Consider the following 55,873-nt stretch of genomic DNA (forward strand, 5'->3'; position numbering starts at 1 on the left):
GTTACGACACCACGCCCGCGATCCAGACCGGGCCCTCACATGCCTGCTGACCTGCTGACACGCGACTTTTCCGGGACCCTGGATCTGGGGCACAGGTCTTGTTCGTCACATCGTGGGCCCGGGCCCGGCGGCCCCCGGGTGCCGCGCCGGTAGACTTGGGACCGGCTTCCGCGGCGAAAGGGCACACATGGACGGCGATCCCCGGCACGGCCACACCGATTTCACCGCCTTTGATTTCACGGCCCTCCGCCGCCACCCCGACGTCGAGGCGGCCAACCTGTTCGCCCACGACGCCACCGACGAGCTGCTGCTCGCCGAGCTGGCCGGCGCGGACGACGGCGGGCCGCTGGCGATCGTCGGCGACCGGTACGGTGCGCTGACCCTCGCCGCCGCCCACGCCGCACCCGGCCGGGACATCCGCGTGCACCAGGACGGCCGCGTCGCCGAGCTGGCACTGGCCGCCAACGCCGGCCGGCTGGGCCTGGCCGGCACGTACCGGTCGCTGCCGCTGGGCGCCGACCTGCTGTCCGGGGCTGGAACCGTGCTGTGGCAGCTGCCGCGCGGCCTGGACGAGCTCGACGAGGTCGCCGCGTTGCTGGCCGCCCACGCCGACCCCGGCGTCCGGGTCATCGCCGGTGGGCGCGTGAAGCACATGACCCCGGCCATGAACACGATGCTCGGCCGCTACTTCGAGGACGTCGGTGCCACCCGGGCATGGCGGAAGTCCCGCGCGCTGAAGGCGGGCCGGCCGCTCAGGCCCGCACCGCCGTCGGACTTCCCCCGCCGCGAATACCAGGCGGACCTGGGCCTGTGGCTGTGCGCGCACGGCGGCACGTTCGCCGGCACCCGGCTCGACATCGGCACCCGCTTCCTGCTGCAGTTCGCCGACCAGATGCGTCCCGAGGCGGTCAGCGCCATCGACCTGGGCTGCGGGAACGGGGCCGTCGCCGCCGCGCTGGCCGCCGCCCGGCCCGGCCTGCACGTGACGGCCACGGACCAGTCGGCACAGGCGGTCGCCTCGGCCCGCGCGACCGCGGCCGCGAACGGCCTGGCGGACCGTGTCACCGCCGTCCAGGACGACGCGTTGAGCGGATTCCCGGCCGGCAGCGCCGACCTCGTCGTCCTCAACCCGCCGTTCCACGTCGGGGCCACCGTGCATGCCGGCATCGCGCTGAAACTCTTCGACGCGGCGGCCCGCGTGCTGACGCCCGGCGGCGAACTGTGGACCGTGTACAACAGCCACCTCGACTATCGCCGGCAACTCGACGAGCGGGTCGGACCCACCTGGGTGAAGGGCGGCAACAACAAGTTCACCGTGGCCGTATCCGTAAAGACCCAACGCTGACCCGGTGGTCGGGCCCGTCGAAACCTGGGTCTCGACAAGCTCGACCACCGGTGGTTGAGCCTGTCGAAACCCGGATCTCGACGGGTTCGATCAGCGGTCCCCGAGCAGCTGGGCCACGGCGTGCCGCCCGACGGCGTACATGGCCGGGTTGTCGTCGGAGTGGGCCAGCATGGCCGTGGCGAGGTTCACCGCCCAGCCCTGCGCGCGCAGCCACAGGGCGTCGTCGCCACGGCCGGCGGCATCCACGGACGCCCGGAATACGGCTCGCCCCGACGGCCCGAACGTCAGCCACGCCGTGGCCAGGTCGGTGGCCGGATCGCCACGGCACAGGTCGCCGAAATCGACGACGGCGGTCAACGCGCCGCCGGCGCACAGCATGTTCCCGGGGTGCAGGTCCCCGTGCAGCCACATGGCCGGGCCGCGGAACACCGGGGCGGCCAACGCCCGCTCCCACAAGCGGGCCAGGCCGTCCGCCACGTCCCGGCCGCCGATGTCCGAGCCGATGTCCGTGCCGGACCCCGCGTGAGCCGGGCACGCACGGCGGCGTCGCGGGCGGCCAGCGGGGTGCCGCGCACCGGATTGCGTGGCGCATCCGGCGGGGCCGGGCGATGGACGGCCGTGACGAAACCGGCCAGGTCCGGGGCCATGGCGTCCCGGTCCGCCGGCGGCACCGTGGTGACCGGTTCGCCGTCGTGCCAGCCGACGATGGCAAACGGCCACGGGAACTCCGGCGACGGCGCCCCGCGGCGCACGATCCGGGGCACCCCCACCGGGCAGTCGGCGGTGATCCCGGCCAGCCAGCGCAGCTCGTGCAGCATGAGTTCGGCGGCGACGGCACGCCGGGGGAGCCGGACGGCCAGGTCGTCGCCGAGCCGGAACATGGCGTTGTCCCACCCGTTGCCGGCCGGCACCAACGCCAGCCCGGCCAGGTCCGGATGCTGGGCGTGCAACAGCCGCCGGACCAGCGCCCCTGACACGGCGAACTCGGCTGCGGGCATGTTCGGCATGGGCAGGGTAGCCTTTCAGGTGGGGCGCCAAGGCACCCAGCATAAGCCACCCGGGGGCGGCAGAGGCGGTGGCATCGGAACACGGATCCGCGGCAATGTTGACGCGCAATGTGACAAGCACTGTGACAAGGAGATTGATGAAGGTGCCCCCTGACCCGCCATCACTGCGCCGCCGCGGCACCAACCTGCCCAAGATGGGCGATTTCAACACCTCGGTGGTGGTCGACGCCATCCGCCGCTCCGCCGAGGGGCTGAGCCGGGTCGAGCTGGCCGCCGCCACCGGCCTGGCCGCGCAGACCGTATCCAACATCTGCCGCCGCCTGCTGGACCAGGATCTCGTCGTCGAGGCCGGCAAGGAAACCAACGGGCCGGGCAAGCCGCGCACCATGCTGCGCATCAACCCGCGCGGCCTGTACGCCGTCGGGCTGCACATCGACCCGGCCGTGACGTCCTATGCCGTGGTCGACGCCGTCGGCACCGTGCTGGCCGCCCGCAAGCATGCCAGCGAGTTCGACGACGGCCCCGAGGCTGCGGTGGCGCGCATGGGCCGGCGCATCCTCGACCTCGTCAAGGACTCCGGCGTCGACGCGACCCGCGTCATCGGCGTCGGCGCGGCCACCCCGGGGCCCGTCGATGTGTCGTCGGGCACTGTCGTGGCGCCGCCGCACATGCCGGGCTGGTGGAGCGTGCCGCTGCGCGACATCCTGGCCCGGGAGACCGGCCTGCCGGTCGTGATGGACAAGGACGTGACCGCCGCGGCCGTCGCCGAACTGTGGACCTCGGGGGCCGGGCGTGCCGGCAGCTTCGTCTACCTGTACATCGGCACCGGCATCGGCGCCGGCCTGGTGCTCAACAACGAGGTGGCGCGGGGTTCCTCCGGCAATGCCGGCGAGATCGGGCACATCATCACGGACCCCGACGGCCCGGAGTGCGATTGTGGCCGGCGCGGCTGCGTCAAGGTCACCTGCATGCCCGAAACGATCGTGTCCGAGGCCCTCGACGCCGGCGTCGAGGTGGTGTGGCCCGGCGCGACGCTGCAGCAGGGCCTGGCGGCCCTTGTGGCCGCGGCGGACGACGGCGACTCCCGGGCCGTGGCCGTGCTGGAACGGTCCGCCTGGCGCATGGCGGGCGCAGCGTCCGTGCTGACGAACCTGCTGGATGTGGACCGGGTCGTGTTCGGCGGCCCGTTCTGGAAGGTCCTCTCCGTTCCCTACCTGCGGGTGATCCCCGGGCTGCTGGAGCGGCTGAGCGTCACGGCCAGCGTCCGCTCGCTGACCGTCTCGGGCGCCGTCGTGGGCCCGGGCCGGGAGGCGTTCGGCGCGGCCTGCCTCATCATGGAACACACGCTCTCACCCAACGCCGACCACTTGCTGCTCGAGGCCAGGTAGCGTCAGTCGACGTCCTCGACGACCGTCCCGAACGGGATGGTGTCGTCGATGCGGGCCTGCAACCCATGGGCGTGGTCCACGACGCGCACGCCGTGTTTCCGGTCCGCGCTGGACTGCAGCAGGATTGGGCGCAACGCCATCTGGTCGTCCTCGTTCCGGCCGGCGAGGTACGCGACATATGATTCTGGTAGCTGGCTCATGGGCCCAGCGTAAACCAGGGGTGACCCCGCCGAAAAGGGGTTCCGGGGCGCCCTCGGCGACCCGCCGCCGCGCGGAATATTCGGCGCACCGCCCGCCGCTTGCCTGGGCATCGGTCATTGTGACGCAACTTTTGCGTAATCGGCCGTCTTAATTCGCCATCGCATTGCGCCCGGGGCGGCACCCTGCGTAGTGTGGCATTCACGTTCTCCAGCAACGTGTGTCAGCGATCCCCGGCCTCGGGGATGTGGGTGCCCCCATGTGGGCCTGACATTTGCCGGCAGGACGCCATCGGCACCAACCCGCGATGGCGCTTGCCCATTCCCGAACAGCGTCCGGCGCCGCCCGCACTTCGTCTAGAAGTAGTGCGCAGGCTCCGGCGACCACTTCGCAAGGACCGCAAATGTCACCACCAAGCCTCATCGAGTCACCGCCGAAACACCTGACCCAGGCGCCCACGGCCCTGTCCTACGAGCTGTTCCCGCCGCGCAACGCGCACGCCGCCGAGTCGCTGTGGGCCACCATCCGCGAACTGGAGCAAACCAACCCCGACTATGTCTCCGTCACCTACGGGGCCAGCGGCAGCAACCGGGACACGGCCGTCGGGCTGCTCCACCGGCTGCTCGAGGAGACCACGCTGCGCCCGCTGGCGCACCTGACCTGCGTCGGCAACACGGCGGAGGAACTCTCCGGCATCATCACCGAGCTGCTCGACCACGGCGTGCGCGGCATCCTGGCGCTGCGCGGGGACCTGCCGAACGACCCGGTGGAAGCACACCCGCCCGGTGCGCTGACGTACGCCCAGGACCTGGTCGAGTTGATCCGGCGCGTCGAACAACGTCGCTCCGCCCTGCTGTGTGCCGGGCGGGTGGCGATCGGCGTCGCGGCCTACCCGGCCAGGCACCCGGAGTCGCCGTCGGTGGAGCACGACGTCGAGGTGCTGCTGGCCAAGCAGCGCTCGGGCGCCGACTTCGCCATCACGCAGGTGTTCTTCCACGCCGACCAGTACCGGGACCTGGTGGTCCGGGCCCGCCGCGCGGGGGTAAGCATCCCCATCATCCCGGGGGTCATGCCGCTGACCAGCGTGCGCCGGCTGCGGCGGTTGAGCACACTGACCGGCGTGGCCCCGGCGCCGGAACTGCTGGCGGCGCTCGGCCGGGCGGACGACGACGGCGAGTCCCGCCGGATCGGCGTGCGCGCCACCGTGGACCTGGCCAACGCGGCGCTCGAGGCCGGGGCGCCCGGCATCCATTTGTACACGTTCAACGAACACGCCGCCGCCCTGGACGTGCTCGACAAACTCCAGCTGCTACGTCCGGAACGGCCCACCCGCCGCCCCGGTCCATCTGGTTCGGCCGCCGCCTCGGCGCCCGTCGCCGCCCCGCAGCTGATAAAGGCCTGAAACCACCGCCTGAAACCACTGTTTTCGCTTTCAACCCATCGTAAGGACGTTTCCCATGACCACTGTTTTCCCCTCCGCCTCCCTGCTCGGCTACCCGCGCATCGGACGTCGCCGCGAACTGAAGAAGGCCGTCGAGGCGTACTGGGCCGGCAGGATCGACGCCGCCGCCCTCGACGCGGCCGCCAAGGAGATCCAACTGGGCACCGCACGCCGCCTGGTCGAACTGGGCCTGCGCGGGGCCGCGGCCGTGCCCGGCACGTTCTCCTACTACGACCAGGTCCTTGACGCCGCCGCGCACGTCGGCGCCGTCCCGGCCCGCTTCGGCAACCTGCTGGATGCGGACGGGCGGCTCGACCTGGACGGCTACTTTACGCTGGCCCGCGGCAACGCCGACCAGCAGCCGCTGGAGATGACCAAGTGGTTCGACTCCAACTACCACTACCTGGTGCCGGAAATCGGCCCGGAGACGACCTTCGCCCTGACCTCCACCCGCGTCGTGGAGGAATTCGAGTACGCGCTGGCCAACGGCATCGAGACCCGCCCGTACCTGGTGGGCCCGGTGACGTTCCTGCTGCTGAGCAAGGCCTCCGACGACGCCCCGGCCGGGTACAGCCCGCTGTCCCGGCTCGAGGACATCCTGCCCGTCTACGTCGAACTGCTCGGCAGGCTGGCCGCCGCCGGCGCCTCGTGGGTCCAGCTCGATGAGCCGGCCCTTGTCGTCGACCAGGACGTGCCGGTCGCCGGGATCCAGGCCGCCGTGGCCCGCGCCTACGAGGTCCTCACCGCGGCCACTGCCCGCCCGGCCATCCTCGTCAGCACCCCCTACGGGGCCCTGACCGAGCTGCTGCCGACACTGGCCGCCAGCAACATCGAGGCGCTGCACCTGGACGTGTTCAAGGGTGCCGTCCCCGCCGCGGACCAGCTGGCGTTGCTCGCCGGCAAGACCGTCGTCGCAGGCGCCGTGGACGGCCACAACATCTGGCGCAACGACCTGGCCGCGGCGGCCGCCACGCTCGACACGCTCAAGGCCGCCGGCCTCACCGTGGCCGTGTCCACGTCCACGTCGACCCAGCACGTCCCGCACGACGTGGCCGAGGAGACCCAGCTGCCCGCACAGCTGCGCAGCTGGCTGGCGTTCGCCGACCAGAAGGCCGTCGAGGTGGTGACGCTCGCCGCCCACCTGGCCGACCCGGCGTCGTCCGCGACCGCCATCGCCGAGGCGAGCGCCGTCATCGCCTCCCGCGCCACCGCCGCCGGCGTGCGGCGCCCCGAGGTGCGCGCCCGGCTGGCCGCGCTGACCGGCGCCGACTTCGCCCGGTCCGCGTACACCGTGCGCGAGGCCGCCCAGGAGCGGGCCCTCGCCCTGCCCGCGCTGCCGACCACGACCATCGGGTCCTTCCCGCAGACCGCCGAGATCCGTGGTGCCCGCGCCCGCGCCACCAAGGGCGAGCTGAGCGCCGAGCAGTACACGGCGCTCATGCACGACGAGATCAAGCGCGTCGTCGAGCTGCAGGAGGAGCTCGGCTTCGACGTGCTGGTGCACGGCGAGCCGGAGCGCAACGACATGGTGCAGTACTTCGCCGAGAACTTGGAGGGCTTCGACGTCACCGTCCACGGCTGGGTCCAGTCCTACGGCAGCCGGTGCACGCGCCCGTCCATCCTGTGGGGCGACGTCACCCGCGAGGCGCCCATCACGGTGGCCTGGGCCGAATACGCCCAGTCGCTGACCGCCAAGCCCATGAAGGGCATGCTCACGGGACCCGTGACGATCCTGGCCTGGTCGTTCGTCCGTGACGACCAGCCGCTGGGGGACACCGCCAACCAGGTGGCCTTGGCCCTGCGCGACGAGATCGCTGATCTCGAGGCCGCCGGCATCAAGATCATCCAGGTCGACGAGCCGGCGCTGCGCGAACTGCTGCCGTTGCGCAGGGCCGACCAGCCCGCGTACCTGGACTGGTCCGTGAAGTCGTTCCGGCTGGCCACGGCCGGCGCCGCCGACGCCACCCAGGTCCACACGCACCTGTGCTACTCCGAGTTCGGCGTCATCATCGACGCGATCGACGGCCTGGATGCGGACGTGACCTCGATCGAGGCCGCCCGCTCCCGCATGGAGGTCGTCAACGACCTGGAGGCGCACGGCTTCGGCCGCGGCGTCGGCCCGGGCGTGTACGACATCCACAGCCCGCGCGTGCCCGGTGCGGCCGAGGTCACCGAGCTGCTGGACACGGCCGTCAAGCACGTCCCGGCCCGCCAGCTGTGGGTCAACCCGGACTGCGGCCTGAAGACGCGCGGCTACGCCGAGACCGAGGAGTCGCTGCGCAACCTGGTCGACGCCGCCCGCGCGGTCCGCGCCCAGCTCGGCGCGGGCGTCTAGCAGCCCTTCCGCGCAGGATATGGCCCGTAGGTTGCGCAGCAGGCCCTGCTGCGCAACCTACGGGGCCCGTCGCCGCGCAAAACGGTCGGGTGGGCGGAGTACATTGAACGCATGATCGAGCAGGACGTCGCGGCCGCCCGGGCCGTGTACAAATCGGGCCGGACCCGGCCGACGGAATGGCGCAAGACGCAGCTGCGGGCCATGCAACGGATGCTGGTCGAGCACCGGGACGACTTCGCCGCGGCACTGGCCGAGGACCTGGGCAAGCACCCGACCGAATCGTGGCTGACCGAGCTGGGCTTTCTCACCGCGGAGATCGCGCACACGCTCAAGCACCTGGGCGGGTGGGTGGAAGCACGGGAGACGTCCGTGCCGGTGGCGCTGCAGCCAGCCCAGGCCAGGGTCCTGCTGGAGCCGCTCGGCGTCGTGCTGGTCATCGCGCCGTGGAACTACCCGATCCAACTGCTGCTGGCACCGGCCATCGGCGCGCTCGCGGCCGGCAACACCGTCGTGGCCAAGCCCAGTGAACTGGCGCCGGCCAGCTCCGCCGCGCTGGCCCGCTGGGTGCCCGACTACCTGCCCGAGGCGGTCACGATCGTCGAGGGCGGCATCCCGGAGACCACGACCCTGCTTGAACAGAAATTCGACCACATCTGCTACACCGGCAACGGCCGCGTGGGGCGCATTGTCATGGCCGCCGCCGCCAGGCACCTCACGCCCGTGACGCTGGAACTGGGCGGGAAATCGCCGGTGTTCGTCGATGACAGCGTGGATTTGCGCATAGCGGCGAAGCGCATCGCCTGGGGCAAGTTCATGAATGCGGGGCAGACGTGCGTGGCGCCGGACTATGTGCTGGGCAGCCGGGACGTGCTGGACCGGTTGGCGGTGGAGCTGCCCCGGGCCATTCGCGACCTGTATGGCAGCGATCCGCAGCGGAGCCCCGAATACGGGCGCATGATCAACGCCGGCGCCTTCGACCGGGTCACCGGGCTGCTTGCCGCGGACCGGGCCGCGGGCGCCGCCGTCGTGGCCGGCGGGCGCAGCGACGCGGCGGACCGCTACATCGCCCCGACCGTCGTGCGAGCCACCGCGGAGTCCGCCCTCATGCAGGAGGAGATCTTCGGGCCGGTGCTGCCGCTGGTCCAAGTCGACTCGGCCGCGGCCGCCGTCTTATTCATCAACGAGCGGGACAAGCCGTTGTCCCTGTATGTGTTCAGCCACAACCATCACGTGCGCCAGATGTTCACGCACCAGACGTCATCGGGCGCGCTCGCGTTTGGGGTCCCGGTCGCCCACATGCTGGTGCCCGGACTGCCGTTCGGCGGCGTGGGGGAGAGCGGAATGGGCGGCTACCACGCCAAGTACTCCATCCAGGCGTTCTCGCACCGCAAGGCCGTCCTGGACAAGCCGCTGGCCCCGGACACCATGGCGGTCATCTACCCGCCGTTCAACGCTGTGAAGAACCAGCTGATCAAGCGCGTCGTCGTCCCGGCGGGCCGCGTCCGCCATCGCTGACTCGGTGGTCACAACCGTTGTTCGACCAGGACCGTGTCCCTCCATGTGCCGGCATGGGGCCCGTAGGCCATGAGGCCGATGCCCTGGCCGGTCGTTGCCGCCACCCAACCCTGCACCACACCCCGGACATCGGCGGCGACGAGGCTCAGCCCCGGGATCCTGGATGCAAAGAAGTCCGCCATCATCGGCGGAGCCTCGGCGAAGGTGGCGTTGCCGCCGGCGATGCCGGCCGCGTAGATGCGCTCGACGGCCGGCCAGTCGCCGGTCGCCATGGCACGGACGACGGCGGTCACAGTGCGGTGAGGATGCTCGCGGCGGACTCCAGTGCGCCGGGGACCAGCGAGTAGTACGCCCAGGTGCCGCGCTTTTCCCTGGTCAGGAGGCCGGCGTCGACCAGGATCTTGAGGTGGTGGGAGACGGTGGGCTGACCCAGGTCCAAGGGCGCGGTGAGGTCGCAGACACAGGCCTCGCCGCCGTCGCCCGCCTTGACGATCGATAGCAACCGCAGCCGGTTGGGGTCGGCGAGCGCCTTGAGGATGTGGGCCTTGCGGTGGGCATCCTCGGCGGTGATCGTTGGTCGGGTTGCCGGAGGGCAGCAGGAATCATCCGGGGTTGCCGCCCGAGTTGTGGCCAGGGCCGGTGTGCTGCTCATGCCATCCATTCTGCCGCATAGATTGACAACCGTCGATCTTTGGATCCATACTCTATCCATCGACAATCATCAATCTTTGGTAAGGACTGCCGTGAGTATCCAAACCGCCGCTCCCACCGACTCGGGGGAGGGCGCCGTCGTCGGCAGGCTCTCCACCCTGGACCGGTTCCTGCCCGTCTGGATCATCGCCGCCATGGCCGTCGGCCTGCTGCTCGGACGCTTCGTTCCCGGCCTGGACACCGCACTGGATGCGGTGAAGATCGGTTCCGTTTCGCTGCCCATCGCCGTCGGCCTGCTGGTGATGATGTACCCGGTGCTGGCCAAGGTCCGCTACAACGAGGCCGGGCGCGTGCTCGGGGATCGCAGGCTCCTCATCACCTCGCTGGTGCTGAACTGGTTCCTTGCTCCGGCCCTCATGTTTGCCCTCGCCTGGGTCTTCATCCCCGAGCTGCCCGAGTACCGCACCGGCCTGATCATCGTCGGACTGGCCCGCTGCATCGCCATGGTGATGATCTGGAACGACCTGGCCTGCGGGGACCGTGAGGCCGCCGCCGTCCTGGTCTTCATCAACTCCGTCTTCCAGGTCATCGCGTTCGGCGCCCTGGGCTGGTTCTACCTGCAGATCCTGCCCGCCTGGCTGGGACTGCCCACCACGAGCGCCGAGTTCTCCTTCTGGGCCATCACCGCCAGCGTGCTGGTCTTCCTGGGCATCCCGCTGCTGGCCGGCTTCCTCACCCGCACCCTCGGCGAAAAGGCCAAGGGCAGGGACTGGTACGAGGATAAATTCCTGCCGAAGCTCGGGCCGTGGGCGCTGTACGGCCTGCTCTTCACCATCGTCGTCCTCTTCGCCCTCCAGGGCGGGACCATCACCTCCCGGCCGCTGGATGTGGTGCGCATTGCGCTGCCATTGTTGGTGTACTTCATCGTGGTTTTCGGTACCGGCATGGTGATCGGCCGTGCCCTGGGCCTGGGCTACGCGAAAACCACCACACTGGCGTTCACCGCAGCCGGCAACAACTTCGAACTCGCCATCGCCGTCGCGATCGGCACGTTCGGGGTCACCTCCGGCCAGGCGCTGGCCGGAGTCGTGGGGCCCCTGATTGAGGTCCCGGCCCTGGTCGCACTGGTTTATGCAGCCCTCTGGGCTCGCACCCGCTTCTTCAGCCACCAACCGCCCCACAGGAGCCTGAACCCATGAGCGCCACCGACACCCCGAAGAAGCCGTCCGTCCTGTTCGTCTGCGTCCACAACGCCGGCCGGTCCCAGATGGCCGCCGCCTACCTCACCGCACTTTCCAACGGGGCGATCGAGGTCCGCTCCGCCGGCTCCGAGCCCGCCGACTCGGCCAATCCCGCCGCCGTGGCCGCGATGGCCGAAGAGGGCATCGACATGTCCGCCGAGATTCCGAAGGTCCTCACTATTGACGCCGTGAAGGAGTCCGACGTCGTCATCACCATGGGCTGCGGGGACACCTGCCCGATCTTCCGGGGCAAGCGCTACGAGGACTGGGACCTCGAAGACCCCGCCGGGCAGGGCGTCGACTCCGTCCGCCCGATCCGCGACCAGATCAAGACCCGGATCCAGGCGCTGATCTCCGAACTCCTTCCTGCCGGGTAGAACGGATTCCCGACATGCCCGGCCCACCACAGCCAAAGAGATGAAAGCCAGTGACCATGACAGAAACCCGTGACCTTCCCGTCATCGTGATCGGCGCGGGCCCCATCGGCCTCGCCGCTGCCGCCCACCTGCTCGAAAACGGTCTCACGCCCCTGGTCCTGGAAGCCGGGGACGCCGTCGGCTCCGCCATCCGCGCCTGGGGCCACACCAAACTCTTCTCCCCGTGGCGCTACGACATCGACGCCGCCGCGCAACGCCTGCTCGAGGCCACCGGATGGGAACCGCCCAGGCCGACCGCCCTGCCCACCGGCAACGAGCTCGTGGCCGACTACCTGGAGCCGCTGGCGGCCACGGCCCGGCTCGCCCCCGTCATTCGCACCCGGACCACCGTGGTCGCCGTCAGCCGCCGGGGCCTGGACAAAACCCACTCCAAGAACCGGGACGAGACACCCTTCCTCGTCCGGGTCGAGTCCGCCGACGGGTCCGTCACGGACCTTCCGGCCCGCGCCGTCATCGACGCCTCCGGCACCTGGCACACCCCCAACCCGCTGGGCCAGGCCGGCCTGCCGGCCCCGGGCGAGCAGGCCGCCGGGCCCCGCATCACCGCCCCGCTGCCCGACGTCACCGGACGCGACCGGGGCCGCTTCGCCGGCCGCCACGTACTGGTCGTCGGCGCCGGGCACTCGGCCGCCAACACCCTCCTCGCCCTGGGCGAGCTGGCTGCCGGGGAACCGGGCACCCGGATCGGCTGGGCCGTCCGCAGCGCCACCGTCGCCGGCCTCTACGGTGGGGGAGACCTCGACGGGCTGCCCGCCCGCGGCATGCTCGTCACCCGGCTGCGCAAACTCGTCGAGACCGGCACCATCGACCTGCACACCTCCTTCACCATCACAGGCTTCACCAATGCCGGTGACGGGCTGGTCGTGCACGGCGTCACCCCTGCCGGGCCCCTCGACCTGGGCGTGGACGTGGTGGTCCCGGCCACCGGATTCCGCCCCGACCTGGACATCCTCAAGGAACTCCGGCTCGACCTGGACCCGGGCGTCGAGGCACCGCGTGCGCTCGGACCCCTGATCGACCCGGAATTCCACTCCTGCGGCACCGTCCCGGCCCACGGGGCCACGCTGCTGGCCCACCCGGAGAAGGACTTCTACGTTGCCGGCATGAAGTCCTACGGCCGGGCACCGACCTTCCTGCTCGCCACCGGGTACGAGCAGGTCCGCTCCATCGCCGCGGCCCTGGCCGGCAACCAGGTCGCCGCCGACCAAGTCCAGCTGGACCTGCCCGAGACCGGCGTCTGCTCCGCCGACCTCGGCACCAGCTGCGACACCACCCCGGCCACCGAGTCTTCGTCATGCTGCGCGGCGCCCGAGCCCGTCCTGGTCGGCATCCCCACCGGGCTGGCCCACGGCCGGTCCGGCGACGGCTCCTGAGGAGTGAAATGGCCGGGACGTTCGCCTTGGCATCGACAGTCCCGGCTCCGACGTCGCTAGAGCGCCGGGACCTTTGCCAGGTCGCGCAGGATCGCGGCGAGCCGGTCCACGAACACCTCGACGCGGGCCGTGTGCGCGTCGTCCTGTTTGTCGTTGAGCAGCAGCGCGAAGATGTTGCGGGCCAGCCGGATCTCCGGCACATCCAGCACCACGACGCCGTCCGGCCGGGCCTGCAACGCCAGCTCCGGCACCAGCGCCGCGCCGAGCCCCACGGAGGCCAGTTGCAAGCTGGCGTTGAAGTCGTCGCTGTACACCGCCACGCGCGGATGCAGGTTGCAGCTGGCGAACAGGCGCTCGATGACGGTCGCGTCACTGGTGCCCGGGTGGTGCATGATCCACGGCATGTCGGACAATTGCGCGGCGGAGACCTCGGCGCCGGCCCGGATGCCCCACGACGCGGGCAGCACCACGCGGAAGTTGTCGTCGCCCATCCATTGCCGGTTGACCGTGTGCGGCCAGGCGATGCCGCTCTGGCCCACCTGGTACACGAGCGCCACGTCAAGCTCCCCGCCCGTGCGCAGCCCGGCGATGGTCTGCGCCGGCTCCGCCACGGACACGCGCAGCCGGATGCCCAGGTCCGGCCAGTCCCGGCCGCGCAGCAGCCGCGGCAGCACATACGTGGCCAGGGACGGGAAGATGCCCAGCCGCAGCTCCGCCCCGGCGTCCTGCTTGGTGCGCGAGGTGGCGGCCAGCAGCGCGTCGATGTCGGTGAGCACCTTCGTGGCGTGCCGGGTCATGACCAGGGCGGCGTCGGTGGGCAGCACGCTGCGGGCGGACCGTTGGAACAGCACGACGCCGGCATCGCGTTCCAGCGCGGACATCTGCTGGGAGACGGCCGACGCCGTGTAGCCGAGCCTGGTTGCCGCTGCCGCGAACGAGCCGTGCCGGACGACCTCCTGCAGGGTGCGCAGGTGGATGGGATTGATCACGGTGGCCTTCCTGGTCCGTCGGGCGGGTGCCATCTGCAAGCATAGGCGCGACACGCCGGGAGGTGACGACACGCCGTCGCTCTTCTGTGGTTTAAGCGGTCCACAGCTTGTGGACAGCGGGGGTGAAAAGGCCGGATTCCCGCCGAACTTTCGAGTGCCAGCCTGTGGATGACCGGTGCATAGAATGACACTGCTGTAATACATCATCTTGGGGTACTTCCCGGCGACTCGCACAACATGTAGTATTGAGTTAAGAATTGAGCCGGACGGGAACCGGGTCGCCGCAAGGCCATCCGGGACTATATCCGACGGCGCAGACGGGCCGTGTTCGACACGCCGAAGGCGACGCCAGCAGGCAGTTCACAGCAGGTAGTCCATATAGCAGGTATTTCACAAAGGGGAAAATGATCATGACCGTCACGGTGTACACGAAGCCGGCGTGCGTGCAGTGCAATGCCACCTACCGGGCCCTGGACAAGCGGGGGATCACGTACCAGAGCGTGGACATCACCGCCGACCCGGAGGCGCTGGAGCGCGTGCGCGGCCTCGGCTACCAGCAGGCGCCGGTCGTCATCACCGACGCCGACCACTGGTCCGGGTTCCGTCCGGACAAGATCGCCGAGCTGGCCGCCGCCGTCTCCTCCGTGGCGTAGGGGCCACATCCGTTCGACCGACATCGAGGTGGACACGATGTTAAGTCCAACACCGTCCAGTTCGGCACCGTCCTGGGCGGGTCCAGGACCCGCCGCGCAGCAGCGGCAGCTTACCGACAGTTCGTTGATCTACTTCTCCTCGGTCTCCGGGTACACGAAGCGGTTCACCGAAAAGCTGGGGCTGGACTGTGCCAGGATCCCGTTGCTGGCGCATGAGCCGGCACTGTCCGCCACCCGGCCCTACGTGCTGCTGCTGCCGACGTACGGTGGCGAAAAGGGCGAACGGTCCATCCCGCCGCAGGTGATCCGCTTCCTCAATGACGAACGAAACCGCAGCCTGCTGCGCGGGGTCATCGGTGCCGGCAACACCAATTTCGGGACGGCGTACTGCCTGGCGGCACGCAAGATCGCCGCCAAGTGCAACGTCCCGCTTCTCTACCGTTTTGAACTCATGGGCACGCCGGACGACGTGGCCCGCGTACGCGAAGGATTGGAACTCTTTTGGACATCACAGCCGCAGCGCCGGAAGTAAAGCAGGACGCCAAGGCCCTTCCCGCAGCCTGGGCGGGCCTTGGCTACCACGAGTTGAACGCCATGCTCAACCTGTACGGGCAGAACGGGGAGATCCAGTTCGGCGCCGACCGGGCCGCGGCACGCCAGTACTTCCTGGAGCACGTGAACAACAACACGGTGTTCTTCCACGACCTGGAGGAGAAGCTCGACTACCTGGTGAAGAACCAGTACTACGAGCGTGAGACGCTCGACCAGTACACGATGAACTTCATCCGGGACCTGTTCAACCACGCGTACAAGAAGAAGTTCCGCTTCGAGACGTTCCTGGGCGCGTTCAAGTTCTACACGTCCTACACGCTCAAGACGTTCGACGGCAAGCGCTTCCTGGAACGTTACGAGGACCGCGTGTGCATGGTCGCCCTGCACCTGGCCCGCGGCGACGAGTCGCTGGCCACAAAGCTGGTCGACGAGATCATCGAGGGCCGCTTCCAGCCGGCCACCCCGACGTTCCTGAACGCCGGCAAGGCCCAGCGCGGCGAGCTGGTCTCCTGCTTCCTGCTGCGCATCGAGGACAACATGGAGTCGATAGCCCGCGGCATCAACTCCGCCCTGCAGCTGTCCAAGCGCGGCGGCGGCGTGGCGCTGTCGCTGACGAACATCCGCGAGCACGGCGCGCCGATCAAGCAGATCGAGAACCAGTCCTCCGGCGTCATCCCGGTCATGAAGCTCCTCGAGGACAGCTTCTCCTACGCGAACCAGCTCGGGGCCCGCCAGGGCGCGGGGGCGGTGTACCTGCACGCCCACCACCCGGACATCTACCGGTTCCTGGACACGAAGCGCGAGAACGCGGACGAGAAGATCCGCATCAAGACGCTGTCGCTGGGCGTGGTGATCCCGGACATCACGTTCGAGCTGGCCAAGCGCAACGAGGACATGTACCTGTTCTCCCCGTATGACGTCGAACGCGTCTACGGCATCCCGTTCTCCGACGTCTCGGTCACCGAGAAGTACTACGAGATGGTCGACGACGCCCGGATCAAGAAGACGAAGATCAACGCCCGCGAGTTCTTCCAGACGCTGGCCGAGATCCAGTTCGAGTCCGGCTACCCGTACATCATGTTCGAGGACACGGTGAACCGGGCCAACCCGATCGCCGGCAAGATCACCATGAGCAACCTGTGCTCGGAGATCCTGCAGGTCTCCACCCCGTCCGTGTACACCGAGGACCTGGGTTACGAGGTGGTCGGCAAGGACATCTCCTGCAACCTGGGCTCGCTGAACATCGCCAAGACGATGGACTCGCCGGACTTCGGCAACACCATCGAGACGTCCATCCGTGCGCTGACGGCCGTGTCGGACATGTCGTTCATCAACTCGGTGCCGTCGATCGCGCAGGGCAATAGCCAGTCGCACGCGATCGGCTTGGGCCAGATGAACCTGCACGGCTACCTGGCCCGTGAGCGCGTCCACTACGGCTCCGAGGAGGGCCTGGACTTCACGAACATCTACTTTTACACGGTGCTGTTCCACTGCCTGCGCGCCTCCAACAAGCTGGCCATGGAGACGGGCAGCGCGTTCGCCGGGTTCGCGGACTCGAAGTACGCCTCCGGCGAGTTCTTCGACAAGTACACCGAGCAGGAGTGGGTGCCGGCGACGGAGCGGGTGGCCGAGCTGTTCGACGGCATCCACATCCCGACGCAGGATGACTGGCGCGAGCTGAAGGCGTCCGTCATGGCGCACGGCATCTACAACCAGAACCTGCAGGCCGTCCCGCCCACGGGCTCGATCAGCTACATCAACAACTCGACGTCCTCGATCCACCCGGTGGCCTCGAAGATCGAGATCCGCAAGGAGGGCAAGCTGGGCCGCGTGTACTACCCGGCGCCGTACCTGACGAACGACAACCTGGAGTACTACCAGGACGCGTACGAGCTCGGCTACGAGAAGATCATCGACACGTACGCCGCCGCCACCCAGCACGTGGACCAGGGCCTGTCGCTGACGCTGTTCTTCAAGGACACGGCCACCACGCGCGACATCAACAAGGCGCAGATCTACGCCTGGCGCAAGGGCATCAAGACCATCTACTACATCCGTCTCCGCCAGCTCGCGCTGGAAGGAACCGAGGTGGAAAATTGTGTCTCATGTGCGCTATGACGCCCGGCGGTCGAGCCTGTCGAGACCTGGGTTTCGACAAGCTCAACCACCGCACTCAACCACCGCAAAACTGAAGGGTACGACGGCGGACGCGTGCCGCCGTCGTACACCGGCCTTAAGATTGTCTTGAGTTTTGATTGAGGAGAAAAAGCGATGACCGAGCGAGTGAAGTTGCTGAGCCACGTTGAGGCCATCAACTGGAACAGGATCCAGGACGAGAAGGACGTGGAGGTCTGGAACCGGCTGGTCAACAACTTCTGGCTGCCGGAAAAGGTGCCGCTGTCCAACGACATCCAGTCGTGGGCCACGCTGACGCCGGACGAGCAGACGCTGACCATGCGGGTGTTCACCGGCCTGACGCTGCTGGACACGCTGCAGGGCACCGTCGGCGCCGTGTCGCTGATCCCGGATGCGATCACCCCGCACGAGGAGGCCGTGTACACGAACATCGCGTTCATGGAGTCCGTGCACGCGAAGAGCTACTCGTCGATCTTCTCCACGCTGTGCTCCACCAAGGAGATCGACGAGGCCTTCCGCTGGTCCACGGAGAACGTGAACCTGCAGAAGAAGGCGCAGATCATCGAGAGCTACTACTACGGTGACGATCCGCTCAAGCGCAAGATCGCCTCGACCCTGCTCGAGTCGTTCCTGTTCTATTCGGGCTTCTACCTGCCCATGTACTGGTCCTCGCGCGCCAAGCTGACGAACACGGCTGATCTGATCCGCCTGATCATCCGCGACGAGGCCGTGCACGGCTACTACATCGGCTACAAGTACCAGAAGGGCCTGGAGGCGATCCCGGAGGAGCGCCGCGAGGAGCTGAAGGATTACACGTTCGAGCTGCTGTTCGAGCTATACGAGAACGAGGTCCAGTACACGCACGACCTCTACGACTCCGTCGGGCTGGCCGAGGACGTGAAGAAGTTCCTGCACTACAACGCCAACAAGGCGCTGATGAACCTGGGCTACGAGGCCATGTTCCCGTCCTCCGTCACCGACGTGAACCCGGCCATCCTGTCCGCTTTGAGCCCGAACGCGGACGAGAACCACGACTTCTTCTCCGGCTCCGGCTCGTCCTACGTGATCGGCAAGGCCGTGAACACCGAGGATGAGGACTGGGACTTCTAGGCGGACGGCCCCCAGCCGGTTGGGGCTGGCCCCTGGGTGGAAGATTGTCTTCGCCGCACGGCGTGCATGACGGGCACGCCCCGCGGGCTCAGATGCCGGTCCGACGCTTGGGGAACGGGATCCGGTCCAGGTCATTCGCGGTCAGCACCGAGGCTCCGCCGGCGCGGCTCCGGGCCTGGGCGGCCAGCGCAGAGACGTCGGCGTAACGCGACGAGAAGTGCGTGAGGACCACCGTGCGGACGCCGCCCACGGCGGCAAGCCGTCCTGCCTGCCCGGCAGTGAGGTGCAGAAACCGTGCGGCGAGGGCGGCGTCGTCGTCGGCGAAGGTGCACTCGGCGACCAGCAGGTCGGCGCCATCGGCCAGTTCGTCGGCTCCGGGGCACGGCGCCGTGTCCATGACCAAGGCGAATCGCTGCCCGGGCCGGCGCACGCTCACCTCCGCCAGCGCTATGCCGCGCAGGCTCCCCTGCCGTTGCATCCTGCCAGCGTCGGGACCCGTGATGCCAGCGGCGGCGAGCCGGTCCGGCAGAAGGGTGCGGCCGTCCGGTTCAACGAGCCGATAGCCGTATGTCTCCACCCGGTGGCGCAGCGGCCGGACCTCGAAGCCCGGCGCGATGTCCCCGGCCCCAGCGTGTGGATGCAGCCGCAGGTCGAGGCCGGGCGGCGCCAACGACACGAGCGCCCGCACCACCTCAGCGCCGGAGGCGGGATAGTGCACATGGACCGGGTGCTCGACGCCGTCGAGGACCATGCGCGACAGGACCCCGGGCAATCCGAGGCAGTGGTCGCCGTGGACATGGGTGAGGCAGATGCGCGTGATCCGGGTGGACGAGACGCCGGCGTACGTCATCTGCCGCTGGGTGCCCTCGCCGGGGTCGAAGAGCAAGCCTTGGCCGTCCCACCGCAGCAGGTATCCGTTCTGGTTGCGGGTGCGCGTCGGAACCTGGGAGGCGGTGCCGAGGATGACGAGTTCACGCATGCCAAACCCGAGGGCTTCTCATTGTCTGCGCCCGAGCACGGCGACCAGGAAGTCCGACGACGGCGACCAGGGCCGCAGGTCCCACGTGGCGAACCTGCTTTGGATGGCCAGGCCCGCCGCCTCGGCGTCGGCGAAGAACTCGTCGAAGCCGTAGCCGCGGCCCGCGCCGAAGCCGACGACCGCACGGCCGCCCGGCGCCAGGTGCGCCCTGAATCCGGCCAGCACGCGTCCCGCCGTCCCCGGGGCAAGGAATGTCATGACATTGCCGGCGCACACGATCAGGTTGAATTCTTTCCCCGGCAAATCGAGCTCCGTGAGGTCGGCAACGTGCCACTCGACGTCGGGGTGGTCCCGCTTCGCCGCCGCTATCAGTTCCTCGTCGAGGTCCACGCCGATGACCCGGTGTCCGCGTCGGGCCAGTTCCCCGCCGACACGGCCGGGTCCGCAGCCGGCGTCCAGGATCCGGGCCGCTCGGGGCGCCATCGCGTCGGCCAGCCGGGCCTCGCCGTGCAGGTCGGCGCCCTCGGCGCGCATGGCCTCGAAGCGGGCGATGTACCACGCCGAATGCCCGGGGTTCTCCCGTCGGCGGGCCGCCCAGAGGTTCTCGCTGCTCATGTGCCAAGGCTACCGCCGGATGAGGTCCGGCCGGCTCCGCTGCCAGCCGTGCGTTCATTCTTCGCCAACTGCGTGTGCACGCCTTCCGCACCCGCGGTTAGCGAAGAATCGACGCGAGGGGCCTACCCGAGCCCCAGCAACTCCACGGACGTCGCCCGCATGTCCATCTTGCGCACCTTGCCGGTGACGGTCATGGGAAACTCGTGCACCACCAGCACGTAGCGCGGGATCTTGTGCCGGGACAGGTTTCCCTCACAGAACGCCGCCACGGCGGCCTGGTCCAGCGGTGCGGCTCCCGGGCGCAGCTTGATCCACGCGCACAGTTCCTCGCCGTACTTCGGATCGGGCACGCCGATCACCTGCACGTCGGCGATGTCCGGATGCTTGTACAGGAACTCCTCGATCTCGCGCGGGTACAGGTTTTCCCCGCCACGGATCACCATGTCCTTGATCCGGCCCACGATGTTCACGTACCCGTCGTCGTACATGACCGCCAGATCGCCCGTGTGCATCCAGCGGGCCGCATCAATGGCCGCGGCGGTCTTCTCCGCATCGTCCCAGTAGCCCAGCATCACCGAGTAGCCGCGTGTGCAGAACTCGCCTGGCGTTCCGCGCGGCACCGTCAGCCCGGTCGCCGGGTCGACGATCTTCACCTCCAGGTGCGGATGCACCCGCCCGACGGTCTCGGTGCGGTGCGCCACGTCGTCGTCCGTGTGCGTTTGCATCGACACCGGCGACGTCTCCGTCATGCCGTACGCGATCGACACCTGCCCCATGTGCATCTCCGTCATGCACCGCTTCATCACCTCCACCGGGCACGGCGAGCCGGCCATGATGCCGGTGCGCAGCGTTGACAGGTCGTAGGAGCCGAAGTCCGGCAGGTTCTGCTCGGCGATGAACATGGTCGGCACCCCATAGAGCGCCGTGCACCGTTCGTCCTGCACGGCGCGCAGCGTCAGCGCCGGGTCGAACGACGGCGCCGGGATCACGATGGCCGCCCCGTGCGACGTCGCGCCCAGATTGCCCATGACCATGCCGAAGCAGTGGTAGAACGGCACCGGCACGCACAGCCGGTCCGCTTCCGTGAAGGCGATCGTCTCGGTGACGAAGAACCCGTTGTTGAGGATGTTGTGGTGGCTGAGCGTGGCGCCCTTGGGGTAGCCGGTGGTGCCGGAGGTGTACTGGATGTTGATGGGGTCGTCGGCGCCCAGTTGCGCCATGGCACGCACGACGGCGTCGGCCGGCCCGGTCGCGCCGCCCGCCACGAGCGCGTCCCAGGAGCCCGTCCCGATGTACACGATGGCGGCAAGCTCCGGGCACTCGGGCGCCACGGAAGCCAGCATCCCCGCATAGTCGGTGCCCTTGAATTCCGGCAGCGCCACGATCAGGCGCATGCCCGACTGCTGCACGGCATACTTGAGCTCGTGGGCGCGGTAGGACGGGTTGACGTTGACCAGGATGGCGCCGATCTTCGCCGTTGCGTACTGGATCAGCACCCATTCGGGCACGTTCGGCGCCCAGATGCCCACCCGGTCGCCCTTGGCGACGCCGGCGGCGAGCAGCCCGCGGGCCAGCTCATCGACGTCCGTCTCCAGTTGCGTGTAGGTCCAGCGCCGGCCGGTTGCGCAGTCCACCAACGCCTCCCGGTCCGGATACGTGGCCGCGATGCGGGCGAGGTTCCCGCCGATCGTCTCGCCCAGCAGCGGGATGGTGGACGTGCCTGACGTGTAGGACGGGAGCGGGTCCATGGCAACATTGCTCATGCGTCCGATGCTAACGCCGGCGCGGGCGGATCCGGCAGTATCCGTCACAGCTTTTCCGGCCGGAACCCCCGTCCCACGAGGCGGGCGAGCACCGGCCGGAGCAGTGGCAACGCCATGCCGACGGCCCGTTTCTGCCAGGGCGTGAGGGGTTGGTCCGTTCCCTGGAGGCCGTTGTCGAGCGCGGCGTGCACGCGCAGCTGAAGCGGTTGCATGAGCCGGACCGGACGTTCCCGGCGATTTTGTATCCGGGCCAGGAGGGGATCGGTGTCCGCGCCCATGCGCAGCGGCTGGGCGAGCAGCCGGGCCGCCGCCACCGCATCCTGGACCGCATAGTTGACACCGACACCGAACACGGGCGACATGGCATGGGCGGCGTCGCCGATGCACAACAGGCCCGGGACCCACCATTGGTGGAGCCGGTTCACCTGGATGGACAGCAACTTGACCTGCTCCCAGTCGGCCAGCGCCGGGACCACCGGCGCCAGGAACGGCGCACTGCGGCAGACGCGGGTGCGGAAGGCCGGCAGCCCGGCGTCCCGGATGGCGGCAAACGCCCCCTTCGGGATCAGGACCCCCATCTGGAAGTACCCGGGGCGCGGAATGGTGATGACCAGCGTGCCGCCGCCCACGTAGCCGAGCGTGTCCGGCGGTGGATGGGGCGGGGCGGGCAGCCGGAACCACAGGACGTCCGCCGGTACGCCGTAATCGCGCGGGACCAGGCCGACGCTGGCCCGAACGGCGGATGCCCGGCCGTCCGCGGCAATGGTCAACGGCGCGTGGATGGCCAAGTCCCCGTCCGGCCCCGTCGCATGCACCCCGGCGATCCGGGTCCCATCGCGCAGGACGCCGTCCGCCTCCGTGTCCATCAACAGCCGGAACCCGGGTTGCAGGGCGGCTTCCTCGGCCAGCAGGGTGAGGAAGTCCCACTGCGGCATGAGGGCGATGTGCCGGTTGGGACCGCGCAGCGTGGAGAAGTTCACCGGGGTCAGCCGCGTGCCGTTGATGACGACGTCCAAGGTGGTGATCCGGCTGTGCGGGATCGCCTCGAACCTGGCGCGCAGCCCCAGGCTGTCGATGAGATCCAGGGTGGACGGATGGATGGTGTCGCCGCGGAAGTCGCGGAAGAAGTCCGCATGCTTTTCCAGCACGACGACGTCGACCCCGGCCCGCGCGAGCAGCAGGCCCAGCATCGTGCCGGCCGGGCCGCCGCCGGCGATGCAGCATTGGGTGTCAATGGATGTATGCGTCATTTCAGCCGCCTCCCGGACCCAGTCACCACGCCGGTCCTGCCACGAGCGTACTCCCCAGGGGTGGCCGGCGAGGCGAGAATCACGCGGGCCTGATTCGCCGCCCGGGACTGGACACGATACGCTCGTGCTGTATTAGCAAAGGCTTTCCTTGCCAATTTCGTTCGACGGGAGATCGGTTCGTGCGCCACGCCATCGGCCTTCCCCGCCGGGAACCGCGCCCATGATGGAGGGGATCGCGTCGCTGCCCTTCGCGTGGGCGTTCGGCGCCCTGTTCGTCATCGTCATGTGCCGCTCCAACGCCACGTACTGGCTGGGCCGGGGCGTGGCCGCCGGTGGTCGCAAGACCCGGCTGCAACGCCACCTGGACTCCGCGTCCGTGCTGGGCGCCGAACGCGCGCTGGCCCGTTGGGGCGCGCCGGCCGTCGCCGCCAGCTTTCTCACCATCGGGTTCCAGACGGCCATGAACGCCGCCGCCGGGCTCGGCCGCATGCCGCTGCGCCGCTACGTGCCGGCCACCGTCGTCGGCTCCGTCGCCTGGGCGTTCATCTACGCGACCATCGGGCTGGCCGCCTTCGACGCCGCCATCGGTGCCGCGGCAGGCTCGCCCGCGGCGATCATCGCGCTCGTGGCGATCGCCGTCGTCGTGCTCGGCGCCATCTGGTGCCTGCTGTACCGCCGCTCACGAATCCGAGCCTGCCGGCCGGAGTCGGGGGCAGACATGCCGGGCCGGTAAAGTCGAACCATGCACGAAACCTCCACCAGCACCGGTTCCTACTACAAGCGGTTGGGCGACGGGCGCTACTGGTCCACCGTCCACGCCCAGGGCGCCTGGAACCCGCACGAACAGCACATGGCCCCCGTGACGGGCCTGATGGTGCGGGAGCTGGAGGCGTTCGCGCCGCGAGACGGCATGCGCCTGGCGCAGCTCGGCTTTGACATCCTTGGCCTGATCCCGGACGGCGAGTTCACCATCGACGTGAGCATGTTGCGGCCGGGCCGGACGATTGAATTGCTGCAGGCGGAACTCACGGCCGGGGGCCGCGTGGCGGTCCGGGCCACGGCCTGGCGACTGCAGACCTCCGACACCGCGGCCGTCGCGGCCTGCGAGGACGAGGTAATGCCGCCGCTCTCGGAGGCGGACGACTGGGACGGCCTGGGCCAGTGGCCCGGCGGGTTCATCGAGTCGCTCCAGGCCAAGGTGCTCCCGGAGCATCGGCCGGGGCGCGGCGCGGTATGGGTGCACAGCCCGTTTGAGATGGTCGACGGCGAGCCCACGTCCGCGCTGGTCCGTCTCCTTGGGCTGGTGGACAGCGCCAACGGCGTGTCCTCGCGCGTGCCGCCGGGGCTCGGCAGCTACATGTTCCCGAACGTGGACCTGTCCATCCACCTGTACCGGGAGCCCGAGGGGGAGTGGCTTGGCCTGCAGACCCGCGTCACGTTTGCCGGCGACGGGGTGGGGCTGACGTCCGCCGTGTTGCACGATGAGCGCGGTCCCTTTGGCCGGTCCGAACAGATTCTCACCGTGCGCCGACTCCCGGACGCCCCGTGACGGGTGCCGGGCGTCCGTTCATGGCGCCACGGCTGATGGTTCACGGCCAGGACACTTCGCTTGGCACCTCGCCGAGCGCCGAGGCGGACCTGAACCGTGCCCTGGAACTCCTGGCCGAGGTCAAGTCCGGGGCCACGCCGCCGATGCTGCGCCTGTACCGCCCCCTGCCGACCGTGGCGTTCGGCCAACGGGACGCCAACCTGCCCGGCTTCGAGGCGGCGTGCGCGGCGGCGGAGGCCCACGGGTTCGCCCCGGTCGTGCGCCGCGCCGGCGGCCGGGCGGCCGCATACCACCGGGGCTGCCTGGTGGTGGACCACATCCAGCGGCAGCCCGACGCCATCGTGGACGCCAAGGCGCGGTTCGGGTTCTTTGCCGACCTGTTCACGACGGCGCTGCGGTCCCTCGGCGTGGACGCCCGGGTGGGGGAGATCCCCGGTGAATACTGCCCCGGCGAGTACAGCGTCCACGGCATCGGCGCCGGACTGTCCTTGAAGCTCGTGGGCACGGCGCAGCGCGTGGTGTCCGGGGCCTGGCTGTTCAGCACGGTCATTGTGGTGGCGGATTCCGCGCCGATCCGGTCCGTGCTGGTCGATTGCTACCGCGCGCTGGGCCTGGACTGGGACCCGGCGACGGCCGGCGCTGTGGACGACCTGGTTCCCGGCCTGGGCGTGGACACCGTCGAGGCCGCCGTGCTCGAGGCGTACCGCCCGTTCACCGAGCTGGTTCACACGCGTCCTTTCGAATCCCAACTAGGGCGCACTTAAGCACCATTTCGTGCCGATTTACGTGCTTAACTGCGCCGTAGATGGCCTGATCGGCTTACTAGAGCTGGAATTACCTTCTAAAAAGATCCGTTGAATGTGACTCTTGTCACCGAAGTTGTAATCGAATACACTGGGATCATGGACACGGAGCAGGCCGCTCCCGACCACGCGGGGGCACAAACCACTCGTGGATCCACCGGAGGAACCGTCCGCCGGCTGATCAGCCAGGCCACCACCCTCATCGCCACCGTCGGCGTTGACGATGTGAGCCCGGAGGCGTTGCACCTGGGCCGGATGGGGGATGCCGACGCCGTCCGCTTCGCCCGGGACATCGAATCCCTGGCCCGGCTGCTGGCGGCGCTGCAGGTGCAGGCCGCCGCCGAACTGGCCGACCGGGTCGCGGCCGGCCGGTTCGAATCGGCCGGCGCCCCCACCACGGCGCTCTTCCTGGCCGACGCGCTGCGCATCTCCACCCGCGACGCCGCGGCACGGCTGAGCCTGGGCGAGGCGGTCCTGGCGCACACCGATCCGTACTCGTTCGACCGGACCCCCGCGCCCCGACCAATCCTGGCCGAGGCGTTCCTGACCGGAACCCTGGGGCGGGATGTGGCGGCGGTGATCGTCCGGCACACCCATGCTGCCCAGACCGTGGTCGGCACCCTCAAGCCCTCCGGCACCGACGGCGACCAGCAGGCCGTGACCGAGGAAGACGTCACACGCCTCGAGAGTGTGCTCACGCACGTGGGGGGCCGGGAGCGGCCCGAGGTCGTCGACCAATGCGGCCGCCGCGCCCTGGCCCATCTCGACCCCGACGGCGACCAGCCGGGCGACGGGGAACTGCGAGACAAGGAAGGCCTACACTTTGGCCGCCCCCGTCGCGGCATGATCTCCATCAGCGGACACCTCACCGTCACCGATTACGAACAACTCATGGCGTCCATCGGCCACGCCACCAGCCCCCGTCGCACCGGCGATTCCGGGAAAGCCGGCGCCGGCCCCGTCAACCCAGAGGACTCCGGCAACCCAGACGGCCCCGGCAACGAATCCACCGCCGCCGACGGTGCTGATGATCCCGGGTGCGGCCTGTTTGACGCCGTCCAGCCCGAAACCGGGCAGGCGGCAAACAATCCGATCCTGCGGGACGAACGGACCCGGGCGCAAAAACTGCTGCACGAGATGATGGACTGCGTACGCCTGGCCGCCGCCACCGACACCCTCCCGGACAACGGCGGGCTGCGCCCCCAGATCCACGTCACAGTGACCCTCGAGGCCCTGAAAACGGGCCTCGGCACCGCCCACGTGCCCTTTGCCGGGGAAATGCCGGCCAGCCAGATCCGGCACCTGGCCTGCGACGCGGACATCATCCCGATCGTCATGAACTCCAAGGGCGCCGTGCTGGACGAGGGCCGCCGCCAGCGCCTGGTCACCCCGGCGATCCGCCGCGCCCTGGTCGCCCGCGACCACGGTTGCGCATTCCCCGGCTGCCCCCGGCCGCCACAATGGACCGAGGCCCACCACATCGTCCCCTGGTCCGAGGGCGGACCCACGTCCGTGGCCAATTGCGTGATCCTGTGTGGTTGGCATCACCACCTGCTCCACCGCACCGACTGGGAGGTGGACATGGTCGACGGCATCCCCTGGTTCACCCCGCCGCCGGCCCGCGACCCCCTCCGGCACCGCATCCGCAACCTCTACTGGAACCCGCCGGACCCCTGAGCTGCCGCACATACGTATCTGGCGAGCCCGACCCCCGGGTGGTTTCGACAGGCTCAACCACCGGGTGGTTTCGACAGGCTCAACCCCCGGGGATGCCCGCGGTCTCGGCTCCAATCGTCGTCGAGTCACCGTGGCCGGTGCGCACCACGGTGTCCGGCGGCAGGGTCAGCAACCGGGAGCGGATGGACGCCAGGATCGTCGGCTTGTCGCTGTAGGAGCGTCCCGTGGCACCTGGCCCGCCTTGGAACAGGGTGTCGCCCGTGAACACTGTCCCCTCGGATTCCAGGTAAAAGCACGTGGACCCGGGGGAGTGGCCCGGCGTGTGCAGGGCCGTCAGGACGGCACCGCCGGCGCTGAACGTGTCGCCGTCGCGGATCTCACCGTCGGGGGCGGCATCCGGGTACACGGCATCCCACAGCATCCTGTCGGCCGGGTTGAGCAGGATCGGGGCGCCGGTCGCCTGGGCCACGGCACGGGCGGCGCGGATGTGGTCGTCGTGGGCGTGCGTGAGCAGCACGGCCACGACGGACCTCCCGGCCACACCGTCGACGATCGCGTCGGCATCGTGCGGTGCGTCGATGACCAGGCATTCGGTGTCGTCGCCCACGATCCACACGTTGTTGTCGACGTCCCATGTGCCGCCGTCGAGCGAGAACGTCCCGGACGTGACGAGCCGGTCGATGCGCGCGCTCATGCCAGCTCCACCACGGAGCGCAGCACGGTGCCCTGGTGCATCTTCTCGAACGCGGCTTCGATGTCGTCGATCCCGATGCGCTCACTGACGAACGCGTCCAGATCGAGCCGGCCCTGCTTGTACAGGTCGATCAGCATGGGGAAGTCGCGCGAGGGCAGGCAGTCGCCGTACCAGGACGACTTCAACGCCCCGCCGCGGCCGAACACGTCCAGCAGCGGCAGCTCAAGCGTCATCTCCGGTGTCGGCACGCCGACCAGCACCACGGTGCCGGCCAGGTCGCGCGCGTAGAACGCCTGCTTGTAGGTTTCCGGACGGCCGACGGCGTCAATCACCACATCTGCGCCGAACCCGTTGGTGAGGGCCCGCACCGCCTCGACCGGGTCCTCGCTGGCGGAGTTCACCACATGGGTGGCACCGAAGTGCTTGACCCGGTCCAGCTTGCGGTCATCGAGGTCGACGGCGACGATCGTCGTCGCGCCGGCCAGGGCGGCGCCGGCCACGGCCGCCGACCCCACGCCGCCACAGCCGATCACGGCGACCGAGTCGCCCCGGGACACGCCGCCGGTGTTGATGGCGGCCCCCAACCCTGCCATGACGCCACAGCCGAGCAGGCCGGCGGCGGCGGGGTCGACGTCGTCGTCGATTTTGGTGCACTGCCCGGCGGCGACGAGAGTCTTGTCCGCAAACGCGCCGATTCCCAGCGCGGGCGACAGCACCGTGCCGTCCTCCAGCGTCATCTTCTGCGTCGCATTGAACGTGTTGAAGCAGTACTGCGGCCGCCCCTTCGCGCAGGCCCGGCAGGTGCCGCAGACGGCACGCCAGTTCAGCACCACGCGGTCGCCCACGGCCACGTTCGTGACATCGGGGCCGACGGCGCTGACCACACCGGTGGCCTCATGACCGAGCAGGAACGGGAAGTCGTCGGAGATGCCACCGAGCTTGTAGTGCAGGTCCGTGTGGCACACGCCGCTGGTGAGCACATCCACCAGAGCCTCGCCGGGACCGGGATCCGGGACCAGGATTGTCTCAACCGTGACAGGCGCGCCCTTTGACCGGACGACGGCGCCGCGAACCTTGTGCACCATGTGGCTTGCTCCTTTGCGTGTGGCTGATAGCTATCTCGTGTCTATCACGTGCGGCCGGAGCGGCCGATTCGGTCCGCTAGACGGACAGTTTTTCCTTGACGTCGTTCAGCGACGGGTTGGTGGCCGCGGAACCGTCGGGGAAGATCACGGTGGGGACGGTCTGGTTGCCGCCGTTGAGCCGCTCGACGAGTTCGGCCGTACCGGGAACATCCTCGATGTTGATCTCCGTGTAACCGATGCCCTGCGAGTCCAGCTGCGTCTTCAGCCGGCGGCAGTAGCCGCACCAGGAGGTCGAAAACATGGTGATGGTGCCGGCTTCGGGGGTGTAGTCCACGTCGGGATGCTCCTTGAATCAAGAATGGGGTACCCGGGTAACGCTATCGGCCCGGGGCGGTATTCCCGTCACGGGCGCCGGCACCCTCTGGCGAACCGGTGCCGGAGGGTGCCACCATGGAGTCCATGTGTGGACGTTACGTGATGGCCCGTGCCGTGGGTGACCTGGTCGCCGAACTGGAGGCGGAGGCCGATGCGAACCTGGAACTGCGCGCATCCTGGAATGTGGCACCCACCAGCGACGTGCCGATCGTGCTGGAGCGGCTGGTCGAGGGTGCCGTGCACCGGCAGGTCCATGTGGCCAAGTGGGGGCTGGTGCCGTCCTGGGCCAAGGACCCGGCCGTCGGCGTGCGCGCGTTCAACGCCCGCAGTGAGACGGTGGCCGAGAAGCCGACGTTCCGTGCGGCGTTGAAGGCCCGGCGGTGCGCCGTGCCCGTGGAGGGCTACTACGAGTGGAAGAAGTCCCCGGACGGGAAATCGAAGCAACCGTACTTCGTGCACCGCAAGGACGGGAAACTGATCACGTTCGCGGGCCTGTACGAGTGGTGGAAGGACCCGTCCAAGGAGGACGACGCCGACGACCGGTGGCTGCTTTCCTGCACCATCCTGACGACCGTGTCACCGGACGCCGGGGCGGAGGGTGTGCTCGGCGAGCTGGCCGGGCTGCATGACAGGCTGCCGGTGCCGCTGGAGAAGGACTCGCTGGCCGCCTGGCTGGAGCCGGAGGGCGGGGATCCGCGCCAGTTGCTGGACCTGGTCCTGGCCGGCGCCCATGACGTGGCCGCCACCTGGCAGCTGGATCCCGTGGGTGCGGATGTGGGCAATGTGCGCAACAACTCCCCGGAGCTCACAGTGCCGGTGGGGTAGCCGCATCGATGCGGCGCACGTCATTTCCTGGCGCGGGGCAATTCCACGGCGTCGGTCAATTGCGCGGCGGCCGACCGCAGTGCCAGGGAGGCCCGATGGGCCCAGGCGTTGCTGCTGCACCGGGTTTCCGGCCCGGCCACGGTGAGCGAGCAAATGATCTCGCCGCCGGCGAAGACCGGGCGGGCGATCGCAACGGCGCCCGGGTTGAGTTCGCCGTGTGAGATTGCCTGCCCTTCCTGGCGGATCCGCCCGAGCTGCTGGGCCAGGTCCGCCCTGGACAGGGTCTTGTCCGTGTAGCGGGCCAACCTGTCACCCAATACTTTCGCGATGACCTGTTCCGGGGCGTGGGCCAGGAGCACGCGTTGGCCGGCGCCGGCATGCAGGGGCAGCAACTGGTTGATCTGGAAGGAAAACCGCAGCGGATGGGGTGAGACCACCTGTCGTAGGCAAATGGCGTTCAGTCCTGAGCGAACGGTCAGGACCGCGGTTTCCGCAGTGCCCTCGACAATGGATTCGAGCACCGTGACGCCAAGTTCAGCCAGCTTGGTGTGCGTGAGGTGCTGGCCGGACATTTCAAGCAGCCGCCAGCCTGGGGTGTACGAGCCGTGGTGTTCCTCGATCAAGGACAGGCGGCGAAGACTCTTGGCATAGCGGTAAACGGTGCTGGCCGGAACATCCACGTCCTCGGCGATTTCGGAGATCGTCATCTCGCCCCGGGACGCAATGCACATCAAGATGGCAAGGCCGCGCTCGAACGAGGTACGCGGTTCCGGCAAGCTGCTTGTCATTCCCACAGGCTAAGGGACACGGACGCGATTCTCACAGCTTGAACGGGTGAGGTCCCTGCCCGGAGGGGGACGGATGGCGCAGTGTGACGGCCATTCCAACGGCACGTCATTCTCACACGGTGAAAAAACCGTGTTGCCGGACCGCGGGGTGCTTCCTAGGCTCGTGAGGGATCACGGAGCTGTGACCCTCACCACATTGGGGTGCTGGTGGCATGGGCAGCACCGAAATCGAAGCAGCATCCGCCCGAGAACGTAGTTGCCCCTGAATGGAGACCTCATGTCACCGACCGTACGCAGCAAAAAAGCCGGCATCACCGCAGCCCTGGTGTTGCTTCCCCTGGCGCTCACGCTCTCGGGTTGCGGTGGGGGATCCGCCGCCAGCGAAAGCCCCACGGCCAACAGCGCCGCGCCGTTGCACAGCATGCTCCCGCAGAGCATCCAGTCCAGCGGCACGTTGAACATCGCCAGCAACGTCGAGTACCCGCCGTTCGAAACCTTTGACACCGACGGCACCACGGTCATCGGCATCGACCGTGAGATCGCCGACGCCCTGGAAAAGAAGCTCGGCGTCACCATCAAGTTCAACAACATCTCCTTCGACGCCATCATCCCGGGGCTCGCGTCCAAGCGCTACGACATGGCCATGTCCGCCATGTCCGACACGCTGGAGCGCCAAAAGCAGGTCGACTTCGTTGACTATTTCACGGCGGGCGCCGGCATCCTGCGGACCGTCGAGAACCCCAAACATGCCGCCACGCTGGATGACCTGTGCGGCCTGAAGGTCGGCATCGTGAAAGGGACCACGGAGACCGAGGACGCCGACGCCCAGACCAAGAAGTGCCTGGCGGCGGGCAAGCCGGCCCTCGATGCCACCATTTTTCCCGGCCAGAACCAGACAATCCTTGCCCTGAATACCGGGCGCGTGGACGTGGTGCTGCTGGACTCCACCTCGGGGTCGGCCGTGGCCAAGGATTCCGGCGGCAAGCTGGAAATGCTCAAGCCCTACCAGGCCGGGCCGTTCGGCATCGTGTTCCCCAAGGGCAGCACGGAACTGCAAAAGGCCGTCCAGAAGGGCATGGAGGAAATCGCGGCTGACAAGACCTATGGAAAGATCCTGGTGAAGTACGGCCAGGACCAGGGCGCCGTCACCGAATTCCCGATCAATGGCGGGAAGCAATGAGCGGGGTCTTGACTGACCAACAGGCCGCGCCGGCCGTCGTCGTGCCGTCGCGGCACACCGGCCGGTGGATCACCGCTGGGGCGGTGCTCCTCATCGTCGCCCTCCTGCTGTACTCCATGGCCACGAACACCCGCTTCGAGTGGCATGTGGTGGGGAAGTACCTCTTCGCCAAACCCATCCTGATGGGCGTGCTGAACACGATGATCCTCACCGTGCTCGCCATGGTCATCGGCATCCTCCTGGGCATCGTCATCGCGGTGGGCCGGCTCTCGGACAACCTGATCGTGTCCAAGGCCGCGTGGTTCTATGCCTGGTTCTTCCGCGGCACGCCGCTGCTGGTGCAATTGCTGTTCTGGTTCTTCCTCTCGGCGCTGGTCCCGCGGATCGCACTGGGCGTGCCGTTCGGCCCCGAGCTGTTTTCCCTTGACACCAACGCACTCATCACGCCGTTCATGGCCGCCATGCTGGGGCTTGGGCTGAACGAGGCGGCCTACATGAGCGAGATCGTGCGCTCCGGCATCTCCTCGGTGACGCCCGGGCAGACCGAGGCGGCGAAGTCGATCGGCATGACCCGGCTGCAAACCATGCGCCGGGTGGTGTTGCCGCAGGCCATGCGCATCATCATCCCGCCCACCGGCAATGAGACGATCGGCATGCTCAAGCAGACGTCGCTGGTGCTGGTCATCGGCTACTCGGAGCTGCTGACGTCGGCGTCCCTGATCTACGCCCGGACGTACCAGACCATTCCGTTGCTGATCGTCGCGGCCATCTGGTACCTGTTCATCACCGCGCTGCTGTCCATCGCCCAATACTTCCTGGAAAAGCGCTACGGCCGCGGCTTCAGCCCACTGAGCGCCATTCGCACCGACAAGGCCGAACCGGCCACCCCTGCCGTTACGGAGATCCGACCATGACCACGACCATGCTCAAGGCGTCATCGGTGTGCAAGTCCTTCGGCCCCGTCGACGTCCTGCGGAACATCTCCCTCGACGTGGCCGCCGGCGAGGTCGCCTGCCTGATCGGACCCTCCGGGTCGGGGAAGAGTACCTTCCTGCGCTGCATCAACCACCTGGAAAAGATCGACGGCGGCGAGATGTGGGTCGACGGCGAGCGGGTGGGCTACCGCCGGGTGGGCAACAAGCTGCACGAGCTGAAGGAAAAGGAGATTGCGCGCCGCCGCGCGTCCATCGGCATGGTGTTCCAGCAGTTCAACCTGTTCCCGCACCGGACCGCCTTGGAGAACGTGACCGAGGGCCCCATCATCGTCCAGGGCGTGCGCCGCCAGGACGCGATCGAGGAGGGCCGTGCCCTGCTGGCGCGGGTTGGCTTGGGCACGAAGATGCACAACTACCCGAGCCAGCTCAGCGGCGGCCAGCAGCAGCGCGTGGCGATCGCCCGCTCGCTGGCCATGAAACCATCGCTGATGCTCTTCGACGAACCCACCTCCGCCCTGGACCCGGAGCTGGTGGGCGAGGTCCTGGACGTCATGAAGGACCTCGCGGAATCGGGCATGACCATGGTGGTGGTCACCCATGAGATGGGCTTCGCCCGGGAGGTCGCGGACACCGTGCACTTCATGTCCGACGGCGTCCTCGTCGAGAGTGGCGCGCCCGCCAAGGTCCTTTCGGCGCCGGCGCATGCACGCACCCAGAGCTTCCTGGCCAAGGTGCTGTGATGGCGTTGGATACGGCACCGGCCGTCAAGGAATTGCGGCAGATTTTGGGGGCGAAGGTTCACACGGGTGTCCCCGCCCGCACCGCGCGGGCACATGACCGCTCCCACCATGTGTGGTCGCTGCCCGACGCCGTGGTGTCGTGTGCCTCCACGGAGGACGTCTCGCGCGCTTTGGCCGTGTGTTTCCGCCATGGCGTGCCCGTGGTCCCCATCGGGGCGGGCACGGGCCTGGAAGGCGGGGCCAACAGCTCCACCGGGAACGTGTGCATCGACCTTTCCCCCATGACCGAAATCCTTCACCTGGGCGTCCAAGACTTGGACGCGACCGTCCAGGCCGGCGTCATGAAGAGCGCCCTGAACGCCGCGGCCGCCCCGCACGGGCTCTGTTTCCCGGCCGGTCCCGGCGTCGACGCCAGCGTCGGCGGCATGGCCTCGACCCGGGCCAGCGGCACCAACGCGGTCGCCTACGGCACCATGCGCGGCAACGTCCTGGGGCTGACCGTGGTGTTGGCCGACGGGACCGTGGTCACCACCGGCGGACTGGCCCGGAAGTCTTCCGCCGGCTACGACTTGACGGCGTTGTTTGTGGGGTCCGAGGGGACGTTGGGCATCATCACCGAGGTCAGCGTCCGCCTGTACGGCATCCCGGAGACGACGGCGACGGCGGTGGTGCCGTTCCCGACGCTGGGCGCGGCCGTGTCGTCGGTGTCGGCGGCCATCGCCGCCGGCGTGCCGCTGTCCAGGATCGAACTGCTTGACGATGTCATGGTCGGCGCCATGAACAGCTACTCCGGACTGTCCCTTAAGGAGGCCCCGACGCTGCTGGTCGAGTTCGAGGGAGGACCGGCGGCCGTCAGTGAGAACGTAAGCCGGTTTGAGGCGATCGCATCCAGCCGGGGTGCGCTGAGCTACGAGTTTGCCGCCGACCCTCTGCGGCGGGATGCGCTCTGGCAGGCACGTCACGACGCCCTCCCGGCAGCGGCGGCGTTGCGCCCGGGCGCCAGCACGTGGTCAACGGACGTCTGCGTGCCCATTTCCAGGCTGGCCGACTGCATCGAGGAGACGCAGGCGGACATCGCCGCCTCCGACGTGCTCGCCCCCATTGCCGGCCACGTGGGCGACGGCAATTTCCACCTGGCGTTCGTGCTGGACCCGGCCGTCCCGGCGGTGCTGGAGGTCGCACAGGCAGTGAACGAGCGCCTGGTCCGGCGTGCTGTCGCCATGGGCGGCACGTGCACCGGCGAACACGGCGTCGGAATCGGCAAGACCTCCGCATTGCGCCTTGAGCACGGCGAAGGAGTCCGAGTCATGGAAACGATCAAGGCAGCCCTGGACCCAAAGAACCTGATGAACCCCGGGAAGGTGCTATGAACTCCGGAAGCCGCCCTGAGCCGCGGAAGGTGATCGCGGCATTGCCGCAGTACTCCAGCGCTGCGGGAACCAGCCGGGTGACATGGCGGGCATCCTCCAATGAGTCCGTCCTCCCGCCGTCGCCCCGCGTCGTTGAGGCCATCGCCCGGGCGGGCGCGACCGCGCACCTCTACCCGTCGCTCCTCGGTGACGCCCTTGTCGCCGACATCGCGGAACGATTGCAGGTCACCGCACGCCAGGTGGTGGTAGGCGGCGGTTCCCTTGCCCTCTTGCAACAGACCTTGTCGACGTATACCGGTCACGGGACGGAGGTGATCTTTGGGTGGCGAAGCTACGAGGCCTACCCGATCCTGGTGGGTGTTGCCGGTTCCGACGCCGTGCCTGTCCCGTTGGGCGCCGACGGCACCCATGACCTGGCGGCGATGCTGGCGGCGGTAACACCCTCGACGAAAGCCATCATCCTGTGCAATCCCAACAATCCCACGGGCACGGAGGTCGGGAGGGAACAGGTGGAGCTGTTCCTCCAGCGCGTACCGCCCACGGTCCTGGTCCTGTTGGACGAGGCATATCAGGAATTCGCGACAACGTCACTGGACGGGGTCGGGCTGCTGGACGCCTATCCGAATCTCGCCGTGTTCCGCACCTTCTCCAAGGCCTATGGGCTGGCCGGCCTGCGGGCCGGGTACATGGTCACCTCCGAGGAGATTGCCGACTTCGTCAGGGTGGCATCGCCTCCCTTCGGCCTCAGCACGGTGGCGGAGGCGGCGGCGCAGGAAGCCGGGGCGGACGCTGACTACAGCGCGCGCGTGCTCCGGCTCGTGGCGGAGGGCCGCGACCGCCTCCGTGCCGGGCTAGCGGAACGCGGATTCCCGACACCTGTCAGTGGAGGCAACTTCGTCTGGATCCCGTTGCCGCACGGCGCCCGTGAGCTTGAAGTCGGTTGCATCGCCCGGGGCGTCTCCGTTCGGGCCTTCGACGGCGAAGGGGTCCGTGCGACCGTGGGTGAACGTGCCGCAGAGGACGCCGTGCTCGCCGCCGTCGATGACCTGATGGCGACTGTCGCGTCGTCGCCGGGCAAGACCCTCACGTAGGGTTCGCCAACCGGGTTACGCCGGGCTACTCGGTGGTCCGGGTCAGGTGCGCCAGCACATCGGCCAGGGCGACGGCCCCGGCGTCCGCATCCGCGGTTTCGATCTGCTCCTGCGGCGCGTGGGAGACGCCGGTCGGGTTCCGGACGAAGAGCATGGCGGTGGGGATGCGCGCGGCCAGCACGCCGGCGTCGTGCCCGGCCCCCGATTCCAGGACGGGGACGGCGCCGAGCACCGTGCGCAACTCGGCGGTCAGCCCCTCATTGAAGCGCACCGTGGGGCTGAGGGATTCCTCGGTGAGGGTGACGGTGCAGCCCTCCGCCGCCGCAATGAGGCCGGCGGCGGCGTACAGCTCCTCGACGATCGACGCCGTCACCGCGTCCTGCCGGTGGCGTACGTCCACCCAGAGGTCCACCTGGGAGGCGATGACGTTCGTGCCGCCGGGGATGGGGGAGAGGCGCCCGACGGTACCGCGCGCGCCGGGCCGGCCGGCCGCGATCCTGCGGACGGCCACCACGGCCTGGGCGGCCGCGACCATGGGGTCGGCGCGGTCGGCCATCAGCGTGGTGCCCGCATGGTTGCCTTGGCCGCGGAACGTCAGCTTCCACCGGCCATGGCCCAGGATGGAGCCGGCGACGGCCACCGGGGCGCCCAGATCCACCTGGCCGCGGCCCTGCTCGATGTGCAACTCCACGAACTGGCGGATCCCGGCCAGGCGGTCCCCGTCCTCGCCCAGATGTTCCGGGGCGATGCCGTTGGCCCGGTAGACGTCGGCGAGCGTGTTGCCGTCCGCGTCCGTGAGGGTGCGGGCCTTGTCGGGGTCAATGGATCCCGCCATGAGCCGGGACCCGATGCACGCCACGCCGAAGCGCGACCCCTCCTCTTCCGGGAACACGGCCACGGCCAGCGGGCGGCCGGGCCGCTGCCCGCGCCGGCGCATAAGGTCGATGGCCGAGAGCGCGCTGGCCACGCCGAGCGGGCCGTCGAAGGCGCCACCGCCGGGGACCGAGTCCAGGTGGCTGCCGGTGACGACGGCGTCCGGTCCCGGCTGCCCCCACCAGGCCCACAGGATGCCGTTCCGATCCGTTTCGACGAGGAGCCCGCGCTGTTCGGCGGCGGCAACAAACCATTCGCGCAGCTCGTTTTCCGCCGTCGAGTGCACCGGCCGGCTGTAGCCGCCCCTCCGGCCGTCCCGGCCGACGTCGGCAATCTGGCCGAGCAAGGCCATCGGCTGTTCCACTGGTCCTCGTTCCTTTGCGGGCTCCCGGTGCGTCGTCAAAGGGAGCCGATGATCTTGGTGATGGCCTTGTCCAGGTCGCGTCCGGTGTTGGGCACCCGCAGGTTCTTGCCGTCGTCGACAACGACGACGCCGCCGCGCACCACGGTGCGAACGTCGGCCCCGGTGGCGGCGAAGATGACGTGCGGGAGGGTCTCCCCGGTGGTGGCGCCGGCGGTGCGCGGCGACTCGAGGTCGATGACCGTGAAGTCGGCCAACTTCCCCGGGGCGATGCTGCCCGCATCCCAGCCCAGCGACCGGGCGCCGCCTGAGGTCAGTGACTCGGCGATCTGCGCGACGCCCACGTGCCCGCGGCGGCCGCTGACCAGGCGGTGGTCGAGCTCGATCGCCCGGCCCTCCTCCAGGAGGTCGATCATCATGTGCGCGTCGCTGCCAACGCAGAGTCCGGCACCCGCCGCCAGCAGCGCACCGGCGGGCCCGACGCCGTCGGCCAGGTCGCGTTCGGTAGTGCAGCACATGCAGATGTTGGTGCCCGTGGATCCGTACGCCGCGATGTCCGCATCGCTCAGGTGGGTTGCGTGGACGGCCGTCATGTCGGCGCCCAGCACGCCGGCCTCGTGCAGCAGCTTGGTCGGCGTGACGCCGTACACGTCCAGGCTCTCCTGGTTCTCGGCCGGCTGCTCGGAGACGTGGGCGTGCAACGGCATGCCGTTGGCCCGCGCAAAGTCGGCGACCGGTGCCAGCGCCAGGCGTGGTACGGCGCGGACGCTGTGGATGGCCGCGCCGGATCGGAACGTGGCCGTGTCGTGCAGCTGCCCCACCCGGGCGGCCCACTGTTCCCAGGACCCGTCGCTGAACCGCTTCTGCACCCCGGAGACCTCCCGGCCGTCGACGCCGCCTTGCAGGTACAGGGTGTCGAGCAGGGTGATCCGCAGCCCGGCGTCCTCGGCGGCCCGGACAACGGTCTCGCCCATGATGTTGGGGGTGGCGTAGGGGCGCCCGTCGGGGTCGTGGTGGACGTAGAAGAACTCACCGACGCTCGTCACGCCGGCGAGCGACATCTCGGCGTACGTGGCCAGCGCCAGCTCGTACAGCGAGTCCGGGTTCAGTGTGCCGGCCACGGAGTACATCAGGTCCCGCCACGACCAGAAACTGTCCACCCCCTGCTGGCCCCTCCCGCGGATGGCGCGGTGGAACACGTGCGAATGGGCGTTCGCGAAGCCCGGCATGGTCAGGCCCACGAGCCTGCGGGCCCCATCCGGGCAGTCGGCGTTGGCCGTCACCGCGGTGACTTTATCGCCGTCGACCGTTATCAGGACATTGGCGGTGACGGTATCGCCGCCTAGCCACGCGTACTCGCAGAAGAATGAACTAGTCAACACCGGCTCCTTTGACGACGGCCCCGTCGATGATGATGGTCTCGGTTGAATTGCGCCCGATCCGGTACGCAAGGTGTTCGTGCGAGGGGACGTCCAGCACCTGGAGGTCCGCCGCCATGCCGGGCGCGAGCGAGCCGATCGTGCCGGCCAGGCCGAGTGCGCACGCGCCGCCGTACGTGGCGGCCCGCAGGGCCTGGGCGATGCTCATGCCGCCCGTGCGGCAGCCCATGGCCACCGCCAGGTGCATGCTCGTGGTCCAGCACCCCGGACAGACATCGGTGGCGAGGGCTACCTCCATACCGGCATCGTACAGGCGTCGCGGGTCCAGCGGTGCCGGGTGCCTGACGGCGAATTCCAGGCACGGCATGTAGACCCCGGTCACCCCGGCGTCCGCCAGGGCCCGCAATTCGCCGTCGGTGGTGAAATTGAGGTGGTCGGCGCTGACGGCTCCGACGTCCACGGCGAGGGCGGCCGCCCCGGTGTGGCTGTAGGCGTCCAGATGGATCTTGGGCCGCAGACCGTGCCGGGCGCCCGCCTCGAGGATGCGCCGGGACTGGTCCGGCGTGAAATAGCCGGCATCGCAGTAGACGTCGTTGAACGCGGCCCCTTGGGCCGCGACGTCCGGGAGCTGCGCCACGATGTCCTCGGTCCAGTCCTGCGGGTCCCGTTGCGGGTCAATGGCGTGCGCGCCCAGGTAGGTGGAGACGATCCGGGCCGGCAACTGTTCTTCGAGCCGGGCGTTCACCTCCAGCAGGCGCGCCTCGGCGGCGATGGACAGGCCGTAGCCGGTCTTGCTTTCCAGGGTGGTGGTGCCGGAATCGATCATTTCCCTGATGCGGTCGGCGGCCGCCTCGACCAGGTCTTCGACCGTTTGGGACCGGGTGTCCGCCATGGTGCCGAGGATGCCGACCGAGACGCCCGCCGGCGGGGCCTGGCCGGCGGCCACGGCCGCGTACTCACATGCCCGGTCGCCGCCGAAGACCACGTGGGTGTGGCTGTCCACGAACCCCGGCATCACCACCTTGCCGCGGGCGTCGATTTCCCGGCGGCCGCGGTAGCCGCTGACATCGCCGACGGCGGTGATGGTCCCGCCGTCGACGGCGACCCCGCCGCCGGGGATGCGCCCGATCAGGTCGGGCGCGTCCCCGGCGCAGGTGAGCAGTTCCGCGGCGTCGGTGATCAGCAGGTCAACGAGTTGCGTTCCGCCCGTTGCGGTCATCTCAGGCCTGGTCCGGGCCGAAGGTTGCCGTCGGCGTCCACCACAACGGGATCGTGACACCCTCCGCCGGTCCCACGGTGTTGGCGACTTCCTTGGCCCGGGCGTAGCCGGACTGGGCGTGCCGGACCACGCCGATGCCGCTGTCCACGGTCAGGCAGGCCTTGAGCCGGTACGCGGCCGTGTCGGTGCCGTCGGCGATCATGGTGACGCCGGTGTGCACCGAGTCGCCCATGGCGTAGTTCGCCTGGATGGCGATCAGGTCGGACATCCCCGAGGCGTTGAGCAGCCCGTTCAGGTACGGCCAGTCGGAGATCAGGTCGGAACCGTCGGGCATGTTCTCCGACTCGAACGTCGGGTTGATGATGGAGCCGGAGTCCAGGTTGTCGCGGGAGAACGCCACGGTTCCCTTGACCTCGCCGCGCTTGATCAACTCGTTGACGGCCAGGCCGAACTTCTTGCGTTGGCCGAACCCGAGGTAGCAGACGCGCGCCGGCAGCCCCTCGATCGGGATGTGCTTGCGGGCCAGGGTGATCCAGCGGGTGACGATGTCATCGTCCGGGAACAGCTCCAGGGCCAGGTCGTCAAGGCGGGCCAGGTCCAACGGGTCCCCGGAGGTGCACGTCCAGCGGAACGGGCCGCGGCCCTCCAGGAACAGCGGGCGCAGGTAGGCGGAGACAAAGCCGGGGATCTTCAACGCGTCCGCGAAACCGTGGAGCTGGCATTCGCGGCGGATCTGGTTGCCGTACTCGAACGTGGGCACGCCGTTGTCGAAGAACCGGTTCATCGCGGTGAGCTGGCGGACCATGGCCGTGCGGGAGATCTCGAAGTAGGCATCCCGGTCGCGCTTGCGGAATTCCTCGGCCTCCAGCACCGTGTAGCCGATGGGCACGTAGGCCAGCGGGTCGTGGGCCGGGGTCATCTCGGTGACCACGTCCGGACGAATGTCATGCTCCAGGCAGTACTCGAAGAGTTCGGTCGCGTTGGCCACCACGGCGATGCCCAGGGGCTTGTTGGCGGCGGCGGCCTCCTGCGCCAGTTCGATGGCGTGCGGGATGGAATCGGCCAGGACGTCGGCGTAACCCACCTCGAGGCGGTGCTTGATGATGCGTTCGTCGACGTCGGCGCAGATGGCCACCCCGCCGAGCATGGTCATGGCGCGGGGCTGGTTGCCGCCCATGCCGCCCATGCCCGCGCAGAGCAGGATCTTGCCGACCCAGCTGCCGTCCAGGTGGATGTCGGCGACGGAGCGCAGCGTCTCGAACGTTCCCTGGATGACGCCCTGGGTGCCGATGTACTCCCACGGCGAGGCGGTGTACTGGGCGAAGATGGTCAGGTTCTTGTCCTGGAGCTCGTAGAACGTCTTCCAGTCGGGCCGGACAAAGTTCGTGGTGGCCATGACCACGCGGGGGGCCAGCTCATGCGTGTCGAACACGGCGACCGGCATGCCGGACTGCACCACCAGGGTCTGGTCATCCTCCAGGGTCTTCAGCGAGTCGACGATCGCGTAGTAGGACTCCCAGTTCCGGGCGGCCTTGCCGATGCCGCCATAGACCACCAGGTTTTCGACGTGCTCGGAGAGCTCCATGTTGTTCTCCAGCATGCGCAGGATGGTTTCCTGCTTCCAGCCCTTGCAGCGCAGCGTGTCCCCGCGCTGGGCCTTGACCTCGTACAGGATCTCCGGTTTTTCCGCGGGCAACTCGCCAAAGGCGACGCCGGTGGCGTTGCCGCCCGGGTGCCGGGTGGTGATCGTCGCGGCCGGTACGGCCGGTACAGTCGTTTCGGTGGTCGGTGACATGGGGGTGCTCCTTAGTTGTTGATGTTGCGGACGGCGTCGACGACGGCGCCGCTGTGCACCAGCTCGACGGCGGCGCGAACGCGGGGGTAGAGGACGGTGTCTTCGGTGATGTGGTTGATGAGCCGGCCGTCCGCGGACCGGTGCGTGCGGACGAGGTCGAGGACGGCGCGGCTGCTGGCGGACAGGGCGTCGACGCCCTTGCCGGCCGCCTTGAGCCGCAGTTCCAACGCCTGGGCGGCCATGAGCAGTTCGATGCCGATGACGTTCTCGATGTTGGACACGATTTGCCGGGCATGGCGTCCGGCGTTGTTGGCCATGGAGACGTGGTCTTCCTGGTTGGCGCAGGTGGGGATGGAATCCACGCTGTCCGGATGCGCCAGCGTCTTGCAATCGGACACCAGGGCGGCCGCCAGGTACTGCGGGAGCATGTAGCCGCAGTCCATGCCGACCTTCTCACTGGCGATGAGCATGTCCGGCAATCCGCGGTTCAGTGTTCCGTCGTCGAGCCTGAACAGCCGGCGCTCGGCGATGCTGCCGATCTCCGTCACTGCAATGGAGAGGAAATCCGAGGCGAAGCCGACGTACTCGGCGTGGAAATTGCCGCCCGATACGGCCTTCAGGGACCGGGATGGGGGCAGGTCCGGGAAAATCAGCGGGTTGTCGGTGGCGGCGTTGATTTCGGTCTCGACAATGCCCCGGACGAACTTCAACGTGTCCTTGACGGGCCCCAGGACCTGCGGGGTGCAGCGCAGCGAATAGGCGTCCTGCGGAGGCTGGCGGACCGGATCCCGCTCCTCACTGCCGTCGATGAATTCGCTGCCGGCCAGCAATTCGCGGATTCGGGCGGCGACCTCGATCTGTCCGGCATGGCCGCGGGCCTCGTGGATCTGCGGGATGAACGCGTCGCCGAACCCGGCCAGGGCCTCGATGGACATGGCGGCCGTGATCTGGGCCGTCTCCAGGAGGTTTTCGGCGTCGGCCAACGCCAGCGCCGCCTGGGCCGCCGAAAACGAGGTGCCGTTGGTCAGGGCCAGGCCTTCCTTGGGGCCCAGCACAATCCGTTCGATGCCGGCGGCCTCCATGGCGGTGATGCCATCGACGAGGCGCCCGTCCAGGTACGCCTCGCCGCTGTCCAGTGCCACATCCTCGCCGGCCGGCCGTGTCATCACGATGGCCAGGTGGGCGAGCGGGATGAGATCCCCGCTGGCGCCGAGCGAGCCATATTCGGGGACGGCCGGGAAGACCCCCGCATCCAGCATGGCCAGCAAGGTTTCCGGGACAATTTGGCGAACCGCGGAGTACCCCCGGGTGAGGCTGGCGGCACGCACCAGCATCGAGCCGCGCACCACTTCCTCATCGAGGTGCCGGCCCACACCGCTGGCGTTGGAGAGGATGAGCCGGCGGGAGAGCTCCGAGGCGTCCTCGACCTGGTCGAACGCCCGCCGCCCCGCCAACGAACCGAACCCGGTGTTGATGCTGTAGATGGCGGGGACGTCCACGCCGACGCGCATGTCATTCATGATCGCCGAAACCCAGTGCTCGCTGGCCTTCATGGCCTCGAGTGCGTCCGCGGAAATGGACACGGATTGGCGGCCGCGCACCACCGACAGGAAATCTTCAATCGTCAGGCGTGCATTTCCAATTTCAATCACCGTATGGCCTCCTAGTTGATGCCTGCAACGCTAGTCACGTTTGACATCAGGGCAAGCCATGGTTCTCACCAGTCGATAATGCTTGTTCGGCGTAGATTGTCCAGTTGGCTGCGGCAGGGCGGGCGATGGATCATCGTTTTCTCGCAGGCCGATAAGTGGATGCGCCGGGCGTCACTGTGTGGGGCACGATTGCGCGCCGGCGCACGACAGAAATCCCCGGGCCGGGTTTGGGCGCCGGGGAGTTGTCGTTGTGCGTTGCGCTAGCCCTCTTCGTCCTCGGCGGACCAGCGGCGGAAATCCAGCGACAGGTACAGGGCCAGCGCGGCAGAGTTGTCCTCTTTCACTCGCAGCGCCACATCCGGTTGGCCGGCGTTGAACAGTGTGTCCATGGTGGCCAGCACCAAGTCCTCGGCAAGCCCGCGGCGGCGGAACTCCCGGTCGGTGAACAGCTCGAAGATGAACGGCGCGTCGGGCGCGTCGGCGTCGAGGGCGCGTTCCACGACGAGGATGGCGGCCACGATGTTGCCGTTGTCGTCGAGCGCCACATGCGAGGCTTCCGGCAGGAACTTGCCATATTTGCCCTCCATGTGCTCGCGCAGGTCGGCGATGGCCGCGTCCAGGTTGTCCCCGGCGATCCCGGGATCGTAGGCGGTGAAGTACAGCTCGCCGAGCCGGGTGAGATCCGTCTCCGTAACCGTGCGGGATGCCGTCTTGAGCTCCCGCTCCAGCGGTCCTGTCCTGGCAATGAGGGTGACCATGTCAGTCATGGAGCGCTCCTTCTATTGATCGAGGTTGCGGCGGCACAGTGTCGCTGGTGGCGATAGGGCCATGTTAGACGCGATTCACGCTACCAGCCACGGGGGACTGGGACGGACGGGCGCGGCCCCGGCGGGGCCCGTTGGCTGCGGGTGCGCCGTTGTTCGACGGCGCGGTGGGCTCTGGTTGAACGGCCATGCCCGTTCATCGGCGCAAGACCTTCCAACAGCATGATCGTCCGCCTCGGCCCTCGGCCCTCGGCCCATATCGCGATGGACCGTCTCAGGGGACGCCATTTGCGTCCTATCTCGGCACCGTGGGCGCGGGACTACAGACGGGGTTCCGATTTCGAGAACTGGGACGCGAAGTTGATCCAAGTCCAGGGTTGCTCATCAGTCGATTATTTGTGGTTTTGGCGGGTGGTGGTCTATAGGCTGGGAGTGAGCCTGAAGAGGAGGGTGTTCACGATGAGCATTGCATCGATTGTCGGTTCGGCGCACGCCAAGACCGCGCGGCTGGACATTCGGGAGATCGTCAGACGCTTGAACAGTGCCCTGGGGGCGACGCTTGTCGCGGCGTTGGCGGGCAGCAAGGACCGGAAGATCAGCTACGGCTGGGCGAAGCAGGACGGTCCGGAACCCAATGTTGCCGCCGTAAAACGTTTGCAGTTCGCCTACGCGCAGTGGGATCTGGTTTCCTCTGTGGAGGGGGAGCACGTGGCCCGGATGTGGTTCATCGGTGCCAATCCATGGCTGGACCAGGATTCCCCGATCGACGCGATCAGGGAGGACAGGTACAAGGAGACGGCGCATGCGGCCGCGGAGATGATTGACGACGGTTTCGCCGGGTGATACGTATCTGTTCAAGGACCGGGCTGGCGCTGGTCGAGGGCCCGGTGACTGCCTACCGGGTCGCGAAGGAATCGTACGGCCCGCTCGGGCCTCAGGAGCGCGGGGCCTTCGACGATGACAGATCGGGGTGGTATCGCTTTGACACGCCCGGACGGACGATCTACGCGGCGGAGGATGCGCGCACGGCGTTTCTGGAGGCGTTGTCTTGGGCGCGGATGACGACACGACATGCCGCTTACTTGTCCAAGACCGCGAAGTTCTTCGGTGTCGACATCAAAACCGTGCGTGCCGAGGTCGAGGATGACTGGCAGCGTAACGGGAACATGGCGCCGGGCCGGATCCCGGCGAACTGGCGTGACGGCCGTCTGCTCTACACGCTGGACTTCGGCGCCGGCGCGTGGGTGGACGTCACCCACGGCGACACGATCGCGGTGCTCACTGGCGTTCTTGACCGGGAACTGTACCAGCTGGACGTGACGGAATCGCTGACCCTGGCCGAGATCACCGGTGGTCGGCGTGAGGTGACGACACTCCTGGCGATGTGGATCAGAGAACAACTCCTGGACGACGGCTCGTACCCGCTGGGGATCCGCTTCCTCTCCAAACACGACGCGGTGGGGCAGGAGCGCGGGTCCTGTTTTGCGTTCTGGTTGCGACAGGCCGACGTCGGGTTGGGGAACGATCCCGTGACGGTGCGCGACGCCGCGCCAATCGGCCACAATGATCCCGCGTACCGGTTTGCACTGGATCGGCACGGGATTCAGTCACGGTAGGCGGCTGGCTCACTTCAGATTGTCTCCGCGCCTTCTTGATCCGGGGACTCAGCGTTGGGTCTTGGTCAAGAGACCGAGGTGCCCGTTCTCCCGGTCAAAGCGATGGCCGCGCGGCCGAGCGCAAGGCGGTGCCGTCGTCGTCCATTATCGGAGAAGACGGCGAGCAGGGTCGCGGTGCGGAACCTAGAAGCCGAGCCGCAGGAACAGCAGTGTTGCGAGGCAGACTCGGTTGCGCACTCCCATGAGTGGATCGACCGCCTTGTATTTGTCGGGGACGTAGGGGGTGCTGGCTACGGCGGCGAAGAGCGTGACGCGGAACGGGCCGGCCCGGCGCGGGGCGGTGAGGAAGGGTAGCCGGATCGCAGCCAGGATCCACAGCGTCGGCGCCGGCACCAGTGCCATCAGCCGAAGACGTCCGGAAGCTCAGCGGCCGATTCCAGGTCGTTGTCGAAGCTGGCGCCGTCCCGTTCGACGACGAGCCCGCGTTCGAGCTGATCCGCAGTACCCACACGCTGGGCTGCTTCCAGCTCGAATCGCCCGGGCAGCGCGAACTGGTCGGCAAGATGGCCCCGCGCGAGTTCACCGACCTCATCATCGACATCTCGCTGTTCCGCCCGGGGCCGATGAAGTCCAACATGGTCAAGCCGTTCCTGGAGAACCGGCACGGCTTCGCCCCCGCCGCCTACCCGCACCCGGACCTGGTCCCGGCGCTCGCCGAGACGCACGGGGTGACGGTGTTCCATGAGCAGGTGCTGCGCACGTTCTCGACCATGACCGGCTGCACGCTGTCTCGGGCCGACGAATTCCGCCGGGCCCTGGGTAATCCGGACGTCGAGCCGCACGTGGAGACATACTTCCGGGAGCATGCGGGGAAGAAGGAGTACGCCCCAGACGTCGTCGTGCAAGGCGCACGGGGCTGCGTTCGCCGTCCCCACCTACCAGTCGGCCTGGCTGAAGACGCACCACCCGGCCGAATTCCTGGCCGGGCTGTGGGAGCACGACCCGGACATGTACCCGCGCCGGCTGCTCGTGGCCGAGGCGCGGCGCCTGGGCATTCGGTTGAGCCTGGCCGGCATCTACGGGCTCTCCGGCACCGAACTGAAGCGGATCGTGGCCGGCCAGCCCTACGATTCGCTGGCGGGCCTGCGCACCCGGGCCAAGGTGTCCCGGCCCGTCCTCAAGCGGTTGGCCCAGCTCGGCGCCTTGGACCGGCGGGCCCGGCAGGCGCAACGCGCGGGCGGCGGCACGGCGCCCACGACGGCGGACCGGTTGCTGGGGCTGCGCAACAACACCGAGGTGCTGGTGGCCGGGGTGCGGGTGGCCACCCAGACCCCGCCCATGCGCGGCGGCCGGCGCGTGGTGTTCATCAGCGTCGACGACGGCACCGGCTGCGTGGACGCCACGTTCTTCCACGAGGCGCAGGAACGCTCCGGCCCCCTGCTGTTCGGCACCGGGATGCTGCTGATCCGCGGGCTGACCCGGCGCACCGGGCCGCGCGGCATCAGCCTGCAGGCGTTGGAGGCCTGGGACCTGGCGGACACCGGTTCGCTGCCGGAGGCCGGGCCGGATTCCAGCGTGCCAGCCCCTACGGGGCGACCTCGTACCGGCTGAGCACCGCGACCCGGTTGAACGCGTTGATCACGGTGGCCAGCCACGCCACCGCGGAGAATTCCGCGGCGGACAACGCGTCGCCCAGCCGGGCGTATTGCTCGTCCTCCACCCGGGTGGAGCCGACCGCGGTCGCCCATTCGGCCAGTTCCAGCGCCGCCCGTTCCTTGTCGCTGAAGTACCCGCTCTCGCGCCACGCCGGGAGCACCGCCAGCCGGTCCGGGGTTTCGCCGTGCCGAAGCGCATCGCGCACGTGCATGCGCAGGCAGAACGCGCAGCCGTTGAGCTGCGAGGCCCGGATCTTCACCAGCTCGACGAGCAGGATGTCGATGCCGGCCGCCACAGCCGAGGCCGTGGCGGCCTTGTTGAGTTCCAGCAGTGCCTGGTAGGCGGCCGGATCCTGGGTGCTGATGTTCACGTGATCGTCCATGAGCCCGATCCTAGCGGCGCCACACGCCAGGCTCAGGACTGCACCGTCATGCGCCGCGGCCTGATGGCGGAGGGCCGAACCAACAGCGGCATTGCGCAGCGCCTGTTTCTCACCCTGCGCACCGTCGAGACCCATGTCGGCAACATCCTGGCCAAGCTGGACCTGCCCACCGCTGACGCCGACCATCGTCGCGTCCTGGCCGTCATCGCCTACCTGGAGGCGATCGCGAAAGCGTAGCGGCAGCCGGGCAGGTGTCCGATCCGACGGCGCCGAACGCGGTGGTTTAGGGGCACCGCGCCCGGTCCGTTAAGCTGGTGCGTGGCTGGCTGTGGTCACTGTATGCCGCAAGTCATGAAGCCGGACAACGAAATGAGGAACCCACGTGCTGGAGCAGATCACCTTAACCATCGACGGAGCGCAACATGAGGTGACTGCCGGGACGACCGGGGCCGAGTTGTTCTTCGACGACCGGCAGGTCGTGGTCATGCGTGTCGACGGGGTCCTGCGGGATCTGGACCGGCCGCTCGAGTCCGGCACCGTGGTCGAGTCCGTCGCGATCGACTCCCCGGACGGGCTGAATGTGCTGCGGCACTCCACGGCCCACGTCATGGCCCAGGCCGTCCAGGCGCTGCGTCCCGACGCCAAGCTGGGCATCGGCCCCTACATCACCGACGGCTTCTACTTCGACTTCGACGTCGCCGAGCCGTTCACGCCCGAGGACCTGAAGACCCTCGAGAAGATGATGCAGAAGATCGTCAACCAGAACCAGAGGTTCGTCCGCCGCGTCGTGACCGAGCACGAGGCACGCACGGCCATGGCGCATGAACCCTACAAGCTGATCCTGCTGGACAAGTCGGCGAACGCCGACGAGGCCGGCGAGGGCGTGAACGTCGAGGTCGGCGCCGGCGAGATCACGATCTACGACAACGTGGAGCGCAAGAGCGGGGACACGATCTGGTGCGACCTGTGCCGCGGACCGCACCTGCCCAACACGAAGCTGATCTCCAACGCGTTCGCGCTGACCCGCTCGGCGGCCGCCTACTGGCTCGGCAGCGAAAAGAACAAGCAGCTGCAGCGCATCTACGGCACGGCCTGGCCCACCAAGGATGCGCTGAAGGCCTACCAGGAGCGCGTCGCCGAGGCCGAACGCCGCGACCACCGCAAGCTGGGCGCGGAACTGGACCTGTTCTCCTTCCCCGACGAGCTGGGCTCCGGCCTGCCGGTGTTCCACCCCAAGGGCGGCATCATCCGCAAGGCCATGGAGGACTACTCGCGCCAGCGCCACACCGAGGCCGGCTACGACTTCGTGTATACCCCGCATATCACCAAGGGCCACCTGTACGAGGTGTCCGGCCACCTGGACTGGTACCGCGACGGCATGTTCCCGCCCATGCACGTCGATGCCGAACTCAATGAGGACGGCACCGTGCGCAAACCCGGCCAGGACTACTACCTGAAGCCGATGAACTGCCCCATGCACACGCTGATCTACCGCTCGCGCGGCCGGTCCTACCGCGAACTGCCGCTGCGCCTGTTCGAGTTCGGGTCCGTGTACCGCTACGAGAAGTCCGGCGTGGTGCACGGGCTGACGCGCGTGCGCGGCATGACCCAGGATGACGCGCACATCTACTGCACCCGGGAGCAGATGAAGGATGAGCTGACCAGCACGCTGAACTTCGTGCTGGGGCTGCTCAAGGACTATGGCCTGGACGATTTCTACCTGGAACTGTCCACGAAGGACCCGGAGAAGTACGTCGGCTCCGACGAGGTGTGGGAGGAGTCCACCCGCACGCTGGAGGAGGTCGGACAGGCCTCCGGGCTGGAGCTGCTCCCGGATCCGGGTGGCGCGGCGTTCTACGGCCCGAAGATCTCCGTCCAGGCGAAGGATGCGCTGGGACGCACGTGGCAGATGTCGACCATCCAGCTGGACTTCAACACCCCGGAGCGCTTCGAGATCGAATACCAGGGCGCCGACGGCACCCGCCGGCGCCCGGTCATGATCCACCGCGCCCTGTTCGGCTCGGTGGAGCGGTTCATGGGCGTGCTGACCGAGCACTACGCCGGCGCGTTCCCGGCCTGGCTGGCCCCCGTCCAGGTGGTCGGCATCCCGGTGGCCGAGGCGTTCAACGACTACATGTTCGACGTCGTCGACAAGCTCAAGGCGCAGGGCATCCGGGCCGAGGTGGACATCTCCAGCGACAGGTTCCCCAAGAAGATCCGCACGGCCAGCAAGGAAAAGGTCCCGTTCGTGCTGATCGCCGGCGGCGAGGACGCCGAGGCCGGGGCGGTGTCGTTCCGGTTCCGCGATGGCAGCCAGGACAACGGCGTGCCCGTCGATACGGCCGTGGCCCGGATCGTGGAGGCCGTGCGAACCCGCGCCCGTTAGGTCCGGCGGCCGGAACAAGGACAGTGGTACAGGAAGGTGCACGCGTGAGTGAACAGGGGACGACGGCGACGGCCGGGTCCGATGGTCGGGCGGAGGTCACGGCGACGGACGACTTCGTGCTGGCCGGGGTGCCCGACGCGTTCGCGCGGCTGTGGACGCCGCACCGGATGGCCTACGTCAAGGGTGGCCAGGTGCAGGTCACGGGCGAGGACGACTGCCCGTTCTGCGCCGGCCCGTCCCGGTCCGACGAGGAATCCCTCATCGTGTACCGCGGCGAGCTGGTCTACGTCGTGCTGAACCTGTACCCGTACAACCCCGGCCACCTGCTCGTGTGCCCGTACCGTCACATTCCGGACTACACGGACCTGACGGTGGCGGAGACGACGGAATTCGCCGCCCTGACCCAGCAGGCCATGCGGGTGCTCCGGAAGGTGTCGAACCCGTCCGGCTTCAACCTGGGCATGAACCAGGGCGTGACGGGCGGGGCCGGCATCGCCGCGCACCTGCACCAGCACATCGTGCCGCGGTGGGGTGGGGACGGGAACTTCCTGCCCATCATCGCCGGCACGAAGGCCATCACGCAGACGCTGGGCGAGGTGCGCGAGCAGGTCGCCGCCGCCTGGATGCTGGTCTAGGACAGCCATGCTGAACAAATACGCGCGGAAGCTGTTCGCCAGCATCTTCACCCCCGTGGCCGCCTGGTTGACCCGGGTCGGGGTGACCCCGGACGCCGTGACCATCATCGGCACCCTCGGCGTGGCGGCCGGTGCGCTGGTCTTCTACCCGCTGGGCCAGCTGTTCTGGGGCACGGTGGTCATCACGGTGTTCGTGTTCTCCGACATCATCGACGGGCTGATGGCGCGCATGCAGAACCGGTCGGGCACGTGGGGGGCGTTCCTGGACTCCACGCTGGACCGGGTGGGTGACAGTGCCGTCTTCGCCGGCCTGGTCATCTGGTTCTTCCTGGGCGGGGCGAACACGTTCATCGCCGTCACGGCGCTCGTCTGCCTGGTGCTCGGCTCGATCGTCTCGTATGCCAAGGCGCGTGCCGAGGGGCTGGGCATGACCGCGAACGTGGGCATCGCCGAACGTTCCGACCGGCTCGTGGTCGTCCTGGTGGCGACCGGGCTGGTCGGCCTGGGGATACCGGAAGCCGTGCTCGCCGTCGTGCTGGTGCTGTTGGCCGCCGCGAGCCTCGTCACGGTATTCCAGCGCATCGTCACCGTGCGCCGGCAGGCGCTCGGCGACGACGTGTCGCCCGGGACGTAGCGCGGGCGGGGATAGTATTGAAACACCGTCGGCCGGCGAGGTCCGCGCGGTCTTGTATTAGCACGTCTTGTATCAGCACGTTGTGTCAATCCGAATCGTCCCAAGAGGGGTCTTTGTGTCTACACCTGATGTAACGCCGGTAACCGGCAGCAGCCGTGTCAAGCGGGGCATGGCCGAAATGCTCAAGGGCGGCGTCATTATGGACGTCGTCAACGTCGAGCAGGCCAGGATCGCCGAGGACGCCGGCGCCGTGGCCGTGATGGCCCTCGAGCGTGTCCCGGCGGACATCCGCGCCCAGGGCGGCGTGTCGCGCATGTCCGATCCGGACATGATCGACGCGATCGTCGCGGCCGTGTCCATCCCGGTCATGGCCAAGGCGCGGATCGGCCACTTCGTCGAGGCGCAGGTGCTCCAGTCCCTGGGCGTGGACTACATCGACGAGTCCGAGGTGCTGACCCCCGCCGACTACGCCCACCACATCGACAAGTGGAACTTCACGGTCCCGTTCGTCTGCGGTGCCACGAACCTGGGCGAGGCGCTGCGCCGCATCAACGAGGGCGCGGCGATGATCCGGTCCAAGGGCGAGGCCGGCACCGGCGACGTCTCCAACGCCACGGGCCACATGCGCCAGATCCGCGCCGAGATCGCGCGCCTGTCCTCGCTGCCCGAGGACGAGCTGTACGTGGCCGCCAAGGAGTTGCAGGCGCCGTACGAGCTCGTCAAGGAGATCGCGGCCACCGGCAAGCTGCCCGTGGTGCTGTTCACCGCCGGCGGCATCGCCACCCCGGCCGACGCGGCCATGATGATGCAGCTGGGCGCGGACGGCGTGTTCGTCGGCTCGGGCATCTTCAAGTCCGGCAACCCGGCCCAGCGCGCGGCCGCGGTGGTGAAGGCCACCACGTTCTACGACGACCCGAAGGTCGTCGCGGACGTCTCCCGCGGCCTGGGCGAGGCCATGGTCGGCATCAATGTCGCCGACATCCCGGAGCCGCACCGCCTCGCCGAGCGCGGCTGGTGATTTCGACGGGCTCAATCACCGGCTGAGACGGGCTCAATCACCGGCTGACGAGCCTGTCGAGACCCGGTGGTCGAGCCTGTCGAGACCCAGGTCTTGGCCGGGCCCGTACGACGGCGGCACCCGCCGCGCGCCTGAAGCGCGCCGTGGGTGCCGCCGTCGTACTTTAACCGTCGGTCGTGGGCCGCGGCCTACCGGGTGACGGCCTGCATGGTCAGGTCGTCCAGTTTCGGCAGTGCGTGGCGGAGCCGGTGCTCGGCCTCGTGCACGGTCTGTTCCGCGGCGGCCAGCGTCGCGTCCGCCACGACCAGGACGGCGGCGCCTTGGAGCCGGTGGCCCACCCAGCGCAGCTGCAGCCTGTTGACGCCCACGATGCCGGGGGAGTGCTCCAGGGCGTGCTCGGCCCGGGCGACGAGGTCGGGCTCGATGCCGTCCATCAGGCGCCGGCCGATGCTGCGCACCGTGCCCCACAGCAGCACGATGATCGCTGCCGAGATCAGCAGCCCGACGACCGGGTCGGCCAGGGGGAAGCCGAGCATGACACCGCCGGCCCCGAGCACGACGGCCAGCGACGTGAAGCCGTCGATGCGCGCGTGCACGCCGTCGGCGACGAGCGCGGCGGAGCCGATCTGCCGGCCCACCCGGATCCGGTACACGGCCACGGCCTCGTTCCCGGCGAACCCGATCAGCCCGGCCGCCACGACCCACCACAGGTTGTGCAGCGGCTGCGGGTGGAAGAACCGGTCCACGGACTGCCAGGCGGCGACGACGGCCGAGAGCGCCACGACGGCGACGATGAACAGGCCGGCCAGGTCCTCGGCCCGGCCGTAGCCGAACGTGTAGCGGCGGGTTGCCGCGCGGCGGCCCAGGACGAACGCGATCCACAACGGCACGGCGGTGAGGGCGTCGGAGAAGTTGTGGATGGTGTCCGCCAGCAGGGCCACCGAGCCGCTGATCAGCACGACCAGGAACTGCAGCACCGTGGTGCCCAGCAGCAGGAACAGGCTGATCTTCAACGCCCGCACGCCCCGGGTGCTGGCCTCCAGCGCGTCGTCGATGGAATCCGCGGAGTCGTGCGTGTGCGGGGCGAACAGCTCGTACAACTTGCCCTTGAACCCGGTGTGGTGGGTGTGGGAATGCCCGGCGTGGTCGTGGTCATGGTCATGTGGGTGGGCGTGGGTGTCCTGCCGGGTGGCGCTCATGCGGATTCCCGTTCGGACCGATCGTGGGCTGCCCCATCGTGGACAGCCCGATGGTGCGCGGGCAGCCCGCCGAGCGCGTGCTCGGCCTGGTAGATGGCGTCGGCGACGAGCTGCCGGGCGTGTTCGTTTTCCAGCCGGTACAGCACCTTCGTGCCGTCCTGCCGGGTCGAGACCATGCGGGCCAGACGCATCTTGGCCAAGTGCTGCGACACGGCGGCCGGCGATTTTCCGACGACGTCCGCCAACGCCCCCACGGCCATTTCGCCGTCACGGAGGGCCAGGATGATCCGCACGCGGGTGGCGTCGGCCAGCATGGCGAACACCTCCACGGCGAGCTCCACGTACTGGCTGTCGGCCGTCAGGCCGCAAGTCTTCTTATCTGCATGCATACGCAGATACTCTCATTAATGCCGGGGGAACAAAAATCGAACGCGCCCGTTGTGGTCTTGCGCGCCTGAAATATCGGGGGCGCAAGACCACAGCGGGCGCGGGACCGGCCAGGTACGGTTACTTTTGGGTGAACACCATCGACATCGGCGTGGTCTCGGTGGTCTGTCCCTGCGGGTTGTCGCGGAAGATGCCCTCAACGACGTCCTTGACCAGGGCCGTGTCATGGCCCAGCACGACGACGCCCAGGTCGTTGGCGTCCATGATGGCCGTCCCGGCAAAGGTGGCCGCATGCTCGGCCGGCACCGTTTGGCGGACCAGCGCGCTCAACCGGGCGGCCACGCCGTCGGGGTCCTTGGGCGCGTACTTCACCGAATGCGTGGACGTGCCCACCTGGTAGCCGGCGGCGCCGTCGATCGCGTTGATGTTATGGCCCACCACCTCGTAGAACACGCCAGACTTGCCCTGCAGCTTGCCGATCACGCTGCGCGCGGCCGCATAGCAGATGCGCGGCAGGCCGACCTCGTCGATGGCCAGCTGCATGGACCACGGGCTGGCCAGCCCGATGCCGCCCGGGTTGCGGGTGACGAACCGGCTCAACAGGCGGGCCGATCGGCTGACTTTGATGTCCCACACCGGGATGGATCGGCCCTGCGTCATGGCCACGATCTTCTCCGACACGAACAGGTACCAGGGGGTGCCGGCCGTGGCTTTGACATGCCCGTCGCCGGCCGCCGGGAGACCGTCGAAGAAGCGCTGCACATAGGTCATGACCGTCGGGTCGAAGTCGGTCTCCTTGTAGAACACCTCGGTGCGCAGCGGGTACCGGCGGTAAGTGAGGCCGTTCGCCGGGACGGTGATGTCCAGGTTCTTCTCGGCGTTCGGGACGTAGTCGCTCTTGCCCTCGATGCCGGCCTTGGTCTCCGGCTCGTCAAAGAACTCGCGCAGCCACAGCTCGGTGTTCAGCAGGCGCCAAAACACCATGGTGGAGCCGCCACTCTTGCCGCTGAGGTACTCCTCGAACGCATAGATGACCGCATCCTGGTCCCAGTACGGGCGGTGCTCGAACGACGACGAGAGGAAAATCTCGTAGATCTTCTCCTTCATGAGCGTGAACCACTCGGCCTCCGGCGTCGTGAAGCCGATCTTGTTGCGCCGGTTGCTGACCATCTCCGGCAGCAGGCCGCGGGTGGCGTCGCGCAGGATCCGCTTGTTCCAGCCGCCCTTGATGATGGACTCGTCGTCGAGGCTGAACAGGTACTTCACGACCTCCTTGTCCAGGAACGGCACGCGCCCCTCCAGGGAGAACCGCATGGTGTTCTTGTCCTCGTACCGCAGCACGGCCGGCAGCGACTTGTGGAACAGGTCGTCGATCAGGCGCAGCTTCAGGTTGTCCGGGATGTTCGTGAACTTCTCGCCCTTGAACTTCGCCGTGAAGTCCTTGTTGAGCAGCCCCGCGATGCCGACCTCCTTCTTCAGGGTCAGCATCGACTTCAGCCGGAAGCGGCCCAGCCGGTACAGGATGTCGGCGCTCGAGGCCATCTCCCTGGCCAACTTGGCGTTCTCGCCGCGCGCCTTCAGCTGGCGCAGGTAGGCAAAGTAGTACGGGATGTAGCCGGCCATCATCTCGTCGGCGCCCTGGCCGTCCAGGAGCACCGTCACATGCTTGGACGCCTCCTGCATGACCCGGTACTGGGCATACGGGCCGGAAGAGATGATGGGCTCCTCCTGGGTGCGCACGAAGTCCTCCAGGTCCTCGGCGAACTCGTGCGCCTTGGGCAGGATCTTGTGGCTGGTGACGTTGCCGCGGCACGTGGCCAGCACGGC

General features: G+C 68.5%; 54 protein-coding genes and 1 pseudogene (1 of these 55 cut by a window edge). 30 read left to right on the forward strand and 25 right to left on the reverse strand.

Translation table 11 applies throughout. The features are described from left to right. Positions 1-187 precede the first annotated feature (187 nt). On the forward strand, positions 188-1,345 hold the full coding sequence (locus EJC77_RS04280) for a class I SAM-dependent methyltransferase (RefSeq protein ID WP_125610344.1): 1,158 nt from the start codon (positions 188-190) through the stop codon (positions 1,343-1,345). A gap of 90 nt (positions 1,346-1,435) precedes the next feature. Here the strand turns inward: EJC77_RS04280 and EJC77_RS20920 are convergent, their stop codons facing one another. Both EJC77_RS20920 and EJC77_RS04285 read right to left on the reverse strand, forming a co-directional pair. After that, the gene (locus EJC77_RS20920) at positions 1,436-1,774 is read right to left on the reverse strand and encodes a phosphotransferase (RefSeq protein WP_338069459.1); all 339 of its coding nucleotides are present in this window, start codon (positions 1,772-1,774) and stop codon (positions 1,436-1,438) included. After that, a complete protein-coding gene (locus EJC77_RS04285; protein ID WP_240629755.1) occupies positions 1,699-2,352 on the reverse strand; it encodes a phosphotransferase in 654 nt (217 codons plus the stop codon). Before EJC77_RS04285 ends, EJC77_RS20920 begins: the two co-directional genes overlap by 76 nt. Before the next feature lie 137 nt (positions 2,353-2,489). Here EJC77_RS04285 and EJC77_RS04290 point away from each other — a divergent pair, with 137 nt between their 5' ends. Continuing rightward, the gene (locus tag EJC77_RS04290) at positions 2,490-3,740 is read left to right on the forward strand and encodes an ROK family protein (RefSeq protein WP_240629757.1); all 1,251 of its coding nucleotides are present in this window, start codon (positions 2,490-2,492) and stop codon (positions 3,738-3,740) included. A 2-nt stretch (positions 3,741-3,742) separates the two neighbouring features. Here the strand turns inward: EJC77_RS04290 and EJC77_RS04295 are convergent, their stop codons facing one another. After that, positions 3,743-3,940 (reverse strand): hypothetical protein, encoded by a 198-nt coding sequence (locus EJC77_RS04295; protein ID WP_125610345.1) that lies wholly within the window; start codon positions 3,938-3,940, stop codon positions 3,743-3,745. A 401-nt stretch (positions 3,941-4,341) separates the two neighbouring features. On the opposite strand from EJC77_RS04295, the gene EJC77_RS04300 reads away from it, so the two are divergent. From EJC77_RS04300 to EJC77_RS04310, 3 genes are all read left to right on the forward strand, one after another. Further along, entirely contained in the window at positions 4,342-5,340 is a 999-nt protein-coding gene (locus tag EJC77_RS04300) for a methylenetetrahydrofolate reductase (protein WP_125610346.1), read from the forward strand. Between the two features lie 55 nt (positions 5,341-5,395). Then, a complete protein-coding gene (gene metE, locus EJC77_RS04305; RefSeq protein WP_125610347.1) occupies positions 5,396-7,714 on the forward strand; it encodes a 5-methyltetrahydropteroyltriglutamate--homocysteine S-methyltransferase in 2,319 nt (772 codons plus the stop codon). Positions 7,715-7,825: 111 nt separating this feature from the next. Beyond that, positions 7,826-9,229, forward strand: coding sequence for an aldehyde dehydrogenase family protein (locus EJC77_RS04310; RefSeq protein WP_125610348.1), 1,404 nt, complete (start codon positions 7,826-7,828; stop codon positions 9,227-9,229). Positions 9,230-9,237: 8 nt separating this feature from the next. Here EJC77_RS04310 and EJC77_RS04315 read toward each other — a convergent pair whose 3' ends face one another. Continuing rightward, positions 9,238-9,522, reverse strand: a complete 285-nt coding sequence (locus EJC77_RS04315) for a GNAT family N-acetyltransferase (protein WP_125610349.1) — start codon at positions 9,520-9,522, stop codon at positions 9,238-9,240. Further along, positions 9,519-9,881, reverse strand: coding sequence for an ArsR/SmtB family transcription factor (locus tag EJC77_RS04320; protein ID WP_125610350.1), 363 nt, complete (start codon positions 9,879-9,881; stop codon positions 9,519-9,521). Before EJC77_RS04320 ends, EJC77_RS04315 begins: the two co-directional genes overlap by 4 nt. Positions 9,882-9,972: 91 nt before the next feature. Here EJC77_RS04320 and arsB point away from each other — a divergent pair, with 91 nt between their 5' ends. Genes arsB through EJC77_RS04335 form a run of 3 tightly spaced genes read left to right on the forward strand, consistent with a single transcriptional unit; the run spans position 9,973 to position 12,931 of the window. Next, positions 9,973-11,079, forward strand: coding sequence for an ACR3 family arsenite efflux transporter (arsB, locus tag EJC77_RS04325; protein WP_276309043.1), 1,107 nt, complete (start codon positions 9,973-9,975; stop codon positions 11,077-11,079). Beyond that, positions 11,076-11,498, forward strand: a complete 423-nt coding sequence (locus tag EJC77_RS04330) for an arsenate reductase ArsC (protein WP_125610352.1) — start codon at positions 11,076-11,078, stop codon at positions 11,496-11,498. Before arsB ends, EJC77_RS04330 begins: the two co-directional genes overlap by 4 nt. Before the next feature lie 56 nt (positions 11,499-11,554). Continuing rightward, the gene (locus EJC77_RS04335; protein ID WP_125610353.1) at positions 11,555-12,931 is read left to right on the forward strand and encodes an FAD-dependent oxidoreductase; all 1,377 of its coding nucleotides are present in this window, start codon (positions 11,555-11,557) and stop codon (positions 12,929-12,931) included. Between the two features lie 56 nt (positions 12,932-12,987). Here the strand turns inward: EJC77_RS04335 and EJC77_RS04340 are convergent, their stop codons facing one another. Beyond that, positions 12,988-13,920 carry a LysR family transcriptional regulator gene (locus tag EJC77_RS04340; RefSeq protein WP_125610354.1) on the reverse strand — a complete coding sequence of 311 codons (933 nt, stop codon included), beginning with the start codon at positions 13,918-13,920 and terminating at the stop codon, positions 12,988-12,990. Positions 13,921-14,330: 410 nt separating this feature from the next. On the opposite strand from EJC77_RS04340, the gene nrdH reads away from it, so the two are divergent. From nrdH to nrdF, 4 genes are all read left to right on the forward strand, one after another. Beyond that, complete coding sequence (gene nrdH, locus EJC77_RS04345; protein WP_125610355.1) at positions 14,331-14,573, forward strand: glutaredoxin-like protein NrdH; 243 nt, start codon at positions 14,331-14,333, stop codon at positions 14,571-14,573. 37 nt (positions 14,574-14,610) lie between these two features. Continuing rightward, positions 14,611-15,105 (forward strand): class Ib ribonucleoside-diphosphate reductase assembly flavoprotein NrdI, encoded by a 495-nt coding sequence (gene nrdI / locus EJC77_RS04350; RefSeq protein ID WP_125610356.1) that lies wholly within the window; start codon positions 14,611-14,613, stop codon positions 15,103-15,105. After that, entirely contained in the window at positions 15,075-17,243 is a 2,169-nt protein-coding gene (gene nrdE, locus EJC77_RS04355; RefSeq protein ID WP_420820295.1) for a class 1b ribonucleoside-diphosphate reductase subunit alpha, read from the forward strand. Before nrdI ends, nrdE begins: the two co-directional genes overlap by 31 nt. 153 nt (positions 17,244-17,396) lie before the next feature. After that, entirely contained in the window at positions 17,397-18,371 is a 975-nt protein-coding gene (nrdF, locus tag EJC77_RS04360) for a class 1b ribonucleoside-diphosphate reductase subunit beta (RefSeq protein ID WP_125610357.1), read from the forward strand. 88 nt (positions 18,372-18,459) lie between these two features. On the opposite strand, the gene EJC77_RS04365 is transcribed toward nrdF, so the two are convergent. The 4 genes from EJC77_RS04365 to EJC77_RS04380 all read right to left on the reverse strand — a co-directional run bounded on the left by EJC77_RS04365 (position 18,460) and on the right by EJC77_RS04380 (position 22,978). Beyond that, positions 18,460-19,350 carry a ribonuclease Z gene (locus EJC77_RS04365; RefSeq protein WP_125610358.1) on the reverse strand — a complete coding sequence of 297 codons (891 nt, stop codon included), beginning with the start codon at positions 19,348-19,350 and terminating at the stop codon, positions 18,460-18,462. 18 nt (positions 19,351-19,368) lie between these two features. Next, the gene (locus EJC77_RS04370; RefSeq protein WP_125610359.1) at positions 19,369-19,965 is read right to left on the reverse strand and encodes a class I SAM-dependent DNA methyltransferase; all 597 of its coding nucleotides are present in this window, start codon (positions 19,963-19,965) and stop codon (positions 19,369-19,371) included. Between the two features lie 122 nt (positions 19,966-20,087). Continuing rightward, positions 20,088-21,728 (reverse strand): AMP-binding protein, encoded by a 1,641-nt coding sequence (locus tag EJC77_RS04375; RefSeq protein ID WP_125610360.1) that lies wholly within the window; start codon positions 21,726-21,728, stop codon positions 20,088-20,090. 44 nt (positions 21,729-21,772) lie between these two features. Further along, positions 21,773-22,978: an FAD-dependent oxidoreductase gene (locus EJC77_RS04380; protein WP_125610361.1), complete on the reverse strand. Its 1,206-nt coding sequence runs from the start codon at positions 22,976-22,978 to the stop codon at positions 21,773-21,775. 220 nt (positions 22,979-23,198) lie between these two features. Between EJC77_RS04380 and EJC77_RS04385 the strand changes: the two genes are divergently transcribed. From EJC77_RS04385 to EJC77_RS04400, 4 genes are all read left to right on the forward strand, one after another. Next, the gene (locus EJC77_RS04385; protein ID WP_240629759.1) at positions 23,199-23,711 is read left to right on the forward strand and encodes a DedA family protein; all 513 of its coding nucleotides are present in this window, start codon (positions 23,199-23,201) and stop codon (positions 23,709-23,711) included. A 9-nt stretch (positions 23,712-23,720) separates the two neighbouring features. Beyond that, positions 23,721-24,527: a thioesterase family protein gene (locus EJC77_RS04390; RefSeq protein ID WP_125610362.1), complete on the forward strand. Its 807-nt coding sequence runs from the start codon at positions 23,721-23,723 to the stop codon at positions 24,525-24,527. 20 nt (positions 24,528-24,547) lie between these two features. Then, positions 24,548-25,291, forward strand: coding sequence for a lipoate--protein ligase family protein (locus tag EJC77_RS04395; RefSeq protein WP_125610363.1), 744 nt, complete (start codon positions 24,548-24,550; stop codon positions 25,289-25,291). Positions 25,292-25,429: 138 nt separating this feature from the next. Then, complete coding sequence (locus EJC77_RS04400; protein ID WP_125610364.1) at positions 25,430-27,007, forward strand: HNH endonuclease signature motif containing protein; 1,578 nt, start codon at positions 25,430-25,432, stop codon at positions 27,005-27,007. A 79-nt stretch (positions 27,008-27,086) separates the two neighbouring features. Here EJC77_RS04400 and EJC77_RS04405 read toward each other — a convergent pair whose 3' ends face one another. The 3 genes from EJC77_RS04405 to EJC77_RS04415 all read right to left on the reverse strand — a co-directional run bounded on the left by EJC77_RS04405 (position 27,087) and on the right by EJC77_RS04415 (position 29,120). Next, the gene (locus tag EJC77_RS04405) at positions 27,087-27,701 is read right to left on the reverse strand and encodes an MBL fold metallo-hydrolase (RefSeq protein WP_125610365.1); all 615 of its coding nucleotides are present in this window, start codon (positions 27,699-27,701) and stop codon (positions 27,087-27,089) included. Continuing rightward, complete coding sequence (locus EJC77_RS04410) at positions 27,698-28,786, reverse strand: S-(hydroxymethyl)mycothiol dehydrogenase (RefSeq protein WP_125610366.1); 1,089 nt, start codon at positions 28,784-28,786, stop codon at positions 27,698-27,700. Before EJC77_RS04410 ends, EJC77_RS04405 begins: the two co-directional genes overlap by 4 nt. A gap of 76 nt (positions 28,787-28,862) precedes the next feature. After that, positions 28,863-29,120: a mycoredoxin gene (locus tag EJC77_RS04415; RefSeq protein WP_125610367.1), complete on the reverse strand. Its 258-nt coding sequence runs from the start codon at positions 29,118-29,120 to the stop codon at positions 28,863-28,865. A 125-nt stretch (positions 29,121-29,245) separates the two neighbouring features. On the opposite strand from EJC77_RS04415, the gene EJC77_RS04420 reads away from it, so the two are divergent. Beyond that, the gene (locus tag EJC77_RS04420; protein ID WP_125610368.1) at positions 29,246-29,986 is read left to right on the forward strand and encodes an SOS response-associated peptidase; all 741 of its coding nucleotides are present in this window, start codon (positions 29,246-29,248) and stop codon (positions 29,984-29,986) included. Positions 29,987-30,006: 20 nt separating this feature from the next. Here the strand turns inward: EJC77_RS04420 and EJC77_RS04425 are convergent, their stop codons facing one another. Then, the gene (locus EJC77_RS04425; RefSeq protein ID WP_125610369.1) at positions 30,007-30,774 is read right to left on the reverse strand and encodes an IclR family transcriptional regulator; all 768 of its coding nucleotides are present in this window, start codon (positions 30,772-30,774) and stop codon (positions 30,007-30,009) included. Between the two features lie 277 nt (positions 30,775-31,051). Here EJC77_RS04425 and EJC77_RS04430 point away from each other — a divergent pair, with 277 nt between their 5' ends. From EJC77_RS04430 to EJC77_RS04450, 5 genes are read left to right on the forward strand one after another with little or no spacing between them, the layout of a single operon-like run. Continuing rightward, positions 31,052-31,954 (forward strand): ABC transporter substrate-binding protein, encoded by a 903-nt coding sequence (locus tag EJC77_RS04430; RefSeq protein WP_125610370.1) that lies wholly within the window; start codon positions 31,052-31,054, stop codon positions 31,952-31,954. Positions 31,955-31,962: 8 nt separating this feature from the next. Beyond that, positions 31,963-32,868: an amino acid ABC transporter permease gene (locus EJC77_RS04435; protein ID WP_240629760.1), complete on the forward strand. Its 906-nt coding sequence runs from the start codon at positions 31,963-31,965 to the stop codon at positions 32,866-32,868. Beyond that, complete coding sequence (locus tag EJC77_RS04440; protein ID WP_276309044.1) at positions 32,865-33,629, forward strand: amino acid ABC transporter ATP-binding protein; 765 nt, start codon at positions 32,865-32,867, stop codon at positions 33,627-33,629. The genes EJC77_RS04435 and EJC77_RS04440 overlap by 4 nt, the downstream gene beginning before the upstream one ends. After that, positions 33,629-34,999 carry an FAD-binding oxidoreductase gene (locus EJC77_RS04445; RefSeq protein WP_125610372.1) on the forward strand — a complete coding sequence of 457 codons (1,371 nt, stop codon included), beginning with the start codon at positions 33,629-33,631 and terminating at the stop codon, positions 34,997-34,999. The genes EJC77_RS04440 and EJC77_RS04445 overlap by 1 nt, the downstream gene beginning before the upstream one ends. Then, positions 34,996-36,090 carry an aminotransferase class I/II-fold pyridoxal phosphate-dependent enzyme gene (locus EJC77_RS04450; RefSeq protein WP_125610373.1) on the forward strand — a complete coding sequence of 365 codons (1,095 nt, stop codon included), beginning with the start codon at positions 34,996-34,998 and terminating at the stop codon, positions 36,088-36,090. The genes EJC77_RS04445 and EJC77_RS04450 overlap by 4 nt, the downstream gene beginning before the upstream one ends. A 25-nt stretch (positions 36,091-36,115) precedes the next feature. Here the strand turns inward: EJC77_RS04450 and EJC77_RS04455 are convergent, their stop codons facing one another. From EJC77_RS04455 to EJC77_RS04480, 6 genes are all read right to left on the reverse strand, one after another. Further along, the gene (locus tag EJC77_RS04455) at positions 36,116-37,327 is read right to left on the reverse strand and encodes an allantoate amidohydrolase (RefSeq protein ID WP_420820296.1); all 1,212 of its coding nucleotides are present in this window, start codon (positions 37,325-37,327) and stop codon (positions 36,116-36,118) included. A gap of 35 nt (positions 37,328-37,362) precedes the next feature. Continuing rightward, the gene (locus tag EJC77_RS04460; RefSeq protein WP_205786846.1) at positions 37,363-38,703 is read right to left on the reverse strand and encodes a formimidoylglutamate deiminase; all 1,341 of its coding nucleotides are present in this window, start codon (positions 38,701-38,703) and stop codon (positions 37,363-37,365) included. Beyond that, entirely contained in the window at positions 38,696-39,922 is a 1,227-nt protein-coding gene (hutI, locus tag EJC77_RS04465; RefSeq protein ID WP_125610375.1) for an imidazolonepropionase, read from the reverse strand. The genes EJC77_RS04460 and hutI overlap by 8 nt, the downstream gene beginning before the upstream one ends. 1 nt (position 39,923) lies before the next feature. Then, on the reverse strand, positions 39,924-41,717 hold the full coding sequence (locus tag EJC77_RS04470) for a urocanate hydratase (protein ID WP_125610376.1): 1,794 nt from the start codon (positions 41,715-41,717) through the stop codon (positions 39,924-39,926). Between the two features lie 11 nt (positions 41,718-41,728). After that, positions 41,729-43,369 carry an HAL/PAL/TAL family ammonia-lyase gene (locus EJC77_RS04475; RefSeq protein ID WP_125610377.1) on the reverse strand — a complete coding sequence of 547 codons (1,641 nt, stop codon included), beginning with the start codon at positions 43,367-43,369 and terminating at the stop codon, positions 41,729-41,731. Between the two features lie 260 nt (positions 43,370-43,629). Further along, the gene (locus tag EJC77_RS04480) at positions 43,630-44,136 is read right to left on the reverse strand and encodes a GNAT family N-acetyltransferase (protein WP_125610378.1); all 507 of its coding nucleotides are present in this window, start codon (positions 44,134-44,136) and stop codon (positions 43,630-43,632) included. A gap of 456 nt (positions 44,137-44,592) precedes the next feature. Here EJC77_RS04480 and EJC77_RS04485 point away from each other — a divergent pair, with 456 nt between their 5' ends. After that, positions 44,593-44,976, forward strand: a complete 384-nt coding sequence (locus tag EJC77_RS04485; RefSeq protein ID WP_125610379.1) for a hypothetical protein — start codon at positions 44,593-44,595, stop codon at positions 44,974-44,976. Between the two features lie 44 nt (positions 44,977-45,020). Further along, positions 45,021-45,749, forward strand: a complete 729-nt coding sequence (locus EJC77_RS04490) for a hypothetical protein (protein WP_125610380.1) — start codon at positions 45,021-45,023, stop codon at positions 45,747-45,749. A 183-nt stretch (positions 45,750-45,932) separates the two neighbouring features. Here the strand turns inward: EJC77_RS04490 and EJC77_RS04495 are convergent, their stop codons facing one another. After that, entirely contained in the window at positions 45,933-46,151 is a 219-nt protein-coding gene (locus EJC77_RS04495) for a hypothetical protein (protein ID WP_125610381.1), read from the reverse strand. Between the two features lie 44 nt (positions 46,152-46,195). On the opposite strand from EJC77_RS04495, the pseudogene EJC77_RS04500 reads away from it, so the two are divergent. Beyond that, a pseudogene (locus EJC77_RS04500) lies at positions 46,196-47,360 on the forward strand (helix-hairpin-helix domain-containing protein); the annotation flags it as partial. Here the strand turns inward: EJC77_RS04500 and EJC77_RS04505 are convergent. Further along, a complete protein-coding gene (locus EJC77_RS04505; protein WP_125610382.1) occupies positions 47,335-47,787 on the reverse strand; it encodes a carboxymuconolactone decarboxylase family protein in 453 nt (150 codons plus the stop codon). The pseudogene EJC77_RS04500 and the gene EJC77_RS04505 overlap by 26 nt on opposite strands. Here EJC77_RS04505 and EJC77_RS04510 point away from each other — a divergent pair. The 5 genes from EJC77_RS04510 to pdxS all read left to right on the forward strand — a co-directional run bounded on the left by EJC77_RS04510 (position 47,776) and on the right by pdxS (position 52,460). Continuing rightward, positions 47,776-48,024, forward strand: a complete 249-nt coding sequence (locus EJC77_RS04510) for a response regulator transcription factor (RefSeq protein WP_240629761.1) — start codon at positions 47,776-47,778, stop codon at positions 48,022-48,024. The genes EJC77_RS04505 and EJC77_RS04510 overlap by 12 nt on opposite strands. A gap of 145 nt (positions 48,025-48,169) precedes the next feature. Next, positions 48,170-50,173, forward strand: coding sequence for a threonine--tRNA ligase (gene thrS, locus EJC77_RS04515; protein WP_125610383.1), 2,004 nt, complete (start codon positions 48,170-48,172; stop codon positions 50,171-50,173). Between the two features lie 44 nt (positions 50,174-50,217). Next, positions 50,218-50,808, forward strand: coding sequence for an HIT family protein (locus tag EJC77_RS04520; RefSeq protein WP_125610384.1), 591 nt, complete (start codon positions 50,218-50,220; stop codon positions 50,806-50,808). Between the two features lie 7 nt (positions 50,809-50,815). Then, the gene (pgsA, locus tag EJC77_RS04525) at positions 50,816-51,442 is read left to right on the forward strand and encodes a phosphatidylinositol phosphate synthase (RefSeq protein ID WP_125610385.1); all 627 of its coding nucleotides are present in this window, start codon (positions 50,816-50,818) and stop codon (positions 51,440-51,442) included. A gap of 115 nt (positions 51,443-51,557) precedes the next feature. Further along, positions 51,558-52,460 carry a pyridoxal 5'-phosphate synthase lyase subunit PdxS gene (pdxS, locus tag EJC77_RS04530; protein ID WP_125610386.1) on the forward strand — a complete coding sequence of 301 codons (903 nt, stop codon included), beginning with the start codon at positions 51,558-51,560 and terminating at the stop codon, positions 52,458-52,460. A 188-nt stretch (positions 52,461-52,648) separates the two neighbouring features. On the opposite strand, the gene EJC77_RS04535 is transcribed toward pdxS, so the two are convergent. From EJC77_RS04535 to asnB, 3 genes are all read right to left on the reverse strand, one after another. Then, positions 52,649-53,659, reverse strand: coding sequence for a cation diffusion facilitator family transporter (locus EJC77_RS04535; RefSeq protein ID WP_125610387.1), 1,011 nt, complete (start codon positions 53,657-53,659; stop codon positions 52,649-52,651). Then, a complete protein-coding gene (locus tag EJC77_RS04540) occupies positions 53,656-54,048 on the reverse strand; it encodes an ArsR/SmtB family transcription factor (RefSeq protein ID WP_125610388.1) in 393 nt (130 codons plus the stop codon). The genes EJC77_RS04535 and EJC77_RS04540 overlap by 4 nt, the downstream gene beginning before the upstream one ends. Before the next feature lie 118 nt (positions 54,049-54,166). Further along, on the reverse strand, positions 54,167-55,873 hold the 3' portion of the coding sequence (gene asnB / locus EJC77_RS04545; RefSeq protein ID WP_125610389.1) for an asparagine synthase (glutamine-hydrolyzing). 978 nt of this gene lie beyond the right edge of the window; only the last 1,707 of its 2,685 coding nucleotides appear in the window; its start codon lies beyond the right edge, outside the window — the gene reads right to left on this strand; the stop codon is at positions 54,167-54,169.

Source organism: Specibacter cremeus, assembly GCF_003946885.1.
Lineage (GTDB): Bacteria > Actinomycetota > Actinomycetes > Actinomycetales > Micrococcaceae > Specibacter > Specibacter cremeus.

What these genes read in the sequence shown, in the direction of transcription:
- EJC77_RS04280 (WP_125610344.1), top strand. Translation starts at nt 188, where the DNA reads ATGGACGGCGATCCCCGGCACGGCCACACCGATTTCACCGCCTTTGAT.
- EJC77_RS04285 (WP_240629755.1), bottom strand. Translation starts at nt 2,352, where the DNA reads ATGCCGAACATGCCCGCAGCCGAGTTCGCCGTGTCAGGGGCGCTGGTC.
- EJC77_RS04290 (WP_240629757.1), top strand. Translation starts at nt 2,490, where the DNA reads ATGAAGGTGCCCCCTGACCCGCCATCACTGCGCCGCCGCGGCACCAAC.
- EJC77_RS04295 (WP_125610345.1), bottom strand. Translation starts at nt 3,940, where the DNA reads ATGAGCCAGCTACCAGAATCATATGTCGCGTACCTCGCCGGCCGGAAC.
- EJC77_RS04300 (WP_125610346.1), top strand. Translation starts at nt 4,342, where the DNA reads ATGTCACCACCAAGCCTCATCGAGTCACCGCCGAAACACCTGACCCAG.
- metE (WP_125610347.1), top strand. Translation starts at nt 5,396, where the DNA reads ATGACCACTGTTTTCCCCTCCGCCTCCCTGCTCGGCTACCCGCGCATC.
- EJC77_RS04310 (WP_125610348.1), top strand. Translation starts at nt 7,826, where the DNA reads ATGATCGAGCAGGACGTCGCGGCCGCCCGGGCCGTGTACAAATCGGGC.
- EJC77_RS04320 (WP_125610350.1), bottom strand. Translation starts at nt 9,881, where the DNA reads ATGAGCAGCACACCGGCCCTGGCCACAACTCGGGCGGCAACCCCGGAT.
- EJC77_RS04330 (WP_125610352.1), top strand. Translation starts at nt 11,076, where the DNA reads ATGAGCGCCACCGACACCCCGAAGAAGCCGTCCGTCCTGTTCGTCTGC.
- EJC77_RS04335 (WP_125610353.1), top strand. Translation starts at nt 11,555, where the DNA reads ATGACAGAAACCCGTGACCTTCCCGTCATCGTGATCGGCGCGGGCCCC.
- nrdH (WP_125610355.1), top strand. Translation starts at nt 14,331, where the DNA reads ATGACCGTCACGGTGTACACGAAGCCGGCGTGCGTGCAGTGCAATGCC.
- nrdI (WP_125610356.1), top strand. Translation starts at nt 14,611, where the DNA reads ATGTTAAGTCCAACACCGTCCAGTTCGGCACCGTCCTGGGCGGGTCCA.
- nrdF (WP_125610357.1), top strand. Translation starts at nt 17,397, where the DNA reads ATGACCGAGCGAGTGAAGTTGCTGAGCCACGTTGAGGCCATCAACTGG.
- EJC77_RS04365 (WP_125610358.1), bottom strand. Translation starts at nt 19,350, where the DNA reads ATGCGTGAACTCGTCATCCTCGGCACCGCCTCCCAGGTTCCGACGCGC.
- EJC77_RS04370 (WP_125610359.1), bottom strand. Translation starts at nt 19,965, where the DNA reads ATGAGCAGCGAGAACCTCTGGGCGGCCCGCCGACGGGAGAACCCCGGG.
- EJC77_RS04375 (WP_125610360.1), bottom strand. Translation starts at nt 21,728, where the DNA reads ATGAGCAATGTTGCCATGGACCCGCTCCCGTCCTACACGTCAGGCACG.
- EJC77_RS04380 (WP_125610361.1), bottom strand. Translation starts at nt 22,978, where the DNA reads ATGACGCATACATCCATTGACACCCAATGCTGCATCGCCGGCGGCGGC.
- EJC77_RS04385 (WP_240629759.1), top strand. Translation starts at nt 23,199, where the DNA reads ATGATGGAGGGGATCGCGTCGCTGCCCTTCGCGTGGGCGTTCGGCGCC.
- EJC77_RS04390 (WP_125610362.1), top strand. Translation starts at nt 23,721, where the DNA reads ATGCACGAAACCTCCACCAGCACCGGTTCCTACTACAAGCGGTTGGGC.
- EJC77_RS04395 (WP_125610363.1), top strand. Translation starts at nt 24,548, where the DNA reads ATGGCGCCACGGCTGATGGTTCACGGCCAGGACACTTCGCTTGGCACC.
- EJC77_RS04400 (WP_125610364.1), top strand. Translation starts at nt 25,430, where the DNA reads ATGGACACGGAGCAGGCCGCTCCCGACCACGCGGGGGCACAAACCACT.
- EJC77_RS04405 (WP_125610365.1), bottom strand. Translation starts at nt 27,701, where the DNA reads ATGAGCGCGCGCATCGACCGGCTCGTCACGTCCGGGACGTTCTCGCTC.
- EJC77_RS04410 (WP_125610366.1), bottom strand. Translation starts at nt 28,786, where the DNA reads ATGGTGCACAAGGTTCGCGGCGCCGTCGTCCGGTCAAAGGGCGCGCCT.
- EJC77_RS04420 (WP_125610368.1), top strand. Translation starts at nt 29,246, where the DNA reads ATGTGTGGACGTTACGTGATGGCCCGTGCCGTGGGTGACCTGGTCGCC.
- EJC77_RS04425 (WP_125610369.1), bottom strand. Translation starts at nt 30,774, where the DNA reads ATGACAAGCAGCTTGCCGGAACCGCGTACCTCGTTCGAGCGCGGCCTT.
- EJC77_RS04430 (WP_125610370.1), top strand. Translation starts at nt 31,052, where the DNA reads ATGTCACCGACCGTACGCAGCAAAAAAGCCGGCATCACCGCAGCCCTG.
- EJC77_RS04440 (WP_276309044.1), top strand. Translation starts at nt 32,865, where the DNA reads ATGACCACGACCATGCTCAAGGCGTCATCGGTGTGCAAGTCCTTCGGC.
- EJC77_RS04445 (WP_125610372.1), top strand. Translation starts at nt 33,629, where the DNA reads ATGGCGTTGGATACGGCACCGGCCGTCAAGGAATTGCGGCAGATTTTG.
- EJC77_RS04450 (WP_125610373.1), top strand. Translation starts at nt 34,996, where the DNA reads ATGAACTCCGGAAGCCGCCCTGAGCCGCGGAAGGTGATCGCGGCATTG.
- hutI (WP_125610375.1), bottom strand. Translation starts at nt 39,922, where the DNA reads ATGACCGCAACGGGCGGAACGCAACTCGTTGACCTGCTGATCACCGAC.
- EJC77_RS04470 (WP_125610376.1), bottom strand. Translation starts at nt 41,717, where the DNA reads ATGTCACCGACCACCGAAACGACTGTACCGGCCGTACCGGCCGCGACG.
- EJC77_RS04480 (WP_125610378.1), bottom strand. Translation starts at nt 44,136, where the DNA reads ATGACTGACATGGTCACCCTCATTGCCAGGACAGGACCGCTGGAGCGG.
- EJC77_RS04485 (WP_125610379.1), top strand. Translation starts at nt 44,593, where the DNA reads ATGAGCATTGCATCGATTGTCGGTTCGGCGCACGCCAAGACCGCGCGG.
- EJC77_RS04495 (WP_125610381.1), bottom strand. Translation starts at nt 46,151, where the DNA reads ATGGCACTGGTGCCGGCGCCGACGCTGTGGATCCTGGCTGCGATCCGG.
- EJC77_RS04505 (WP_125610382.1), bottom strand. Translation starts at nt 47,787, where the DNA reads ATGGACGATCACGTGAACATCAGCACCCAGGATCCGGCCGCCTACCAG.
- pgsA (WP_125610385.1), top strand. Translation starts at nt 50,816, where the DNA reads ATGCTGAACAAATACGCGCGGAAGCTGTTCGCCAGCATCTTCACCCCC.
- EJC77_RS04535 (WP_125610387.1), bottom strand. Translation starts at nt 53,659, where the DNA reads ATGAGCGCCACCCGGCAGGACACCCACGCCCACCCACATGACCATGAC.
- EJC77_RS04540 (WP_125610388.1), bottom strand. Translation starts at nt 54,048, where the DNA reads ATGCATGCAGATAAGAAGACTTGCGGCCTGACGGCCGACAGCCAGTAC.